This is a genomic window from Allobrachymonas denitrificans DSM 15123 (assembly GCF_900110225.1).
GTDB lineage: Bacteria > Pseudomonadota > Gammaproteobacteria > Burkholderiales > Burkholderiaceae_C > Brachymonas > Brachymonas denitrificans.
The window spans coordinates 1-55,756 of sequence record NZ_FOCW01000008.1; the positions used below are offsets into that span (position 1 = coordinate 1).

Annotated in this window: 56 protein-coding genes and 2 pseudogenes (1 of these 58 cut by a window edge); 30 read left to right on the plus strand and 28 right to left on the minus strand. The window is 62.2% G+C overall.

The window, feature by feature from the left end:
• The 16 genes from BMW28_RS10665 to BMW28_RS10740 all read right to left on the minus strand — a co-directional run.
• Positions 1–263, minus strand: a 263-nt coding sequence (locus BMW28_RS10665) for a DUF1153 domain-containing protein (RefSeq protein WP_091817921.1), incomplete at its 3' end; no start/stop codon positions are given.
• Positions 214–1,050: a hypothetical protein gene (locus tag BMW28_RS10670; protein WP_143280589.1), complete on the minus strand. Its 837-nt coding sequence runs from the start codon at positions 1,048–1,050 to the stop codon at positions 214–216. The genes BMW28_RS10670 and BMW28_RS10665, both read right to left, overlap by 50 nt.
• 295 nt (positions 1,051–1,345) lie before the next feature.
• Positions 1,346–1,894, minus strand: a complete 549-nt coding sequence (rfbC, locus tag BMW28_RS10675; RefSeq protein ID WP_091817726.1) for a dTDP-4-dehydrorhamnose 3,5-epimerase — start codon at positions 1,892–1,894, stop codon at positions 1,346–1,348.
• Positions 1,891–2,781, minus strand: coding sequence for a glucose-1-phosphate thymidylyltransferase RfbA (rfbA, locus tag BMW28_RS10680; protein ID WP_091817728.1), 891 nt, complete (start codon positions 2,779–2,781; stop codon positions 1,891–1,893). Before rfbA ends, rfbC begins: the two co-directional genes overlap by 4 nt.
• Positions 2,782–2,820: 39 nt before the next feature.
• On the minus strand, positions 2,821–3,747 hold the full coding sequence (gene rfbD / locus BMW28_RS10685; protein ID WP_091817731.1) for a dTDP-4-dehydrorhamnose reductase: 927 nt from the start codon (positions 3,745–3,747) through the stop codon (positions 2,821–2,823).
• 3 nt (positions 3,748–3,750) lie between these two features.
• The gene (rfbB, locus tag BMW28_RS10690) at positions 3,751–4,812 is read right to left on the minus strand and encodes a dTDP-glucose 4,6-dehydratase (RefSeq protein WP_091817734.1); all 1,062 of its coding nucleotides are present in this window, start codon (positions 4,810–4,812) and stop codon (positions 3,751–3,753) included.
• A gap of 27 nt (positions 4,813–4,839) precedes the next feature.
• Positions 4,840–5,715 carry a UTP--glucose-1-phosphate uridylyltransferase GalU gene (galU, locus tag BMW28_RS10695; RefSeq protein WP_091817736.1) on the minus strand — a complete coding sequence of 292 codons (876 nt, stop codon included), beginning with the start codon at positions 5,713–5,715 and terminating at the stop codon, positions 4,840–4,842.
• Between the two features lie 87 nt (positions 5,716–5,802).
• Positions 5,803–6,924, minus strand: coding sequence for a glycosyltransferase family 4 protein (locus BMW28_RS10700; protein WP_234970124.1), 1,122 nt, complete (start codon positions 6,922–6,924; stop codon positions 5,803–5,805).
• Positions 6,925–7,003: 79 nt separating this feature from the next.
• On the minus strand, positions 7,004–8,134 hold the full coding sequence (gene wecB / locus BMW28_RS10705) for a non-hydrolyzing UDP-N-acetylglucosamine 2-epimerase (RefSeq protein ID WP_091817741.1): 1,131 nt from the start codon (positions 8,132–8,134) through the stop codon (positions 7,004–7,006).
• A 27-nt stretch (positions 8,135–8,161) separates the two neighbouring features.
• Complete coding sequence (wbjC, locus tag BMW28_RS10710) at positions 8,162–9,286, minus strand: UDP-2-acetamido-2,6-beta-L-arabino-hexul-4-ose reductase (protein WP_091817743.1); 1,125 nt, start codon at positions 9,284–9,286, stop codon at positions 8,162–8,164.
• A 3-nt stretch (positions 9,287–9,289) separates the two neighbouring features.
• The gene (locus BMW28_RS10715; protein ID WP_091817745.1) at positions 9,290–10,333 is read right to left on the minus strand and encodes a polysaccharide biosynthesis protein; all 1,044 of its coding nucleotides are present in this window, start codon (positions 10,331–10,333) and stop codon (positions 9,290–9,292) included.
• Between the two features lies 1 nt (position 10,334).
• Positions 10,335–11,492, minus strand: coding sequence for a hypothetical protein (locus BMW28_RS10720; protein ID WP_091817748.1), 1,158 nt, complete (start codon positions 11,490–11,492; stop codon positions 10,335–10,337).
• Between the two features lie 3 nt (positions 11,493–11,495).
• Complete coding sequence (locus BMW28_RS10725) at positions 11,496–12,416, minus strand: glycosyltransferase family 2 protein (protein WP_091817750.1); 921 nt, start codon at positions 12,414–12,416, stop codon at positions 11,496–11,498.
• A gap of 1 nt (position 12,417) precedes the next feature.
• Positions 12,418–13,620: a lipopolysaccharide biosynthesis protein gene (locus tag BMW28_RS10730; protein WP_159430752.1), complete on the minus strand. Its 1,203-nt coding sequence runs from the start codon at positions 13,618–13,620 to the stop codon at positions 12,418–12,420.
• A gap of 152 nt (positions 13,621–13,772) precedes the next feature.
• Positions 13,773–14,729, minus strand: a complete 957-nt coding sequence (locus tag BMW28_RS10735) for a Gfo/Idh/MocA family protein (protein WP_091817755.1) — start codon at positions 14,727–14,729, stop codon at positions 13,773–13,775.
• Between the two features lie 39 nt (positions 14,730–14,768).
• Positions 14,769–16,067, minus strand: a complete 1,299-nt coding sequence (locus BMW28_RS10740; protein ID WP_091817758.1) for a nucleotide sugar dehydrogenase — start codon at positions 16,065–16,067, stop codon at positions 14,769–14,771.
• 429 nt (positions 16,068–16,496) lie between these two features.
• Between BMW28_RS10740 and BMW28_RS10745 the strand changes: the two genes are divergently transcribed.
• The 3 genes and pseudogenes from BMW28_RS10745 to BMW28_RS12810 form a co-directional block, all read left to right on the plus strand.
• Positions 16,497–17,594: a DegT/DnrJ/EryC1/StrS family aminotransferase gene (locus BMW28_RS10745; RefSeq protein ID WP_091817761.1), complete on the plus strand. Its 1,098-nt coding sequence runs from the start codon at positions 16,497–16,499 to the stop codon at positions 17,592–17,594.
• Between the two features lie 18 nt (positions 17,595–17,612).
• Positions 17,613–18,218, plus strand: a complete 606-nt coding sequence (locus BMW28_RS10750) for an acyltransferase (protein ID WP_091817764.1) — start codon at positions 17,613–17,615, stop codon at positions 18,216–18,218.
• 18 nt (positions 18,219–18,236) lie between these two features.
• Positions 18,237–18,404: pseudogene (locus tag BMW28_RS12810) on the plus strand (Vi polysaccharide biosynthesis UDP-N-acetylglucosamine C-6 dehydrogenase TviB); the annotation flags it as partial.
• Positions 18,405–18,422: 18 nt separating this feature from the next.
• On the opposite strand, the gene BMW28_RS10755 reads toward BMW28_RS12810, so the two are convergent.
• Together BMW28_RS10755 and BMW28_RS10760 are read right to left on the minus strand one after the other, a co-directional pair.
• Positions 18,423–19,286 (minus strand): nucleotidyl transferase AbiEii/AbiGii toxin family protein, encoded by an 864-nt coding sequence (locus BMW28_RS10755; protein WP_091817766.1) that lies wholly within the window; start codon positions 19,284–19,286, stop codon positions 18,423–18,425.
• A complete protein-coding gene (locus BMW28_RS10760) occupies positions 19,283–20,176 on the minus strand; it encodes a type IV toxin-antitoxin system AbiEi family antitoxin domain-containing protein (protein WP_143280590.1) in 894 nt (297 codons plus the stop codon). The genes BMW28_RS10755 and BMW28_RS10760 overlap by 4 nt, the downstream gene beginning before the upstream one ends.
• Positions 20,177–20,350: 174 nt before the next feature.
• On the opposite strand from BMW28_RS10760, the gene BMW28_RS10765 reads away from it, so the two are divergent.
• From BMW28_RS10765 to BMW28_RS10830, 13 genes are all read left to right on the plus strand, one after another.
• Complete coding sequence (locus BMW28_RS10765; protein WP_091817772.1) at positions 20,351–21,304, plus strand: Gfo/Idh/MocA family oxidoreductase; 954 nt, start codon at positions 20,351–20,353, stop codon at positions 21,302–21,304.
• On the plus strand, positions 21,301–21,906 hold the full coding sequence (locus BMW28_RS10770) for an acyltransferase (RefSeq protein WP_091817775.1): 606 nt from the start codon (positions 21,301–21,303) through the stop codon (positions 21,904–21,906). The genes BMW28_RS10765 and BMW28_RS10770 overlap by 4 nt, the downstream gene beginning before the upstream one ends.
• Positions 21,907–21,944: 38 nt before the next feature.
• The gene (locus tag BMW28_RS10775; protein WP_091817778.1) at positions 21,945–22,145 is read left to right on the plus strand and encodes a hypothetical protein; all 201 of its coding nucleotides are present in this window, start codon (positions 21,945–21,947) and stop codon (positions 22,143–22,145) included.
• Entirely contained in the window at positions 22,142–22,741 is a 600-nt protein-coding gene (locus BMW28_RS10780; protein WP_091817781.1) for a zeta toxin family protein, read from the plus strand. The genes BMW28_RS10775 and BMW28_RS10780 overlap by 4 nt, the downstream gene beginning before the upstream one ends.
• Before the next feature lie 13 nt (positions 22,742–22,754).
• Positions 22,755–23,849, plus strand: a complete 1,095-nt coding sequence (locus tag BMW28_RS10785; protein WP_091817783.1) for a DegT/DnrJ/EryC1/StrS family aminotransferase — start codon at positions 22,755–22,757, stop codon at positions 23,847–23,849.
• Between the two features lie 7 nt (positions 23,850–23,856).
• Positions 23,857–25,191, plus strand: a complete 1,335-nt coding sequence (locus BMW28_RS10790; RefSeq protein WP_091817786.1) for a lipopolysaccharide biosynthesis protein — start codon at positions 23,857–23,859, stop codon at positions 25,189–25,191.
• Positions 25,192–25,229: 38 nt separating this feature from the next.
• A complete protein-coding gene (locus BMW28_RS10795; protein WP_200785788.1) occupies positions 25,230–25,853 on the plus strand; it encodes an acyltransferase in 624 nt (207 codons plus the stop codon).
• 61 nt (positions 25,854–25,914) lie between these two features.
• Positions 25,915–27,072 (plus strand): glycosyltransferase, encoded by a 1,158-nt coding sequence (locus BMW28_RS10800; RefSeq protein WP_091817789.1) that lies wholly within the window; start codon positions 25,915–25,917, stop codon positions 27,070–27,072.
• The gene (locus BMW28_RS10805; RefSeq protein WP_091817791.1) at positions 27,069–28,322 is read left to right on the plus strand and encodes a glycosyltransferase family 4 protein; all 1,254 of its coding nucleotides are present in this window, start codon (positions 27,069–27,071) and stop codon (positions 28,320–28,322) included. The genes BMW28_RS10800 and BMW28_RS10805 overlap by 4 nt, the downstream gene beginning before the upstream one ends.
• A gap of 137 nt (positions 28,323–28,459) precedes the next feature.
• Entirely contained in the window at positions 28,460–29,617 is a 1,158-nt protein-coding gene (locus BMW28_RS10810; protein ID WP_091817794.1) for a DegT/DnrJ/EryC1/StrS family aminotransferase, read from the plus strand.
• A 166-nt stretch (positions 29,618–29,783) separates the two neighbouring features.
• Positions 29,784–30,386 (plus strand): sugar transferase, encoded by a 603-nt coding sequence (locus BMW28_RS10815; RefSeq protein WP_091817797.1) that lies wholly within the window; start codon positions 29,784–29,786, stop codon positions 30,384–30,386.
• 12 nt (positions 30,387–30,398) lie between these two features.
• Positions 30,399–32,489, plus strand: coding sequence for a polysaccharide biosynthesis protein (locus BMW28_RS13255; RefSeq protein ID WP_327020821.1), 2,091 nt, complete (start codon positions 30,399–30,401; stop codon positions 32,487–32,489).
• A gap of 77 nt (positions 32,490–32,566) precedes the next feature.
• A complete protein-coding gene (locus tag BMW28_RS10830; protein ID WP_091817798.1) occupies positions 32,567–32,821 on the plus strand; it encodes an acyl-CoA-binding protein in 255 nt (84 codons plus the stop codon).
• A 67-nt stretch (positions 32,822–32,888) separates the two neighbouring features.
• On the opposite strand, the gene BMW28_RS10835 is transcribed toward BMW28_RS10830, so the two are convergent.
• The gene (locus BMW28_RS10835; RefSeq protein WP_091817927.1) at positions 32,889–33,380 is read right to left on the minus strand and encodes a low molecular weight protein-tyrosine-phosphatase; all 492 of its coding nucleotides are present in this window, start codon (positions 33,378–33,380) and stop codon (positions 32,889–32,891) included.
• A gap of 284 nt (positions 33,381–33,664) precedes the next feature.
• Here BMW28_RS10835 and BMW28_RS10840 point away from each other — a divergent pair, with 284 nt between their 5' ends.
• The gene (locus BMW28_RS10840; RefSeq protein ID WP_091817801.1) at positions 33,665–34,885 is read left to right on the plus strand and encodes a M20 aminoacylase family protein; all 1,221 of its coding nucleotides are present in this window, start codon (positions 33,665–33,667) and stop codon (positions 34,883–34,885) included.
• Between the two features lie 6 nt (positions 34,886–34,891).
• On the opposite strand, the gene BMW28_RS10845 is transcribed toward BMW28_RS10840, so the two are convergent.
• From BMW28_RS10845 to BMW28_RS10855, 3 genes and pseudogenes are all read right to left on the minus strand, one after another.
• Positions 34,892–35,731, minus strand: coding sequence for an aldo/keto reductase (locus tag BMW28_RS10845; protein ID WP_091817802.1), 840 nt, complete (start codon positions 35,729–35,731; stop codon positions 34,892–34,894).
• 96 nt (positions 35,732–35,827) lie between these two features.
• A complete protein-coding gene (locus tag BMW28_RS10850; protein ID WP_091817805.1) occupies positions 35,828–37,153 on the minus strand; it encodes a leucine-rich repeat-containing protein kinase family protein in 1,326 nt (441 codons plus the stop codon).
• A gap of 202 nt (positions 37,154–37,355) precedes the next feature.
• A pseudogene (locus BMW28_RS10855) lies at positions 37,356–38,120 on the minus strand (type III pantothenate kinase); the annotation flags it as partial.
• A 129-nt stretch (positions 38,121–38,249) separates the two neighbouring features.
• Between BMW28_RS10855 and lysM the strand changes: the two are divergent.
• The 6 genes from lysM to BMW28_RS10885 all read left to right on the plus strand — a co-directional run bounded on the left by lysM (position 38,250) and on the right by BMW28_RS10885 (position 44,063).
• Positions 38,250–38,741 carry a peptidoglycan-binding protein LysM gene (gene lysM / locus BMW28_RS10860; protein ID WP_091817811.1) on the plus strand — a complete coding sequence of 164 codons (492 nt, stop codon included), beginning with the start codon at positions 38,250–38,252 and terminating at the stop codon, positions 38,739–38,741.
• A 258-nt stretch (positions 38,742–38,999) separates the two neighbouring features.
• Complete coding sequence (locus BMW28_RS10865; protein ID WP_091817814.1) at positions 39,000–40,505, plus strand: AMP nucleosidase; 1,506 nt, start codon at positions 39,000–39,002, stop codon at positions 40,503–40,505.
• Positions 40,506–40,507: 2 nt separating this feature from the next.
• Positions 40,508–41,440, plus strand: a complete 933-nt coding sequence (locus BMW28_RS10870; protein WP_091817816.1) for an ATP-binding cassette domain-containing protein — start codon at positions 40,508–40,510, stop codon at positions 41,438–41,440.
• Positions 41,441–41,442: 2 nt separating this feature from the next.
• Positions 41,443–42,279: an ABC transporter permease gene (locus tag BMW28_RS10875; RefSeq protein WP_200785789.1), complete on the plus strand. Its 837-nt coding sequence runs from the start codon at positions 41,443–41,445 to the stop codon at positions 42,277–42,279.
• A 223-nt stretch (positions 42,280–42,502) separates the two neighbouring features.
• On the plus strand, positions 42,503–43,048 hold the full coding sequence (locus BMW28_RS10880; RefSeq protein ID WP_091817820.1) for a hemerythrin domain-containing protein: 546 nt from the start codon (positions 42,503–42,505) through the stop codon (positions 43,046–43,048).
• 151 nt (positions 43,049–43,199) lie between these two features.
• Entirely contained in the window at positions 43,200–44,063 is an 864-nt protein-coding gene (locus tag BMW28_RS10885; RefSeq protein ID WP_091817823.1) for a 3-hydroxybutyryl-CoA dehydrogenase, read from the plus strand.
• 88 nt (positions 44,064–44,151) lie between these two features.
• On the opposite strand, the gene BMW28_RS10890 is transcribed toward BMW28_RS10885, so the two are convergent.
• The 4 genes from BMW28_RS10890 to htpG all read right to left on the minus strand — a co-directional run bounded on the left by BMW28_RS10890 (position 44,152) and on the right by htpG (position 48,634).
• Positions 44,152–44,595: a hypothetical protein gene (locus tag BMW28_RS10890; RefSeq protein ID WP_091817826.1), complete on the minus strand. Its 444-nt coding sequence runs from the start codon at positions 44,593–44,595 to the stop codon at positions 44,152–44,154.
• 259 nt (positions 44,596–44,854) lie between these two features.
• Positions 44,855–45,997, minus strand: coding sequence for a bifunctional diaminohydroxyphosphoribosylaminopyrimidine deaminase/5-amino-6-(5-phosphoribosylamino)uracil reductase RibD (ribD, locus tag BMW28_RS10895; protein WP_234970125.1), 1,143 nt, complete (start codon positions 45,995–45,997; stop codon positions 44,855–44,857).
• Entirely contained in the window at positions 45,972–46,574 is a 603-nt protein-coding gene (locus BMW28_RS10900) for an O-methyltransferase (protein ID WP_091817831.1), read from the minus strand. The genes ribD and BMW28_RS10900 overlap by 26 nt, the downstream gene beginning before the upstream one ends.
• The gene (gene htpG / locus BMW28_RS10905) at positions 46,574–48,634 is read right to left on the minus strand and encodes a molecular chaperone HtpG (protein WP_091817834.1); all 2,061 of its coding nucleotides are present in this window, start codon (positions 48,632–48,634) and stop codon (positions 46,574–46,576) included. Before htpG ends, BMW28_RS10900 begins: the two co-directional genes overlap by 1 nt.
• Positions 48,635–48,972: 338 nt before the next feature.
• On the opposite strand from htpG, the gene BMW28_RS10910 reads away from it, so the two are divergent.
• A complete protein-coding gene (locus BMW28_RS10910) occupies positions 48,973–49,809 on the plus strand; it encodes a M48 family metallopeptidase (protein WP_234970126.1) in 837 nt (278 codons plus the stop codon).
• Positions 49,810–49,820: 11 nt separating this feature from the next.
• On the opposite strand, the gene BMW28_RS10915 is transcribed toward BMW28_RS10910, so the two are convergent.
• Positions 49,821–50,222, minus strand: a complete 402-nt coding sequence (locus BMW28_RS10915) for a type II toxin-antitoxin system MqsA family antitoxin (protein ID WP_091817837.1) — start codon at positions 50,220–50,222, stop codon at positions 49,821–49,823.
• Positions 50,223–50,224: 2 nt separating this feature from the next.
• Positions 50,225–50,521, minus strand: coding sequence for a type II toxin-antitoxin system MqsR family toxin (locus BMW28_RS10920; protein WP_091817840.1), 297 nt, complete (start codon positions 50,519–50,521; stop codon positions 50,225–50,227).
• 145 nt (positions 50,522–50,666) lie between these two features.
• On the opposite strand from BMW28_RS10920, the gene recQ reads away from it, so the two are divergent.
• From recQ to BMW28_RS10950, 6 genes are all read left to right on the plus strand, one after another.
• Positions 50,667–52,523: a DNA helicase RecQ gene (gene recQ, locus BMW28_RS10925; RefSeq protein WP_091817842.1), complete on the plus strand. Its 1,857-nt coding sequence runs from the start codon at positions 50,667–50,669 to the stop codon at positions 52,521–52,523.
• A gap of 221 nt (positions 52,524–52,744) precedes the next feature.
• Positions 52,745–53,026: a DUF2249 domain-containing protein gene (locus BMW28_RS10930; RefSeq protein ID WP_091817845.1), complete on the plus strand. Its 282-nt coding sequence runs from the start codon at positions 52,745–52,747 to the stop codon at positions 53,024–53,026.
• 14 nt (positions 53,027–53,040) lie between these two features.
• Positions 53,041–54,096, plus strand: a complete 1,056-nt coding sequence (gene ubiU / locus BMW28_RS10935) for a ubiquinone anaerobic biosynthesis protein UbiU (RefSeq protein ID WP_234970127.1) — start codon at positions 53,041–53,043, stop codon at positions 54,094–54,096.
• A 73-nt stretch (positions 54,097–54,169) separates the two neighbouring features.
• Positions 54,170–55,066, plus strand: a complete 897-nt coding sequence (gene ubiV / locus BMW28_RS10940; RefSeq protein ID WP_091817850.1) for a ubiquinone anaerobic biosynthesis protein UbiV — start codon at positions 54,170–54,172, stop codon at positions 55,064–55,066.
• A 22-nt stretch (positions 55,067–55,088) separates the two neighbouring features.
• Complete coding sequence (gene ubiT / locus BMW28_RS10945) at positions 55,089–55,613, plus strand: ubiquinone anaerobic biosynthesis accessory factor UbiT (RefSeq protein ID WP_091817853.1); 525 nt, start codon at positions 55,089–55,091, stop codon at positions 55,611–55,613.
• A 32-nt stretch (positions 55,614–55,645) separates the two neighbouring features.
• Positions 55,646–55,756 carry the 5' portion of a putative zinc-binding protein gene (locus BMW28_RS10950; RefSeq protein ID WP_091817855.1) on the plus strand. It continues 309 nt past the right edge of the window, so 111 of the gene's 420 nt are visible here — the first part of the coding sequence; the start codon lies at positions 55,646–55,648; the stop codon falls past the right edge of the window.

The window sequence follows — 55,756 nt, forward strand, 5'->3', positions numbered from 1 at the left end:
TCCAGCATGGCTTCGCCGTAGGCTTCCTGCAGGTCACTGAGCTTCTTCTCATACTGCTGGCGCACATCAAGCGGGTTCGTACGCAAGGCATTCTCCATGCCACGTTTGCCTTCTTCCACCCATTGCTCCAGCTCTGAAGGCTGCAGGTCAAAGGCACGGCTGGCCTCTGCCACCGTAGTCTTGCCCTGGATGATCTCCAGGACCAGGGCCGTTTTACGCTTGGCCGTCCAGCGCTTGATATCGTCTTCCATCAGGGTACTCATCGTCGTTTCCTTCAACAATAACACCTGTGCAGGAATTCAGTGGGTCAATACAGGGCAGCACAATCGGCAGGGACAGCAGGATCAGCGCCACTTCCAGCACGTACTTGATCGCCATGTAGGTCGGGTTGGGCAGCAGCGACCCCAGGGTGTTCTCGTACATGTGGTGGATCTTGACGCGCCCGGTGAGCGCCTCTTCCACCTGACGGATGTTGTACACCGGCATGTGCTGCAGGGTGCAATCCGCGAGGAACTTTTGCCAGGCATTGGTCAGCGCGGGCGCGTGCAGGTCAGCCACGATGGCGTCCAGCCGCTGTCCGCCATTGGGCAGCGCCGGCTCATCCAGCCGCACCCATTCCACGTCCTTGATCAGGTCCAGCCTGCTGGCCCGCCCCAGCGGGACATAGCCCATGCGTGGCACCTGGCCATGCCGCATCCAGGTGGATTGCAGCAACATGAACAGCAGCGTCAGGCACAGTCCGGCGGTGAGGTAGGTCAGGGAGTACGGCAGGCGAGTGGCCATCAGCAAGCCGGCCAGTACCCCGTACCAGCCCAGCACAATGGTAATACCGGCAAAAATGGAGCGCCGGCCTGGAAACCAGTCAAAGCGCTGCATGCTCAGCATGCTGGCCACAAAAGCCAGCGCCACGGCCGCCATGCTGACTTCCTGCATCAAGCCCGCAGGCAAGGCCAGCGGGTTCCAGTGGGGCAACAAGAATGCTGGCAGGGCACAGACAAACAGCAGGCCTACTGCCAGGCGGGTATAAAACGACGTCAGGAATTTTTTCATGCGATTCTGGAGCCCCTCCCGCTCAGCTGCGCTGGATCAGGGTTAGCCCCATGCTATCTTTCGCTGATAGTATAGGTGCTGGCATGTCAAATTCATGACAAACGCATGGCGCATGCCGTTACTTCAACATGCTGATCCGGACACATCCCTAGAGAGTGCATGGTACACCCCGTCCCGCAGGCCTTGTCATCCAGTCCGTCTTGCTGGCCATCGCCATCTGCCAAAGCGGGAAAATGCCACAAGCTATGCCCATGACATGTAGGCGCAACACCACATGGCGGCGCGCTGCCAGCCCTCAAGGCAGCTGATGCAAGGCCAGGCCCTGCTGGTCCTTGGCCGACAACAGCGGCTGCGGCATGTCGATGGCATGACAGGGCCAGGCCACGGCCACATCCGGATCATTCCAGGCCAGCGTGGCTTCATGCTGCGGCGCATAGTAATCGGTGGTCTTGTACAGGAATTCCGCCGTCTCGCTCAGCACCAGAAAGCCATGTGCCAGGCCGGGCGGCACCCACAGCATGCGCTGGTTCTCCTCACTCAGCTCCAGGCCAAACCACTGGCCAAAGGTGGGCGACTCCTTGCGGATGTCCACCGCCACGTCAAACACGCTGCCGCGCACCACGCGCACCAGCTTGCCCTGGGGTTGCTGCGTCTGGAAATGCAGGCCGCGCAGCACGCCCCGGGCGGACCGGGAGTGGTTGTCCTGTACAAACTGGTGGCGGGTACCGGTCAGCTCGTCAAATACGCGCTGGTTGAAGCTTTCCATGAAGAAGCCACGGGCATCGCCAAACACGCGCGGCTCCAGGATCAACACATCGGGAATGGAAGTGGGCAAGGCTTTCATCGGGGCAGTCCTTCTTTCAGCAGGCGCAGCAGGTATTGGCCGTAGCCATTCTTGCGCATCGGCTCTGCCAATTCCTGCAATTGGGCCGCATCGATATAGCCGTTGCGCCAGGCGATTTCTTCCGGGCAGGCGATTTTCAGGCCCTGGCGCTGCTCCAGCGTGGCAATGAACTGGCCGGCATCGAGCAGGCTTTCATGGGTGCCGGTATCGAGCCAGGCATAGCCGCGCGTCATGATTTCCACATGCAGGCGGCCCTGCTCCAGGTAGGCCTGGTTGACGCTGGTGATTTCCAGCTCGCCACGGGCGCTGGGCCGGACCTGGCTGGCAATGTCCACCACCTGGTTGTCGTAAAAGTACAGGCCGGTGACAGCGTAGCTGGACTTGGGCTGCTGCGGCTTTTCCTCGATGCTGATGGCCTTGCCGGCGGCATCGAACTCCACCACGCCGTAGCGCTCCGGATCCTGCACATGGTAGGCAAAGACCGAGGCATCATCGGTACGTGCATGGGCCTGCTGCAGCAGGGTCACCAAATCATGGCCGTAGTAGATGTTGTCTCCCAGCACCAGCGCCGAAGGGTGGTTGCCGATGAAATCCTTGCCGATCAGAAAGGCCTGCGCCAGACCATCCGGGCTGGGCTGCACGGCGTACTGCAGGTTCAGGCCCCACTGGCCACCATCGCCCAGCAGCTGCTGGAAGCGCGGCGTGTCCTGTGGCGTGGAAATGACCAGAATGTCGCGGATACCCGCCAGCATCAGCGTGGTGAGCGGGTAGTAGATCATGGGCTTGTCGTACACCGGCAGCAGCTGCTTGCTGATGGCCAGTGTGGCCGGGTGCAGGCGGGTGCCGGAGCCGCCCGCCAGGATGATGCCCTTGCGTGAAGTCGTCATAGAATTTCGCTTGATGTATTGAGGGGGATGGCCGGCTTTTCAGCCCAGCACTTCATCCAGCATGCGGTCCACGCCCTGCTGCCAGTCCGGCAGCGCCAGACCAAACGCCTGCTGCAGTTTGTGCGTGTCCAGCCGCGAATTAAGCGGCCGTGTCGCTGCCACGGGGTAAGCGCTGGAGGGAATGGCGGTGACGGCTTCCGGAGCCACCTTAAGCGGCAGACCCTTGCGCCGTGCCACATCCAGCACATGGCTGGCATAGCCATGCCAGCTGGTGCTGCCGCCAGCGGCCAAATGGTAGAGGCCGGTACAGCCGGTATCGCCACGCAGGTACTGCCGCACGGCATGGGCGGTGACATCGGCGATCAGCTCGGCACCGGTGGGGGCGCCCCACTGGTCACTGATCACGCTGAGGCTATCGCGCTCCTGCGCCAGGCGCAGCATGGTGCGGGCAAAGTTGCCGCCGCGTGCGGCATAGACCCAGCTGGTGCGGAAAATCAGGTGCCTTGCCGCGTGCTGGCGGATCAGGGTTTCTCCTGCCAACTTGGTCTGGCCGTAGACATTGAGCGGTGCGGTGGCATCGGTTTCCTGCCAGGGCTGCTGGCCGGAGCCGTCAAACACGTAATCGGTGGAGTAATGCACCAGCAGTGCGCCCAGACGGTCTGCCTCTTGGGCCAGCACGCCCATGGTGGTGGCATTGATGCGCTGCGCCAGCTCTGGCTCGCTTTCGGCCTTGTCTACTGCGGTGTAGGCAGCAGCATTGACGATGACGTTTGGCTGCAGCAGGCGCACGGTGGCGGCCAGGGCTTCGGGATCGGCCAGATCGCCGTGCAACGGCTGACCTTGCCAGACCGGGTTGGCAGCGGTATCACGCCCCAGCGCCCACAGCGTACCCAGCGGGGCCAGGCTGCGCTGCAGCTCCCAGCCGACCTGGCCCTGCTTGCCCAACAGCAGGATGGTGGTGCCCATGGCTTACTCCTGCGTGTATTGCTTGCTGACCCACTCGCGGTAGGCACCGCTTTGCACGTTGGCCACCCACTGCGGGTGGTCCAGGTACCACTGCACGGTCTTGGCAATGCCGGTGTCGAAGGTTTCTACCGGCTTCCAGCCCAGTTCACGTTCAATCTTGTGCGCATCGATGGCGTAGCGGCGGTCGTGGCCAGGGCGGTCGGTGACGTGGGTGATCTGTTCGGCGTAGCTGCGGCCATCGGCACGCGGGCGCAGCTGGTCCAGCAGACGGCAGATGGTGTGCACGATGTCGATATTGGGCTTTTCGTTCCAGCCGCCAACGTTGTAGGTTTCGCCCAACTGGCCGGCCTCCAACACACGGCGGATGGCGCTGCAGTGGTCTTTGACGTAGAGCCAGTCACGCACCTGCATGCCGTCACCGTAGACCGGCAGCGGTTTGCCGGCCAGGGCGTTGACGATCATGAGCGGGATCAGCTTTTCCGGGAAATGGTACGGGCCGTAGTTGTTGCTGCAATTGGTGGTGAGTACCGGCAAGCCGTAGGTGTGGTGGTAGGCGCGTACCAGATGGTCGCTGGCGGCCTTGCTGGCGCTGTAGGGGCTGTTGGGCTCGTAGCGGTGCTGCTCGGTAAAGGCCGGGGCATCAGGTGCCAGGGTGCCGTAGACCTCGTCGGTGGAGACGTGCAGGAAGCGGAAGGCCTCTTTGGCCTGGCCCTGCAGGCCGTTGTAGTAGGCGCGGGCGCATTCCAGCAGGTGGAAGGTGCCGACGATATTGGTCTGGATGAAGTCTTCCGGGCCGTGGATGGAGCGGTCCACATGGCTTTCGGCGGCAAAGTTGAGGATGGCGCGTGGCTGGTGCTCGGCCAGCAGGCGGCTGACCAGCTGGGCATCACCGATATCGCCCTGTACGAAGATGTGGCGTGGGTCGTCCTGCACGGCAGCCAGAGTTTCGAGGTTGCCGGCGTAGGTCAGCTTGTCCAGGTTGAGGATGGGCTCGTTGTGCTGCGCCAGCCAGTCGAGAACGAAGTTGCCGCCGATGAAGCCGGCGCCGCCTGTGATCAGGATCATGAATTTTCCTTGCCGCCCGTTGTGGGCTTACTGGCAATTGTCTTTCAGCCAGGCGCTGAAACCTTCGCCCATTTCGGGATGCTGACGCGCCAGATCCACCGTAGCCTGGAGGAAGCCCTGCTTGCTGCCGCAATCGTAACGCTTGCCCTGATAGCGGAAGGCAAAGACGCGCTCACGGCGCAGCAGCGAGGCGATGGCATCGGTGAGCTGGATTTCACCACCCACCCCGGTTTGCTGACTGGCGATTTCGGCAAAGATGCCGGGGGTGAGGATGTAGCGGCCAGCCACGGCCAGGGTGCTGGGTGCCTGTTCGGGCGCGGGCTTTTCGACGATGGCGTTGACATCCACCATCTGCGGGTTGACCTCGGTGCCAGCGACGATGCCGTACTTGCGGGTGTCTTCACGCGGCACGTCTTGCACTGCCAAAATGCTGGTGCGCCATTCGTTGAACTGCTCCACCATCTGCGACATGATGGACGGCTGGCCCACCATCAGGTCATCGGCCAGCAATACGGCAAACGGGTCATTGCCCACCAGCTCGCGCGCGCACAGCACAGCGTGGCCCAGGCCCAGGGCGCGATGCTGGCGTACGTAAACGCACTGCATGTCGTCGGGCTTGATGCTGCGCACCAACTGGAGCAGCTCGTGCTTGCCGGCGGCTTCCAGTTCCGATTCCAGTTCGTAGGCGGTATCGAAATGGTCCTCGATGGAGCGCTTGGTGCGGCCGGTGACGAAAATCATCTGGCGGATACCGGCCTCATAGGCCTCCTCTACCGCGTACTGGATCAGCGGCTTGTCTACCACGGTCAGCATTTCCTTGGGACTGGCCTTGGTGGCAGGGAGGAAACGGGTGCCGAGGCCGGCGATGGGGAAGACGGCTTTCTTGATGCTGGAAGGGTTCATGGCGTGTTCTCACAATGGATGAGACAGATGCGGCTAGCGTAGCGCAAGCCGCAATTTATTTCAAAAACGTGGCCCGTAGATGACGCTTCAAGCCTGCAGGCTGGCCACGACCTGCCGCACCGCTGCCTCTGACGAGAACAGACGATCTGCCAGCTGCGTGCAGCGTTGCGACATGCCGGCATCCGTTTCCAGTTGCTCCAGCAGGGCTTCTGCCTGTGCTGCCAGCACGGCAGCATCGGGTCGGGACGAAACACTGCCCACCTGTTCAGTCTGAATCAGGTTCACCAGGTCATTACCATCGTTCACACAGGCCAGTACGGGCAGCCCACTGTGCATGTACGACAGGAATTTGCCGGGAATATTGTGCGTCTTGTGTCGCGGGTCCAGCGCGACCAGGCCGATATCGCATTGGGCATACAGGCCGGGTATCTCGTCCGGATCAATCTCGCCAAAAAACACCACGTTGTCCAGTTGCCGTTCTGCAGCCATGCGCTTGAGCTTGTCGGCATCGCTGCCACGCCCCACGAACAGGAAGCCGATATCGGCACGATGCCGAAGCCTTTCGGCCAAATCGATCAGTACCCCCATGCCCTGGGCAATGCCCATGTTGCCGGCGTAGACGAAGATCTTGCGGCCTGTCAGCGGGGTCTGCTGCACATCAATGGTGCAGCCGGCATCCGGTGCCCTGGTTAGCCAGTTCTGCAACACTTCCAGCGAGCGGCCGGACTGCTTCTGCCACTCCTGGAAATACACGCCATTACCTGGTGTCTGGATGCCGATGGCATCGGCTACGGCGTACTGCTGGTTGGCAATGACCTTGAAAAAGCGGTAGGGCAAGCCCCGGCCCATCAGGCCCATGTCCACCGCCCATTCCGGAAAAATGTCGCGGATGATCAGGTAGCTACGGCAGCGGGAGGCCCGCTTCATGCGCTGCACCATGGGCCCCAGGAAGATGCTGGGCGAATACCACACCACGCCGTCCCACTGCTGCCCGGCCAGCGGGCTTTGCTGCAGGTTGCGCCACATGGCATGGGGCATCAGGAACTCGCCGAGGGTACGCCGCACGTAGTCGATGTCCTTGGTGCGTGGTGTCTTGAGGCGCAAGACCTGTACGCCACGCCACTCTTCCAGCAGCCAGGGTTGTGGCTGGTCTGGCGAGGCCACCATCATGGTGATCTGGTGGCCCTGGCGGGCAAATTCTTCGGACAAGTCCCGCAGTTGTACGGCGGCGGAGGAGCGCAGCGGCGGGTAGGCGTCTGCTATCAGGGCAATTCGCATACAGGCTCTATCAGTACTTCTTCCAGACCACGCGGTTCACATAGTCGGTGTAGCTCTGGATGATGCGCAGCACCTTGTCGGAAACGTTGGGCATGCTGTAGTCGGCCACCTGGCGCAGCAGGCGCTGGTCACCACGCGGCTGACTTTCCAGGATGTCCAGGCCCTGCATCACGCGCTCGGGCGACATGCCGACCATCATCACGGCGGCTTCTTCCATGCCTTCGGGGCGCTCATGCGCTTCGCGCAGATTGAGGGCCGGGAAGTTGAGGATGGAGGATTCCTCGTTGATGGTGCCACTATCAGACAGTACGGCGCGTGCCATGAGCTGCAGCTTGTTGTAATCGGAGAAGCCCAGCGGCTTCAATAGCTGCACGTTAGGGTGGAATTGGGCCCCCATGGCATCCACGCGCTTTTGCGTGCGCGGATGGGTAGAGACGATCACGGGGAAGCCGTATTTTTCGGCCACGCCATTCAGCACTTCCACCAGGCGGGTGAAGTTCTTGTCGGAGTCGATGTTTTCCTCGCGATGTGCGCTGACGACGAAAAAACGATTGGCTTCCAGTCCAAGACGCTCCAGCACGTCCGATGCCTCGATCTTGGCACGGTAATGGCCCAGCACCTCGTTCATGGGGCTACCAGTCTTGATGACCATATCCGGCGGTAGACCTTCGCGCAGCAGGTATTCGCGGGCGATGCTGCTGTAGGTGAGGTTGATGTCGGCGGTGTGGTCCACGATGCGACGGTTGATTTCTTCGGGGACACGCATGTCAAAGCAGCGGTTGCCGGCTTCCATGTGGAAGATCGGCACCTTGCGGCGCTTGGCCGGAATCACGGACAGGCAGCTGTTGGTGTCGCCCAGTACCAGCAGGGCTTCGGGCTGCACTTCTGCCAGCACGCCGTCCACGGCGGCGATGATCTTGCCGATGGTTTCGGCAGCCGTGCCGCCAGCGGCGTTGAGGAAATGATCCGGCTTGCGAATGCCCAGATCGTCAAAGAAGATCTGGTTGAGTTCGTAGTCGTAGTTCTGACCGGTATGTACCAGCACATGTTCGCAATGCTCGTCCAGGCGCGCCATGACGCGGGACAGGCGGATGATTTCGGGGCGGGTGCCCACGACGGTCATGACTTTGAGTTTTTTCATTTCTTGCAATCTCCAGCAGCCTGCACCTTACAGCGGGCAGGCATAGGTATCCGGGCGCTCCCGATCAAAAATTTCATTGGCCCACAGCATGACGACCATTTCTTCCTGGCCCACATTGGTGATGTCGTGCGTCCAGCCGGGTACAGTTTCGACCACTTCGGCCTTGCTGCCATCGGTGTGCAGCTCGTGATACTCACCCGTCTGCATGTGACGGAAACGGAACAGGGCCTTGCCCTTGATGACCAGGAACTTTTCGGTCTTGGTGTGGTGGTAGTGACCGCCACGGGTAATGCCCGGGTGCGCCGTGAAGTACGAGAACTGGCCACTGTCCTGCGTCTTGAGCATTTCCACAAAGACCCCGCGCGCATCACCATGCATGGGCACGGTGTAGGAAAATTGCGCGGGTTCCAGATAGCTGACGTAGGTGGCGTACAGGGCGCGGGTCAGTCCCGTACCCACACGATCTATCATCAGCGTGTCGCGGTTGTCGCGAAAACCTTTGATGGCCTCGGCCAGCTGCCCAACAGTGGTAGCGTAGACCGGCTGTACCTGATCAAAGCCCTCTGCATCCTGGCAAGGTGCTGCTCCGTCCATCAGTTGGACAAATCGTTGAACCACATCGTCCACGTAGACCAGGGACAGTGCTGCATCAGGATTGTTGACCTGGATGGGCAAGCCGCGGGCGATGTTGTGGCAGAAAGTGGCTACCACCGAGTTGTAGTTGGGGCGCGTCCACTTGCCAAATACATTGGGCAGACGGAACACGTGTACCGGCACACCGTGTTGCTGGCCAAGGGCAAACAGCAAATCTTCGGCACCGCGCTTGCTTTCACCATAAGGGTTGGTCTGCGCCGCCTGGATGGATGAGGTATAGATCACCGGAATGCGCTTGCCGGCTTCTGCCTGAGTGGCTACCGCCTGGCACAGGGTCGCAGTCAGATCCGTATTGCCAGAGGCAAACTCTGCCGGATCTTGCGGGCGGTTGACGCCGGCCAGATGAAAGACGAAATCCACGCCCTCCAGCATTTCCGGGAGTTGCTGCAAGGAGTGGCTGCGGTCAAAGCAGCGGACCTCTACATCCTGGCGCGGGGACAGGATGAGCTGAAGGTTCTTGCCGATGAAGCCATCGGATCCGGTGATCAGGACTCTCATGGTTTACTCCTCGGGGTTGGCCACTTCACCGCGCGCCACGCGTTGCATGAACTTGAGCTTGAGCAGCAACTGCTGCATACCCTGCTTGTCCAGGCGGGTGGTATTGTGCGAGTTGTAGTCTTCACCGTGCGAGGTTTGCGTCAAACGCTTTTCACCCTCATCCACAAACTTGGTGTAGTTGAGGTCACGCGAGTCGGCCGGAACGCGGAAGTAGTCACCCATGTCTTCGGCACAGGCCATTTCCTCACGACTGAGCAACACTTCATACAGCTTTTCGCCATGGCGCGTGCCCATGACGTTGACGGGATGGTCCGGCTTGTTCATGAGGCCCAGAATGGCCTGCGCCAACACATCTACCGTGGCGGCAGGAGCCTTTTGCACAAAGATATCGCCATTGTTGCCATGCTCGAAGGCGTACAGCACCAGGTCCACGGCATCTTCCAGCGTCATCATGAAGCGGGTCATTTCCGGATCGGTGATGGTGATGGGCTGGCCATTTTGCACCTGCTGCACGAACAGCGGAATAACGGAGCCGCGCGAAGCCATCACGTTGCCGTAGCGCGTGCCACAGATCACGGTGTTGGTATGTTCCAGATTGCGACTGGTTGCCACCATGACCTTTTCCATCATGGCCTTGCTGATGCCCATGGCGTTGATGGGATACACGGCCTTGTCGGTGCTCAAGCACACCACACGCTTGACGCCATGATTGATGGCGGACAGCAGGACGTTTTCCGTACCCAGCACATTGGTACGGACAGCCTCGATCGGGAAGAACTCGCAGGATGGCACCTGCTTGAGTGCGGCCGCATGGTAGACAAAGTCCACGCCACGCATGGCGGCATCCACGCTACGGATATCACGCACATCCCCAATATAGAACTTGATCTTGGGGTTGTTGTACTTCTTGCGCATGTCATCTTGTTTCTTTTCGTCGCGACTGAGGATGCGGATTTCCTTCAAATCGGAACCTAGGAAGCGATTTAGGACTGCATTACCAAAAGACCCTGTACCACCAGTGATTAATAAAATTTTGTTCCCAAACATCTCACACACCTCTATCATAATAACGACTCACATAAAACCTTACATAAGCCCCCACCGCAACCGGCACCAACAAATACGTGTAATTTTTAGCCACCAGCAACAACATGAAAGAAGATAGTATAAGCAACAAAGCAACCAAAAACAAATCCCCCCGCTCCCCCTTCAAAAACAAATTAATCAAATGAAAAGTAGAAAGCACATACAAGAAAATCAAAACACCAAACCCAAGCAACCCCAGATCGACGTAAGCAGAAAATATATCGTGACTATAAGCGCCAGGCGGATAACTAGCATAACTACCGACCAAGGGATTATCTACTATTGTTTTTAAGGCCTCCCTCTGAAAAACCAACCTCTCCGAGACCGACTGATCCTGCCCAATAGATAGGATTTGCACCATTCTATCATTAACCTCTGTTACGAAAAAATATCCAAGCAGAACAATTCCAAAAAAAATAAAAAGCATTGAAGAAAAAAACTTCAAAGGATTATGGCTTTTCGCAAACTCCACCAAAAGGAAGGCAAGAATAGCCGCCAAAAACTCAGATCGCGCGCCAACAAAATACAGCGCCAGAAAAACACAAGGCCACAAAAACATCCTCACCCTACTATTCGCACTCGGGACAGCAGCCACCATCATGACAAATATAGCCAACCCCACGCCCTGGTAATTTAATCTATCCTCCAAATCGCCAAGACTTTCGTAGTCAACCACATAAGTCCCACTAGCAGAGGCAATAATAATGTAAAAGCAGAACAGCAACAGCAACCATCTCAGCCTCTTCTGATAGCCAGAATTCTCCCAAGCAAATCCCATGGCCACAAAGTAAAGCGAAAATATTTTCAAGATATACGCTATATGAGGATTGACAATCAGTCTATTTGCACCAGAAAAATACCCATATATAACCACAAGAGAAAACAGAGCCAAAAATAAGAAAAACAGTATTTCAACTAGAACGCGAGCACGCCCTCGGCTTTGAAAGTAAGCCCAAACAGCAAACGGCATGGCAGCCACCGCACCAAACGTGTAATATCCGCCAAGGAACCTTGGAATCAAGTCAAACTGAACAGCCGATTGATAAGCAACATACGCAGGAAATATCAGCAGGAAAGCCAATAAACCAGACACGCCTCTAAGCGAGAACGAGAACCTCATGGATTACCACCCACTAAACAACTTAAAGAAACGACCTCTCACTGCATACATAAAAGAATTTGCCAGCGACAATGCGCGCAATCGATCCACCATCGGCAATTCGCAAAGAAAAATACCTAGAACATCACCATGCCTTCGCAGCTCTTCACACTTCACCCTAGCTTCAAGAAGCCTCTTTGACTGATCGTTCATTTTATTATTATTTATCCTCAAAAAAGTACTTAATGCGTCAAACCTTCTCGACATTCTATCATTATAAATATCGAACGGCATAGTCATGCTTTTACTATTGTCCTGATGCATTCTCCATTTACACGCCACGATACCAGAATTAATTATTTTAACCTTGTCAAGATGTTTAGCCGCAAGCTCCATCCATGTATCTTCATTTGGCAAAAAATCTGGCACCGGGAATATTTCACCTAACATTCCACGACTCATCATGAATGAAACTCCACTATAGCCGCCCACCCCTTTTTTCCTCGGAATCACCATTCCATCCTTCGACTTGTCCTCCGACATCACCTGAAGCTTCGACAACCCCACAACCAACTCATCTGGCGAATTATCCTTAACCATCATATATCTCGCCCACAAACTCCCTTCCGGCATGATATCATCACCAGCAAATAGGCATATAAAATCTCCAGTCGCCAAGCCGACACCATAATTAAATACACCAGGCTTTCCGGGCATCTCATTATCAAAAACCTTCAATCTAGAATCCATCGAAGAAATCTCCAACGCAATCTCCTTCGTCCGATCAGAGGATTTATCATCGACAAAAATTAGCTCAAGATCATCAAATCCCTGACTTAGGATGCTCATCAATGCGACACGAACATACTTCTCCTCATTTTTAGCCCCCACAACAACGCTAACTCGCGGTCGAATTGCAAGCGTCATCTCCGATGGATTACTCATCTCACCCTCTCTTCACCAGAAAATACACGACCAAGAAATAAATTAAATAAACAACAAATCCTGATATAGCATACCCTTCAACCACCCATGATTCAAAATAAATCACACACAAATATATAAAGGCCAACCGGGTCAATAAAGAAAATACCTGCAAAACCAATGCCAACTCCTGCCTACCAAGGACATGGAAAGACATGGATACCGGGGATGCCACCAATTGCATAAAAAACCATGGCAACATCCATATTATCATCGCTCCAACCGGTTCCCACTTGTCGCCAAAAATCTCAGAAACACCAAAAGGAAGGACCACCAACACAAGCAAAAATGGCAACACCCCCATCTTAGCAAGTCGCCATACAATTTCAGTGAAAAAAACTTTTAATGTACCCTCCGCATGTCTCTTTGGAGCCTCCGACAAAAATATCTGAGCCGCACTGGTGGCTATCAGTCCGACAGGCGCCTGCAATATCATCATTGCCAAATTCAAATAACCAACCTCTTCTGACGGCAAATATCTAGCCATAATTATTATTGGAAGATAAATTGCCGACGCATTTGCCAACGCCTCCCACGTAGAGTATATTGGATACTTTCTGTAGCGCGATGCATATTCGAAAACACGTCTTCTGTTTGTCAGGCCAAATAACCTCAAACGAATACTCTTCGCATAAAGTGCAAACCCCACCATATACCCAACTATCACCCCCAGAAGCAACCCATTCACAACAAATCCAGAAACTCCTGCGATAATCTGAATAAAAACCCGAGCAAAAGATTGAATCACCTTATTTCTCGACACTAAAATAAAGCGCCTTCTTCTTATAAACCAGGATTGCAATAAAGCCACACCTCCAAAGGCAAAAATCCCAAAAACAACAATTACAAAGTTTAACCCCTCATTAATATACTTAATAGGCGCTCCAGCATTATCAGTCACCAAAACCGAGAACCAAGGAGCGATCACAGAAAAAAGCACTAAAGAAAGAAAGCCTACGCATAACAAGGATACTGCATCTCTCCCCCTCCTCGGCAAAGCCAAAGCCACGTCATATCTCAAGCAAGCCGCAACTCCCAGTATGGCAATTACCGAATTCAATACGGCATACACCCCAAAATCAGCCGGAGAATATAGCCTAGATATTACCGGCATTGAAATTAATATGATGACTTGCCCACCAGCCGTCCCCGTCAGTAAAGTCAAAAATGACCTTAAAAACCGAGAGTCCGGCCCTCTTACCTTTACGACCATAAACAGTTAGAACTCACGTTCAAAAATCATGATGACATAAACCACGAAGCCCCTTAAAAATTAATCATCAAGGGCCACTCAATTACAAAATTCAATCAAAGCTCTCACAACAAATGAGCTACAACAGGATGCATCCTTGCCTCACCATCTGACACACAAGAAGCAGTTCTAATTACATTCACTGTTTCTATGCAGTGCCTTGCATCTTCGAGTCCATAGCCTCGTCCGGCAAGGATTTCCTCGTAACTAACCTTGTGCAGTTCGGTAAAACCTTCAGAAAACTCCAGTTCCTCACCATTGATATCAATACTGCGGTAGGTAGTCTTGCGGCCCTTGACGTCATCGGGCAGGTCATTGGCATCGATGGAGAGAAACCAGCGCACGCGGGCGCGTTCATATTCCAGATAGCCGGCAGCCTTGGTTTCACCGCTGTAGTGCACCACGTTGTCCTGCAACTTGCCAAACACGAAGTGCAGCATGTCGTAGAAATGCACGCCAATGTTGGTGGCCACGCCAAAGGACTGACGCGGATCACCCTTCCAGCTTTCTAGGTACCACTTGCCGCGGCTGGTGATGTAAGTGAGAGTGACATCAAACTTGGTATTGGCAGGAGCGGCAGCCACCTTTTGGCGCAGGGCGAGGATGGCATCGTGGTGGCGCAGCTGCAGGATGTTGTACACGCGCTTGCCGGTTTCACGCTCCACTAGCGCCAGGTCGTCCAGCAGTTCGGGCGTGGGGACCAGCGGTTTTTCGCAGATCACGTCGGCACCCAGGCGTAGGCCGGCGGTGATGTGCGGGTGGTGCAGGTAGTTGGGCGAGCAGATGCTGACGTAATCCAGCGCGGTAGCCGGATCGCGCTTGAGGCGATGGGCGTAGTCGTAGAAGCGCTCGAAATCGGTAAAGAACTCGCTTTGCGGCGAGATGCTGTCGATAATGCCAACCGAGTCGTTGATGTCATAGGCCACAGCCAAGTGGTGACCCAGATTCTTGATGGCGTGCATGTGGCGCGGGGCGATGTAGCCGGCGGCGCCGATGAGGGCGAAGTTCTTGCTATTGCTCATGGTATTGCTCTTTGAAATTGGACAATCTGCCCAAGAAAATTACAGGCGGAACACGGTAAAGCCCGCATCTTCCAGCGCATAGCGGTCAAACAGGCTCTTGATATCGCCCACCACCGGCTTGTGCTGCGTATTGCAGTAGCCAACCAGCTGCTGGGGCGTCAGTTCACGGTACTGAGTGTGGCCCACTGCCACGACCAGACTGTCCACCTTGTTGTCGGCACCCAGTTGCCCAAGCTCAAGCCCGTATTCACGGCGCACTTCATCAGCATCAGCCCAGGCATCCGTGACCACCACATTCACATTCCAGCTCTGCAGCTCCCGGATCAGGTCAATCACCTTGCTGTTGCGGATATCAGGGCAGTTCTCCTTGAACGTGATACCCATCACACCCACCGTACTGCGCGCCACATCCACACCGTTCTGGATCATGCGCTTGATGATGCTGCGTGCCGCATAGATAGCCATGTTGTCATTGATGCGACGCCCCGCCAGAATCACTTGCGGGTGGTAGCCCACCTCTTCGGCCTTGTGCGTCAGGTAGTACGGGTCCACACCAATGCAGTGCCCTCCCACCATGCCGGGCCGGAACGGCAAAAAGTTCCACTTGCTGCCTGCAGCCTCCAGCACCTCCAGCGTGTCAATGCCTACCCGTTCAAAAATGAGCGACAACTCGTTGACAAAGGCAATGTTCAAGTCACGCTGGCTGTTCTCGATCACCTTGGCAGCTTCTGCCACCTTCAGGCTGCTGGCCTTCCAGGTACCCGCCATAATGATGCTGCGGTACAGCGCATCCACCTCCTCGGCAACTTCAGGCGTACTGCCACTGGTGATCTTCTTGATCTTGGTCAGCGTGTTGACCTTGTCGCCGGGGTTGATGCGCTCAGGGCTGTAGCCGCAGAAGAAGTCCTGGTTGAACTTGAGTCCGCTGGCCTTCTCCAGCTCCGGCACACAGACTTCTTCCGTGGCCCCAGGAAAGACAGTGGACTCGTAGATGACGATATCGCCCTTGCGCAGAGTGCGGCCCACCGTCTGACTGGCCTTGACCAGAGGCGTCATGTCCGGACGATTCACCTCGTCTACCGGGGTGGGCACCGTCACGATATAAATCTGGCACTCCCGCAGATCTTCCGGGTCACAGCTGTAACGCAGATGCTCTGCGGCCTTCAGCCCTTCGGGCGACACCTCCAGAGTGCTGTCCTTGCCAGCACGCAGCTCATCCACACGCTCCTGCTTGATGTCAAAGCCCAGTACATCACGCGTCTTGCCAAACTCTGCTGCCAACGGCAGACCTACATAGCCCAGGCCGATCACAGCCAGTTTTTTTTGTTCGTTGCTCATTCTTTACTCAACAAATTTTCAATGGTTGACAGGGCTTGTCACCCAAGACAACGCCACTCAAGGTAAAAAGTCATTAAAAACAATACCCTAGGGATCCCCACCCCTTCAGACACGCCATGATTCCTCTTTCCGTCCCAGGTCGTCTCATGGCTCAAGCTATCATTATGACGCGATCCCCAGCCTGCAAATGCTACGCCGGGTACGCTTGTGGGTATGCCATGTTGTTGCACTTACGTGTACTTTTGATGAATTCTGCACGTTCGTTGCGCAATCCGTGCCCGGGCCTCACCATTCGGAAGGACAATCCATACCGTAGCTTGAGCGCCACATGCGACCAAGTCTGGCGAATGTGTCATTGTGCCTTCAGGACTCCTCAACATGCCCATGACGCCTCGCCTCCAACTTGACTAACACACCAACCGACTGTTTATGGACTTCATCGACCTCAAGACCCAATACGCCGCCCTGCGCGACCCGATCCAGCAGCGCATGCAACGCGTACTCGACCACGGCCAGTACATCATGGGCCCCGAAGTGGCCGAACTGGAAACCGCGCTGGCTGCACGCACCGGCACCGCCCACTGCATCACCGTTTCCAGCGGCACCGAAGCCCTGCTGATCAGCCTGATGGCGCTGGGCATCCAGCCGGGTGACGAAGTCATCACCACACCCTTCACCTTTGCCGCCACCGCCGAGGTCATCGCCCTGCTGGGCGCGGTGCCGGTCTGGGTGGATGTGGAAGAGGATACCGGCCTGATCGATGCCAACCTGATCGAGGCCGCCATCACACCGAAGACCAAGGCCATCATGCCGGTCAGCCTGTATGGCCAGGTGCCGGACATGGATGCCATCAACGCCATTGCAGCAGCGCACGGGAATCTGCCCGTGATCGAGGATGCGGCGCAGAGCTTTGGCGCCCGCTACCATGACCGCGAAAGCTGCAACCTGAGCACCTTCGGCTGCACCAGCTTTTTCCCGAGCAAGCCGCTGGGCTGCTATGGCGATGGCGGTGCCATCTTTACGCACGACGACGCGTTGGCACAGGCCTGCCGCGAGATCCGCATCCACGGCCAGAGCAAGCGCTACACCCACACCCGCATCGGCGTGGGTGGCCGCATGGACACGCTGCAGTGTGCCATCGTGCTAGCCAAGCTGGAGCGTTTTGCATGGGAAGTGCAGCAGCGCATGCAGCTGGGCCAGGCCTACAACGCCTTGTGCGATGCCGCCGGCATCCCACGCATGCAGCAGCGCGAGGGTCGCACCAGTGTGTTTGCGCAGTACACCGTGCGTGTGTCGCAGCGCGAGCAGTTGCAGGAGCAGCTCAAGGCAGCGGGCATTCCCACTGCCGTGCACTATCCGATTCCGATGAATCAGCAGCCGGCCTACCAGGGCCTGTGTGACCGCCCGACGCCCGTGGCAGATCGCCTGGCGACCGAGGTGATGAGTTTGCCGATGAGTGCCGACCTGACGCAAGCGCAGCAACAGCAGGTCATGCAAGCACTGACATCCGTTTTGTCCAACACCTGATCACATACATAGTTCAACATGAACATTTCAACCTCTGATCCTGCATACACGGCCCACCCCACCGCCATCATCGACCCCGGCGCGCAAATCGGCGCCGGCAGCCGTGTGTGGCACTGGGTCCACATCTGCGCCGGTGCCGTGATTGGCGAGCGCTGCTCCTTCGGCCAGAACGTGTTCGTGGGCAACGATGTGCGCATCGGCAACAACGTCAAGGTGCAGAACAACGTCAGCGTGTACGACGCCGTCACGCTCGAAGACGACGTCTTCTGCGGACCGAGCATGGTGTTCACCAACGTCTACAACCCGCGCTCTGCCGTGGCGCGCAAGGAAGAATACCGCCGCACGCTGGTGAAACAGGGCGCCACCATGGGCGCCAATGCCACCATCGTCTGCGGCAGCACCGTGGGGCGCTACGCCTTTGTCGGCGCCGGAGCGGTGGTGCAGAAGGACGTACCCGACTTTGCCCTGGTGGTAGGTGTGCCGGCGCGGCAGATCGGCTGGATGAGCCGCTTTGGCGAGCGGCTGGAGCTGCCGCTGCAGGGTTCAGGCGAGGCTGTGTGTCCGCATACGGGGGATCGTTATGTGCTGCAGGATGGAAAATTGCAACATCTCATAGCCAACTAAGCAAGTAGGCTGAGCCTTCCCGTGGACGTACTGGTGGTGGCCGTGGGCCACGGCAGCTACCGCGCCATGACACCTGCCGACCTGCGCCCGCTGTGCCGTGGCGAGCAGCCGATTCTGGCGGATGTGAAGAGCTTGTATGACCGGCATGCGGCGGGGGCGCAGGGGTTTGCCGTGTTTCGGCTGTAACGCTGCCCTGAACCTGCCTCAGGCAGGTTTGTCCCAGGGCAAGCTTTCGTAAAACTCACGCACCAATCCATAAGCCACATCAAACGGCGGCAAGTGATCTGCCACCAATTGCGGCAAAGCGCTGCCATACTGCGCCTGTGACAGCGCCACAATGCGCGGGTCCTGCAAGGCGAGGCGATCCGGCTCCTCCAACCTGTCCCTGCAGGCACTGCGCAACTTGCCCAGAATGGCCGCACGATCTTCAAACGTCATGGACTCGACACTGTTGAGCAACAGGTTCAGATCATAAATATCCTGGTAGCGCTCCCGCTTGCGCACCACCTGCTGCAACACCGAGCGGTACTTCTCTGCCACCAGGTCATGAAACGGGTACATGCGCAGTGCGCCTCCATCCACCGGCTGCTCCTCGATCGCCGTCACCCACTCGTTGAAGCTGTAATCCACCGACACCAGCGTAGGCACTCCCTGCGCCATCAGGCGGCGCATGGCAGCCGGCTGCTGACGTGACGCATAGCCAACCCGCAACTGCAAGGTCGGAAAGCTGATATCCGGCCGTGGAGGTGGCTTGATCACATGCGACTGCAGCCGCAAGGCCAGACCGTACTCATTGTCTGCAGACACCGGAGCCAACGCACTCTCGACGGCCTGCAACAAGCGCGGCACCTCCTGCAACTGAAAGCGTCGTGAAGTGGAAAAATCGATATCACGCGTATAACGGGTGCTGCGATATCGTATCGCCAGCAGGATCCCGCCCTTCATGATCATGGTGGGGGCCAACACCTCTGACTGCGCAATGGCTCGCAACACCAGATGCACCGCCTGCCGAAACACCTGCCGGCCTGGGTCCTGCTCTGCTTCTACCCACAATGGCAAATGGATCACACACCCTCCGGCAAAGGCAGGTTGATGGACAGCGCCCAACGCTCGGAAAACTCGGGAGCATAGTCAGCCGAGGCATCGAGCTTGCGTGAGCCACCGCGCCGGACAGTGGCTGCCCACCCGTCCAGCCGGGTATCCGACAGCCCGCACACATCCTCGAGCAGAAAACCGACACGCGCACGCTCCACCGCCGTGCCGTGCTGCTCCAGCTCATCCAGAATCAGCCGCAGGAACCCGGACGCATGCTGCTGGTAGCAAACCATGACATGCGCCATGCCGCCACACAACTCCGGCGCACGTACCATATCCAGAAATGTGCGCCCCAGCGTGGCCACCCGGACCGGTGAATCCTTGATCAAGCGGAAAGCACCCAGATGCGTGCTGCTGTAGCGGTGCACCGGCTTGCGATGGAGCCGCAGGATCTCCAGACGCCGCAACAGGGGCAGGCCAGCCGCCTGGAATGCCTCCCAATCCGCCCCCAATGACTTGCGCATGCGATCCTGCGCCAGTGCTGCCCATGCCTGGCGAGCCGGCGATGACACGTAAAGCACCTCGGGGAAGCGATCTGTCAGGCCATGAAACTCCATGGCGCTCAGATGCGACAGGAAACAAAACGGATCCAGCGTGCACACCAGGGCGTTGCGATCATCGGTTATACGCCCGATCAGGGCTGCCACCGACCGGGGCGAAAAACCGGCGACCGGCTGCAGGGTGCCGACCTCTTGCAGCATGCGCACCACACGGGCAAAAGCCGCCTTGTTCAAGGCCTGGCCGCCCTGTTCTTGGCGCTGGCATAGCTGCCACGCCAGGCGAGCAATGTCATGCATCAAAATGACAGGGGCCTTGAGTTTGCTCAACTCCAGCGCAAGCGCGTGCGCGACAGTCATGGACATGGTGCTGCAATACTCCTCATAGCTGACTATAATTAATGTCCTAAGGACATTAATTATAGTCAGCTATCCATGAAAAGCCAATCCATGCTTCCCGGTAGCACCCGCAGCATGCCCGGGCACCCAGAAAGCGCACAATAGCGTATCTGCACATTCTGCCTCACCTCACAGCGCATCATGACCAAGAACTTCGCCCTCATCGGCGCCGCCGGCTACATCGCCCCGCGCCACATGCACGCCATCAGGAACCTGGGCCACCACCTGGCCGTGGCCTACGACACCAACGACTCGGTTGGCATCATCGACAGCATCTCGCCGCAAAGCGCGTTCTTTACCGATTTCGAGCGCTTCTACGACTACGCCCATCGCCTCAAGCGTGATCCGGCCACGGCGCTGGATTACGTCAGCATCTGCTCGCCCAACTACCTGCACCATCCGCACATTACCGCCGGCCTGCGCCTGGGCGCCGACGTGATCTGCGAAAAGCCGCTGGTGCCCACGCCCGAACTGCTGGACGACCTGGCGCTGGTGGAACGTGAAACCGGCAAGCGCGTGTACAACATCCTGCAGCTGCGCCATCACGATGCCATCCTGGCACTGCGCCAGAAAGTGGCTGCGGCCCCGGCCGACACCAAGTTCGACGTGGAGCTGACCTACATCACCAGCCGCGGCAAGTGGTACCTGGAAAGCTGGAAAGGCGACCCGCGCAAGTCCTTTGGCGTGGCCACCAACATCGGCGTGCACTTTTACGACATGCTGCACTTCGTGTTTGGCCAGCTGCAGGACAACGTGGTGCACTACAGCGGCGAAACCAAGGCCGCCGGCTACCTGGAATATGAACGCGCCCGCGTGCGCTGGTTCCTGTCGGTGGATGCCCATGACCTGCCCGATGAGGTCAAGGGCAAAAAGACCACCTTCCGCAGCATCGACATCGGTGGCGAGCAGCTGGAATTCTCCGAAGGCTTTACCGAACTGCACAAGGTCAGCTACGAGGAAATCCTGGCCGGTCGCGGCTACGGGCTGGAGGATGCGCGTCATTGCATCGAGACGGTGAATGTGATCCGTACCGCGCCAGTAGTGGCTGCCAGGGATGGCAAGGGGCATCCGATGCTGGGGCGGTTGCTGGCATGAGCGTCACCATCCATCCCACCGCCATCATCGACCCCGGCGCGCAAATCGGCGCCGGCAGCCGTGTGTGGCACTGGGTCCACATCTGCAGCGATGCCGTGATTGGCGAACGCTGCTCCTTTGGCCAGAACGTGTTCGTGGGCAACGATGTGCGCATCGGCAACAACGTCAAGGTGCAGAACAACGTCAGCGTGTACGACGCCGTCACACTCGAAGACGATGTCTTCTGCGGCCCGAGCATGGTGTTCACCAACGTCTACAACCCGCGCTCCGCCGTGACGCGCAAGGAAGAATACCGCCGCACGCTAGTGAAACAGGGCGCCACCATTGGTGCCAACGCCACCATCGTTTGTGGCAGTACCGTGGGGCGCTACGCCTTTGTCGGTGCCGGAGCGGTGGTGCAGAAGGACGTACCCGACTTTGCCCTGGTGGTGGGCGTACCGGCGCGGCAGATCGGCTGGATGAGCCGCTTTGGCGAGCGGCTGGAGTTGCCACTGCAGGGAAGCGGTGAAGCGGTTTGTCCGCATACGGGGGAGCGGTACGTGCTGCAGGATGGAGTAGTGTCTGTAGCAGAATGTCCGCCTGGTGGCCCTCTGGGCTCGTAAGGCCTACAATCATTGCGCAATTGCAGACTTTACGAAACATGAAATCCCAGCGCACTTCCCCCCAACATCTGGCTTTGCAGGCTGTTGCACGTGCCCTGCAAACGGCACAGCGGTCGGAAGCCTACTTCGCCGAGTACCGCAAACATCACTCGGTGGTAGAGCCCGACGCCGAAGGGCGGATTGTGCGCCGCTTCCCTGACGGCCAGAAAGTTATCCTGCGCAATATGTGTGCACAATGAGTGCGCCTCCCGTCGCCGTGTTCTACGCTGGCGCCAATGGTGCGGGAAAGTCGACCATGCGCGAGCAGCAGCAGGACACCTATCCCGGCATGTTGCATCTGGATCCGGATGCAATCGCCCGCGAGATCCGGCCGCAAGATCCCCGCTCCGTTGATGTCCTGGCCGCTAAAGAGACGATACGACGCTTCAGGGCTGCCCTTGTCCAATGCAAGAATTTCTCTCTGGAAACCACTCTGTCAGGCGTCACCATCCTGCACAGAATCAGGGAGACTCGCGAGGCAGGCTACTGGATAGAACTCCACTATGTCGGACTCCCTGATCCTGAATGCAATGTGGAACGCGTCAGGGAGCGCGCAGAGCGCGGCTTGCACTCCATTGATCCCGACGTAGTGCGCAGACGCTACAAGGACAGCCTGGAAAATCTGCCAAAGGCACTCCCCCTGGTTGATATCGCATTCCTTTATGACAACTGGGCAAGGCCGCTACACCCCTATGTCGTGTATGCGGGGGGAGCATTTTCAACTCTTGATGCACCACTACCCAAGTGGATCCAGACATCCATGGAAATGGATGCGAGCCGATCAGCTTCCGCCTGAACCAGACACGATCATGGACTTCATCGACCTCAAGACGCAATACGCCGCGCTGAAAGACCGCATTGCCGAGCGCATGCAGCACGTGCTGGATCACGGCCAGTACATCATGGGCCCGGAAGTGGCAGAACTGGAAGCCGCGCTGGCAGACCGCACGGGCGCCAGGCACTGCATCACCGTATCCAGCGGCACTGAGGCGCTGTTGATCAGTCTGATGGCGCTGAACCTGCAGCCGGGCGACGAAGTGATCACCTCGCCCTTCACCTTCGCCGCAACCGCCGAAGTGATCGTGCTGCTGGGTGGCAAGCCGGTGTGGGTGGATGTGGAAGCAGACACCGGCCTGATCGACGCCACGCAGATCGAGGCAGCCATCACGCCGCGCACGCGCGCCATCATGCCGGTGAGCCTGTATGGCCAGACGCCCGATATGGACGCCATCAACGCGATTGCGGCACGCCACGGCAATCTGCCGGTGATCGAGGATGCGGCGCAGAGCTTTGGGGCCACCTATCGAGACCGACAGAGCTGCAATCTGAGCACCTTCGGCTGTACCAGTTTCTTCCCGAGCAAGCCGCTGGGCTGCTATGGGGATGGCGGTGCCATTTTCACCAGCGACGACGCACTGGCGCAGGCCTGCCGCGAGATCCGCCTCCATGGCCAGAGCAAGCGCTACACGCACACGCGCGTCGGCGTGGGCGGACGCATGGACACGCTGCAATGCGCCATCGTGCTGGCCAAGCTGGAGCGCTTTGACTGGGAAGTGCAGGAGCGCCTGGTGCGCGGGCAGCTCTACAACGCCGCCTGTGATGCAGCGGGCATTGCGCGCATCCACCAGCGCGCCGAACGCACCAGCGTGTTCGGGCAGTACACCGTGCGCGTAGCGCAGCGCGAGCAGGTGCAGGAGCGCCTGAAAGCCGCAGGCATTCCCACGGCCGTGCATTACCCGGTGCCGATGCACCGTCAGCCCGCCTATGCCGGCCTGTGTGATCGTCCCACGCCGGTGGCGGATCGCCTCGCCGGCGAGGTGATGAGCCTGCCCATGAGTGCCGACCTGACGCTCGCGCAGCAGGATGCCGTGATGCAGGCGCTGCGCGATGCGGTTGCCGCGTGATGGGGCGATGACACCCCCAGCCCCGCGCACTTCCGGCCTGCTCCGCGCCACGCTCACGCTGCTGATGGGCGGCGCGCTGGCCCAGTTGATTCCACTGCTGCTGGGGCCGGTGATCACACGCCTGTTCACGCCCGAAGCCTTTGGCGCGCTGACTGCCTTCACCACGGTGTCGGCCACAGTGGCGGTGATTGCCTGCGCGCGCTACGAGTTTGCCCTGCCGATGGCACGGCAGGAGGCAGAGGCCCGCACGCTGCTGCTGCTGTGTTTGCGCATTCTGGCCCTGGTCACCCTGGCCAGCATGCCCATTGCCTGGGCGCTGGCGCGCTGGCAGCATCTGCCGGTGCCCGGCCTGTTGCCGCTGGCCGTCGCTGCGGCCGGGCTGTTGCAGCTGCTGATCATGTGGAACAACCGGGCCGAAACCTTTCGCGCGCTGGCGATCAGTCGCGTGCTGCAGTATGGCGGTGGCGCCGTGCTGCAGGTGGCACTGGGTGCCTGGCTGTGGCAACAGTCGCAGCAGCCCGCCGGCGTGGATCAGGCCTGGGCGCTGATTGTGGCACCGATCGCCGCAGTGCTGCTCGCTACGCTGCCGCTGTTGCGCCCGGCTCCTGCCGGTGGCTGGCTGGCAACGCTGCTCCCGGCAACGCCCGATGAACGCCAGGCCATGCGCGCGACGGCTGGCAAGTATCGGGATTTTCCGCTGCTCAACACACCGCATGCGTTTCTCGGCACGCTGCAGGATGCCATTGCGGTGGCCTTGCTGATTGCCCTGACGGGACAGGCTGCCGCGGGCTTCTGGGGGCTGGCCTTGCGCTATCTGAAGGCACCGGCCACGCTGGTGGGTGGGGCTGTTTCGCAGGCGCTGTATCCGCGGCTGACGGGCGCCGCTCCGCATGCAGCACAACGGGCCGTGCGCCAGATCATGCTGCTGCTGGGCGGCGTGGCGGTGGTGCTGATGCTGGTGCTGATGGTGGCCGGGCCATGGCTGTTCCACTGGATATTTGGCGAGCAGTGGCGCGATGCCGGTGAGCTGGCGCGTGCCCTCGCGCCCTACATTGCCGCGCACTTTGTGGCCGCGCCGCTGGCGGTGGTGACCATGGCCTGGAAGGCGCAACGCTGGGCCTTTCGCTGGGCTTTAGTCGGGCAGTTGGCCTTTGTGGTCGCCCTGGGCCTGGGCCTGCATTTCGGCGGACTGACCGCTGGCGCTTGGGCGGTTTCTGCAGCCATGGTGGTGTACTTCGGCATCTATTTCTGGCGACTGGCATTCTGGCCGGAGATTCCGCAGCCGGAGCCCCAGGACCCGGCGGAACCGGGGGTGAAGGAACTGGTGGAAGAAATGCCGTGAGGCCGCTTCTTGCCCCTATCGCCGACAATACAGACTCCATGTCCAGCATCAGCCTTTCCCTTCGCCTGCGCGCTGCCGTCAACCGGCTGCGCCGCCGCCTGTGGCGCGCGCTGTTCTTCCGCACGCTGTTCGGCGAAGTGCAGCAAGGCCGCGCACTGCCGCTCACGCGCATCTCCCCCAGCGCCTGCATCGAACATGAAGACCGCCTGGTGCTGGAAGATGATGTTTTCATCGGCCACCTCAACTTCATCGAAGCCAGCAGCGGCATCCGCATCGGACGTGGCACGCAGGTGACCAATTTCATCAGCATCGTCAGCCACAGCACGCATCGCAGCGTGCGCGTGGCAGCCCGGCTGTCGGGGGTGCCAGAGGCTGCCGCTGACGGCAGCCTTCCCAGCGACATCCGCGCACCCATCGACATCGGCGCGCACTGCTTCATCGGCCCGCATAGCGTGATCGAAGCCGGCACCAGGCTTGGCAAAGGCTGCCTGGTCGCCGCAGGGAGCCGTGTGCGGGGCGAATTTGGCGATTTTGCCGTGCTGGCGGGCAATCCAGCCCAGCTTGTTGGCGACACGCGCACGCAGGATGCGCGCTGGCTGGCGGAGCATCCGGAATATCGTGCCGCCTACGCAAGCTGGGCAGGCCAGTTGCCCACGGCTTGAGCAAGAACATGCCGTGGCAGCGCAAGCTCACCAGTCACCGACAAGGTACACTCCCCTCGCCATGACTGAAGGCTCCCTCCATTCGACGCCCCCCTTGCCCACCGGAGAGTCCTCCTCCGCAGAGGGGAAGCAGCCGCTGCGCTATGCCCTCGTGGGCGACGGCGACAGCCCGCATCTGCTGAAGTGGGCGCGCGCGCTGGCGCCGCTGTTGGAATTGTGGGTCTGCTCCAGCCGGGGCTTTGCGCCCGAGCTGGAAGCGCTCGTGCCAGCCGGCCGCCGCCTCGCCCTGAACACCGATCCCGCCCACGGCGGCGGCAATGCCGCGCTGCTGCGCAAGCTGCCGGCGCTGGCTCGCTGGCTCAGCCGTGTCGATGCCGACTGGATCAACCCGCACTACCTGACCTCGCACGGCACGCTGGTGCTGCTGGCGCAGCGTCTGTGGCATCTTCGCGGACGCGTGCTGGCGTCCGCCTGGGGCAGCGACATCCTGGTCACGCCGCAACGCAGCCCCCTCTACCGCCGCCTGACGCAAGCCGTCCTGCGCCATGCCACGCTCTGCACCAGCGATTCGCAGCACATGACTGGCGTCATGCGGCAACTGGGCGCTGGCGAGGTGCTGACTTTTCCGTTCGGGCTGGATGCCCTGCCCCCTGCACCGGCGCAGGCCAAGACGCCGTGGCTGTTCTACGCCAACCGGGGGCTGGAGCCGATCTACCGCCCGTTCCGCGTGCTGGAGCTGTTCCGCAGCATCGCCTCCTGGCAGCCCGACGCCGAACTGGTGATCGCCAACGATGGCAGCCAGCGGCAGGCGATGGAGCAATGGGTCGCCCGCGAGAACCTGCAGCAGCGCATCCGCTTCGTGGGCCGCCTGTCTGCGGCGCAGCAGGCAGAGCAGTACGACCGCGCCCAGTGGTATCTGAGCCAGCCCGAAAGCGATTCCGTGGCCGTTTCGGTGCTTGAGGCCATGGCCCATGGCTGCATCCCGCTGCTGAGCCAATTGCCAGCCAACGCCGAGCTGGTGGACGACGGCCGCAATGGCTGGATCGTGCCCGAACCCGCCGGCAGCGCCGAGCTGGGCGCCCTCAGTGCACAGGTGTTGCCGCAGTTGCTGGCGCGTGCTTCCGACATCGCCCGCGACAACCGCCAGTGGGTGCACGACCACGGCCTGTTTCCTCCCGCAGTGGCGCGCCTGGTGCAGACCCTGCGACAAGTTTCATGAACATTCTCTATCTCAACCACTACGCCGGCAGCCCGCTGCACGGCATGGAATACCGTCCCTACTATCTGGCGCGCGAATGGGTGCAGGCCGGGCACCGCGTGCGCATGGTGGCGGCCGATCACAGCCATGTGCGGGCGAAGCAGCCGGAGCGACCCGGCACTGACCCCTGGCACGAAACTATCGACGGCATCGCCTACCACTGGTACCCCACGCCCCCCTACGCCGGAAATGGTCTGGGCCGGGTCAGGAACATCTGGGCCTTTCTGCGCCAGGTCTGGAGCGATGCGCCGCGCATTGCGAGCCAATTCCAGCCCGATGTGGTGATCGCCAGCAGCACCTACCCGATGGACATCTGGGTGGCCGAGCGCATCGCCAAGCTCACACGCAAGACCGGCAAGCCCTGCAAGCTGGTCTTCGAGGTGCATGACCTGTGGCCGCTGTCGCCGATCGAACTGGGCGGCATGTCGCCGCGCCATCCTTTCATCATGCTGTGCCAGGCGGCGGAGAACCATGCCTACAAACATGCCGATGTGGTCATCAGCATGCTCCCCAAGGTGGCAGACCATATGCAAAGTCACGGTCTGGACCTGCGCAAGCTGCATATCGTGCCCAACGGCATCACCCTGGAGGAATGGCAAGGCACTGCCCCGCCCTTGCGCAGCGACATTGCCAGCCACATTGCGACGCAAAAAGCCGCTGGCCGCACGGTAGTGGGCTATGCCGGCTCGCACGGCACACCCAACGCGCTGGACGTGATGTTGCAGGCGGCCGAACTGCTGCGCAACGAACCGTTCAGCTTCGTGCTGGTGGGCGATGGCCACGAGAAGGCCGCGCTGCAGCGCCAGGCGCAGGCATTGGGGCTGGAGCAGGTGGCGTTCTTCGACCCCATCCCCAAGGCGCAGATTCCCTCCTTCCTGGCCGAGGTGGACATTGCCTACATCGGCTGGCAGCGCGTACCGATCTACCGCTTCGGCATCGCGCCGAACAAGCTGATGGATTACATGATGGCGCGCTGCGTGGTGCTGCACTCGGTCGAGGCCGGTAATGACCCGGTGGCCGAAGCCGGCTGCGGCCTGACGGTGCCGCCGGCCGATCCCCCCGCCATCGCGGCCGGCCTGCGCCAGCTGGTCACGCTGGATGCCGCCACGCGCCAGCGCATGGGAGAGGCGGGACGGCAGTTCGTGCTGGCCAATCACACCTACCCGGTGCTGGCGCGGCGTTTTCTGGAAAGCTGCACCCCTGCTGCGTGACGGTTGACAGTTGCACGCTTGCGTCTGCGCATGCAGCAGCACCATCGCGCCGCCTGTTGCTTCTGCTCCACCATGCCACGCCAGCGCCCCAAGCCTGCAAGCCCTGATCGCTCCCACCTGCGACAATAACGCCTGTCATGAACACATCTGCCTTCATCCCCTTCGCCCGTCCCGACATCGGCGAAGAAGAAATCGCCGCCGTAGCCCACGCCATGCGTTCCGGCTGGGTCACGACCGGACCGGAAACACGCGCCTTTGAACAGGAGTTCGGCGATTTTCTGGGTGGCGGCGTGCAGTGCATTGCTGTCAACTCGGCCACGGCCGGCCTGCATCTGGCGCTGGAAGCCATGGGCATCGGCCCCGGCGACGAGGTGATTGCGCCGACCCTGACCTTTACCGCCACCACCGAGGTGATCCGCTATCTGGGCGCCGATCCGGTGCTGGTGGACTGCGATCCGTTCACGCTCAATATCGACCCCTGCAAGATCGAAGCCGCCATCACGCCGCGTACCAAGGCCATCATGCCGGTGCATTACGGCGGCCTGGCCTGCGACATGGACCGGATTTTTGCGATCGCGCAAAAATACCAGTTGCGCGTGCTGGAAGACGCCGCCCATGCCCTGCCCACCACCTGGAAGGGCACGCTGGTGGGCCAGCTGCCGAGCGATGCAGCGGTCTTCAGCTTCTACGCCAACAAGACCATGACCACCGGCGAAGGCGGCATGGTGGTGACCAAGGACGAGGCGCTGGCCGCACGCATGAAGGTGATGCGCCTGCACGGCATCAACCGCGATGCCTTCGACCGCTTCACCAGCAAGACGCCGGCCTGGTACTACGAGATTGTGGCGCCTGGCTTCAAGTACAACATGACCGACATGGCCGGCGCGCTGGGGCGCGTGCAGCTCAAGCGCCTTCCTGCCTTCCTGAAGCGCCGCCAACAACTGGCGCAGCGCTATCTGGAAGCGCTGAAGGAACTGCCGCTGATCCTGCCCGCCGATGCGCCGGCAGGCGACGTGCACTCCTGGCACCTGTTCGTGCTGCGTCTGGCAGAAGGCGCCAAGGTGACGCGCGACGAGGTGATCCAGCAGCTCAGCGACGCCGGCATCGGCACCAGCGTGCACTATGTGCCGCTGCACCGCCAGCCCTACTGGCGCGACCGCTACCAGCTCACGCCCGAGATGTTCCCCGAGGCGGACAAGGCCTACCAGAGCATGTTCAGCATTCCGCTGTTCACGGCGATGAGCGATGCGGAGCAGGAACGGATCATTGCCGCCCTGCATGCCATCCTGGGTTGAGCGATGACGCACTGCACCATGGTCTCAGCGCTGGCCCGTTCCACTCACGCCACGCCCACGTCCGGCTTGTTGCCCGGCAGAATCTCCTGCCAGGATTTCGGTGTGCACAAGAATGGTGAGGCGGCCCAAACGTGTCCCGTCACCTTTGTCCGCAAGCCCTGACACCATGCTCTCCCTGGCACTCAAGCGCCTGTTCGACATCGCTGCATCCTGCATCGGCCTGCTGCTGCTCGCGCCAGTGCTGCTGGGCATCGCCGTCTGGATCAAGCGCGACTCCCCCGGCCCGGTATTCTTCCGCCAGCAACGCATCGGCCGCCATGGCGAGCCTTTCCGCATCTACAAGTTCCGCAGCATGCGGCAGGACAACGCCGGCCTGCAGATCACCGTGGGCGCGGACGACCGCATCACCCGCAGCGGGCATTTCATCCGCGCCTACAAGCTGGACGAGCTGCCCCAGCTCATCAACGTGCTGCTCGGCGACATGAGCATCGTCGGCCCGCGCCCCGAGGTGCCGCGCTACGTGGCGCTGTATCCGGCCGATGTGCGCGCCGAGGTGCTGAGCGTGCGCCCCGGCATCACCGACCTGGCCTCCGTACAATACCGCAGCGAAAGCACGCTGCTGGCACAAAGCAGCAACCCCGAGCAGACCTATGTCGACACCATCCTGCCGGCCAAGCTGGCGCTGTGCCGCCAGTACGTGCGCGAACGCTCCTTCTGGCTGGACCTGCGCATCATCGGCATGACGCTCGGCATCCTGCTCAAGCCCTGAGTTTTTTCTTCCATGCAATCCCGCATCTTCAACCGCTACACCCTGCCGCGCCAGTTCCTGGCCATGGGGGTGGACGTTCTCTGCGCCTGGCTGGCGCTGTTCCTGGCCATCAGCCTGCGCGAAGACCGCTGGATCCTGCCGCACGCCGACCAGACCGTCACGTATCTGCTGGCCCCCATGCTGGCGATTCCGATCATGGTCAAGTTCGGGCTGTATCGCGCCATCTTCCGCTACACGGGCTTCTCGGCCATGGTCACCACCATGCAGGCGATTGCCGTGTATGGCGTGATCTTCTGCTGCTACGTGGTGTTCGTCGGCAACCCGACACACGTGCCGCGCAGCGTGGGCGCACTGCAGCCCATCCTGTTCCTGCTGCTGATCGGCGGCAACCGGGCCTTCATCCGCGGGCTGTTCATGTACACCGGCAGCCAGGACATGCGCCAGCGCGGCCGGTTGCTGATCTATGGCGCAGGCCAGACCGGCATCCAGACTGCCGCCGCCATCCATAGCACGCGCAACTACACGCTGATCGGCTTCGTGGACAACGACCCGGCCAAGATCGGCCGCAGCATCAACGGCGTGGAGGTGTGGGCGCCGCAGCACCTGCCGCAGGTGGTGCGTGACAGTGACGTGAGCGACGTGCTGCTGGCCATCCCGCGCCTGACGCGGCCGGAGCGCAATGCCATCATCCAGAGCCTGCAGGGGCTGGCCGTGCACGTGCGCAGCGTGCCCAGCATGGACGAACTCGCCAGCGGCCAGGCCGCCGTGCAGCAGTTTCAGGAACTGGACGTGGAAGACCTGCTGGGACGCGACCCGGTGCCGCCGCGCGCCGAACTGATTGCGCGCGACATCCAGCAGCGTGTGGTGCTGGTGACGGGCGCGGGAGGCAGCATCGGCAGCGAGCTGTGCCGCCAGATCGTGCGCCAGGGCCCGACCACGCTGTTGCTGGTCGAACACAGCGAATTTGCCCTCTACCGCATCTACCACGAACTGCAGGCACTGGTGGCCACCCTGCCCGGCAACCCTGCGCTGGTGCCGCTGCTGGGCGATGTGCGCGATCTGCACCGCATGCGCCAGATCATCGGCACCTGGCATCCGGCCACGGTGTACCACGCGGCTGCCTACAAGCATGTGCCCATGGTCGAGCACAACCCGGTGCAGGGCCTGGCCAACAACGTGTTCGGCACGCTGACGGTGGCGCGCGCGGCGCTGGAGGCGGGTGTGCCGGAGTTCGTGCTGATTTCCACCGACAAGGCGGTGCGCCCTACCAACGTGATGGGGGCCAGCAAGCGGCTGGCCGAGCTGTGCCTGCAGGCGCTGGCGGATAGCACCGAAGTGGCGTTTGCGGGGCTGGATGCGGCCGGTGTCTGGGGCACTGAGACTGCTCACCCCACAGCATCGCTGCGCCACCCTGCGCTGGATGCAGCTGGATACGGGACGGGCGCAACGCCTACGCTCCCGCAAGCCAGCGCACCCTCTGCTGCTGGCGTTGCCGCTGGCACGTTTTCCCCCCGGAAGACCTGCTTCACCATGGTCCGCTTCGGCAACGTGCTTGGCTCTTCCGGCTCGGTGGTGCCGCTGTTCCGCCAGCAGATCGCCAACGGTGGCCCGATCACGCTGACGCATGCCGATGTCACGCGCTATTTCATGACCATTCCGGAAGCTGCGCAACTGGTGCTGCAGGCCGGTGCCATGGGCACCGGTGGCGATGTGTTCGTGCTGGACATGGGCGAGCCGGTGCAGATTGCCCAGCTGGCACGCCAGATGGTCGCCCTCTCCGGCCTGACCGTGCGCGATGCCCAGAACCCCGGCGGCGACATCGCCATCCGGGTGACCGGCCTGCGTCCGGGCGAAAAGCTCTACGAGGAATTGCTGATCGGCGACAACCCGCAGCCGACCGAGCACCCACGCATCATGAAGGCCCACGAGCAGCTGCTGCCGTGGCCGCAGCTGCAGGAGCGCCTGGTGGAGCTGCAGGGCCTGATGCAGGCCAACAATGTGGACGGCATCACGCGCGTGCTGCTGCAGCTGGTGAGCGGCTTCCGCGCCGGGCCGGTGGTCGATCACATCCTGTTGCAACAAAAAAGCACGATCGTTCAATGATCGCTACAATGGGCGCGTGCCACTTGCCTGCATCATGCAGGATGGGTGGCTGTTGAACAAATCTTCAGGAGACACGCATGACCGACCTTACCGCCAATTTCGAAGCCGCCGTGGCCAACTCCACCCAGCTGAGCGAGAAGCCCGACAACCAGACCCTGCTGAAAATCTACAGCCTGTACAAGCAGGCCACCGAAGGCGACAACAGCGCCGCCAAGCCGGGCTTTGCCGACATCGTGGCGCGCGCCAAGTGGGATGCCTGGAACGCGCTCAAGGGCACCAGCGCCGACGACGCCAAGCAGCAGTACATCGACCTGATCAACAGCCTGTCGTGATGCGCTGATGGCACAGGGCTCTGGCAGGGGGTGCCCCGCCTGAGCTTCTGCACGCTGAACGCTGCTGTCAGCCCTCCATGCCGCCTGTGGGCGGCATTTTGCTGTCCGCGCCCTGCAGCACCTCGGCCAACACGCCGGCGCAGGCATCTTCCACCAGGTCCAGCACCTGTTCGAAGCCTTCCGCACCGCCAAAGTAGGGATCGGGCACGGTATCCGTCTGGTGCTGGCGGCCATAGCCGGCCAGCCGCTGCACCTTGTGGCGGTACTGCTCCGGGCAACGCGCCAGCACATCGCGTTCGTTGGCAGCATCCATCACCAGGATCAGGTCAAAATCCTCGAAGTCTGCATCCGCCAGCTGGCGCGCCCGCTGCGCAGAAATGTCGTAGCCGCGCTTGAGCGCATGCGCCTGCGCGCGATGGTCAGGCGCGTGGCCGATGTGGTAGTCGCCCGTGCCGGCGGAATCCACCTGCACCTGCTGCTGCAGACCGGCTTCGGCCACCTGCTGTTCCATCACGCCCTGAGCCGTGGGGCTGCGGCAGATGTTGCCGAGACACACCATCAGGATGCGATACGGTTGATCGACGGTAGCCTGAGTCCGTGTTGCTGCACCCTGCGGCGCGTTGCCCATGCGGGCAGCGGCCTCGGTGCTGGAAACATTGGCGGCAGGAATCGGCTGGGACATCGGGGGCTCCGGAAGTTGCATCGCGCCCATTCTGGCATGGAGGCCATACTGGCATAGCGCAGTGCGGCACGCAGCAACGTTGCCTCTGCCTCTGCCTCTGTGGCAGCATTCAACAGGAATCCCATCCTGACAAGCCCGCACCAAGGCGCTAAACTTTGCGCATGACTGTTGCCATTTCTTCCCGTCAGTTCAAGGTGTTGCCCGAAGTGGCCGCCGAGCTGGACCATCTCATCGCCCTGCGGCGTGACATCCACGCCCACCCCGAGCTGTGCTACGAGGAAAAGCGCACCTCCGATCTGGTGGCGCAGAAGCTCGAAGAGTGGGGCATCGAGGTGGTGCGCGGACTTGGGGGCACCGGGCTGGTCGGCATCCTGCGCAGCGGCAGTTCGCCGCGTGCCATCGGCCTGCGCGCCGACATGGATGCCCTGCCCATGCAGGAAGACAACACCTTCGCCCATGCCAGCCAGCACCCCGGAAAGATGCACGCCTGTGGCCATGACGGCCACACGGCCACCCTGCTGGGCGCCGCGCAATACCTGGCCAAACATCGCATTTTCAACGGCACGGTGTATTTCATCTTCCAGCCCGCCGAGGAAGGCGGAGCCGGCGCACGCGCGATGATCGAGGACGGGCTGTTCGAGCGCTTCCCGATGGATGCAGTGTTCGGCTTTCACAACTGGCCAGGACTGCCCGCTGGCGATGTGGCGGCCTCCCCCGGCCCGGTGATGGCCTCGAGCAACGAGTTCAGCATCACCCTGCAGGGCAAGGGCGGTCATGCCGCGCTGCCGCACGCGGCCAACGATCCGGTGCCGGTTGCCTGCACGCTGGTGCAGGCTTTCCAGACCATAGTCTCGCGCAGCATTTCACCCATAGATTCGGCGGTGATTTCGGTGACCATGCTGCAGGCCGGTGATGCCACCAACGTGATTCCGGACGCCTGCACGCTGCAGGGCACGGTGCGCACCTTCACGCTGGAGGTGCTGGATCAGGTTGAACAGCGCATGCGCGAACTGTCGGAAAATCTGGCGCGCGGCTTCAGCATGGAGTGCCAGTTCGAGTTCAAGCGCAACTATCCGCCCACCATCAACAGCCGCGACGAGGCGCACTTCATCCACGAAGTCGCCAGCAGCGTACTGGGCACGCACCATGTGCACAAGCAGGTGCCGACCATGGCGGCAGAGGATTTCTCCTTCATGCTGCAGCACAAGCCGGGCTGCTACTTCTTCATCGGCAATGGCGACGGCGACCACCGCATGCTCGGCCACGCCGGCGGCCCGTGCACGCTGCACAACGCCAGCTACGATTTCAACGACGCGCTGCTGCCTGCAGGCGCAACGCTGTGGGTGAAGGTGGTGGAGCGCTGGCTGGCGCCGGTGCTGTAAGCAGCCTCAGTGCCCGAACACATCCGAATCCAGCATCGCCGGATCCACGCGGTCCAGCGCGCTCAGCGCTGCCATTTCCCCGTCTGACAGCGTGAAGCCGAACACGTCCAGGTTCTGGGCCAGACGCACCGGATCGGAAGACTTCGGAATCGGCACATAGCCCTGCTGGGTATGCCAGCGCAGCACCACCTGCCCCGCTGTGCGGCCATGGCGCTCGGCCGCAGCCAGAATGGCCGGCTCCTGCAGCATGGCGCCGGCACGGCCCAGCGGGCTCCAGGCTTCGGTGACGATGCCACGCTCGCAGTGCACCTGCACCACGTCATGACGGCCATGGTAGGGATCCAGATGGATCTGGTTGACATGCGGCACCAGCCCCAGATCGAACAGGCGCTGCAGATGCGTCGGCTTGAAGTTGGAAGTGCCGATGGCGCGCACCTTGCCCGCCTCCAGCAGGCGTACCAGTCCCTCGAAGGCCTCCACGTAGCGATCCTGATCGGGATTGGGCCAGTGCACCAGCAGCAGGTCCACGTAATCCAGACCCAGACGCAGCAGGCTGGCATCGCAAGCCTGCTGCGCACCTTCCACGCTGTGCCACTGCTTGTTGAACTTGGTGGTGATGAACACCTGCTCGCGCGGCACGCCTGAGGCACGCAGGCCTTCGCCCACACCGCGTTCATTGCCGTAGTTTTCTGCCGTGTCGATCAGGCGGTAGCCCATGCCGATGGCCTGTGCCACCACGCGTGCGGCTTCGGCATCGTCCATGGGCCAGGTGCCCAGACCGAGTTGCGGCATCTCGACGCCATTGCTCAGGGTGATGGTGGGAGCCAGGGAAGTGGGGGTCGGCATGGTGCGTGTGTCTCCGTGATGGGGTTGTTCTGGCAACAGCCGGCCACGGAGAACCTGTGCCCTCCTCTGCCGGAACTGTCTGCTATGGGCATGATGCTAACGGATGCAGCACAGCCTTGCATGCACCTCGCCCATCAGGGGCCGCAGCCCCGGATCGGGCTGGAGGCAATCGGCCAGCAAGGCATTCAGCGCCTCTGCCAGTGCCTGCTCCCCGGCTGCCGGCGGCAGACTGTGCTGCAGCAGCTCTTCCAGCAGATAGCCCCAGGCACGCACTTCCACGCGCTGCAATCCCTTCGATCGCTCGGCATCATCCGGCAATAGTGAAGCCGCGCCAAAGTCGCCCACCAGCACGCCGCCCTGTCCATCATGCAGGGTGTTGTGGGCATAGAAATCACCATGCAGCACGCCGTTTTCATGCAGATGCGCCGCCACGCTGGCAAGATCCAGCGCCATGCGATGCACTTGAGACAGCGGCAACTGCACGCCTGCCGGATACACGTCCCGCGTGCAGCTTTCCAGGCTCGGTGGCCCGGCCAGCGCATGGAAGTCCGGCCCGATCAGCGGCATGACCAGGCCCTGCGCCTGTTGCGGATGGCCGTCAAGACGGCCCAGCAGGGAAATCAGCTGCAGATGATTGCCCGCCTGGATCCAGGTCGCCATTTCGCTGTCCGGCAGGCCGTCGCTGGTCACGGCGCCCTTGAACAGCTTGAGCGCCACCTCGCAGCCATCGCCGGAAGCCGCATGCCAGTGCGCCTGATGGATCATTCCCGAAGCGCCATGCCCAAGCAGGGTACCCAGTTCCAGCTCGCTCCAGTCAATAGCCGGCAGGCCCTGCCGCTGCAGCACCAGCTGCTCCTGCTCCGCGCAGAAGGGGTTGCCCGCATAGGCCAGCCAGGCCAGACGCGGCAACTGTCCTATCCAGTCAGGCAGCGCAGTCAGCCGATTGGCGGAAATGCGCAGCAATTCGAGTGCATTCAGACCAGCCATGCGCTCCGGCAATGTCGCAAGCTGGTTGCCGGCCAGTGCCAGTTTCTGCAGGTTGCGACAGTCCCCCAGCGCTTCAGGCAGTTCGGCAATCCGGTTGTCCGTCAGGATCAGCCAGCGCAGCTGCGGCGGCAATGCCTGCGCAGGCACATGGTCAATCCGGCAGGACTTGAACCCGATGGTGGTAAGCGACTCGCATTGCCCCAGTACTGCGGGCAAGGTTGTGAAAGGGTTGTTCGAACAGAACACAATGCGCAACCGGGAAAGGCGCGGCAGCCAGTCCGGTAAGGTTGCCAGCCGGTTATCCGACAGGTCCAGCACTTCCAGCGTGTCAGCGAGACGCAGCACGTCGTCCGGCAGTTCCTGCAATCCGCCCCGCAGGCGCAGCACATGCGCGCCGTCCAGTTCGCCGCGGCGCAGTTGCTCCAGCGTATGCATGCAATCAGGACTGCGGCAGGGATCCGGCTCCGTCCACCATCTGGCACGGCAACACGGTCGATGCAGCCTGGGGCACGGCGCCACCGTCGCAGGAGGCTTGCGTCTCGCCCGCAGCCCCGTCGCCGGACTGGGGGCCGGTAGCCTGCTGCGCAGCAGCTTCCAGTCGCGACGCCTGTTCCGCGCGCTGACGCGCATGGGCATCGGCCGCCATGGCCAGCAGGCCGTCGAAAATCAGGCTTTCCACCAGCTCGAACGGCGTTTCCATGTAGGGCGCCATCTTCCAGCCGGCACCGCCGGTCATGATGCACATGGGCTGCATGCCGCAATGGGCGCGCACATGGCGCACCATGCGCTGCACCGCACCGGCAATGGCAAAGGTGCCGCCGCTGGTCAGTGCATCACTGGTGTTGGTGGGAAATTCGGTGACGTTGCCGGTGGGCACGTGCAGGCCGGCCGTGCCGGACTCGAGCGCGCGCAGCATGATGCCGTGGCCCGGCAGGATCAGCCCGCCCAGGAAGTTGCCATCCACGTCGATGGCCTCCACCGTCACTGCCGTGCCGACCATCACCACCACCAGCGGCCGCGGAGCCTGGCCTTCGCAGGCGTGCAGCATGCGGTGGCGTGCGCCGATGATGGCAACCCAGCGGTCGGCGCCCAGACGGTTGGGCATCTCGTAGCCGTTGGTCACGCCAGCCTGTTCCGTCCGCGACACCACCCAGCGTGGCTCCAGATCGGGCCAGATCTCCATCTGCTCTTCGACGCGGCGCTTGAGCGCATCGCCGGCCACCACGCAGCCCAGCATGCGCGAGGGTGCCGAGGGGAAGGCCTTCCACGGCCCTTCGGCCAGCTTCTCGATGTTCTCGAGGAACTCGGCGCCATGCGCCAGCAGGCGGGCGTTCGGAGCGGGCTGGGCATACAGCGCCCACTTCAGGCGCGTATTGCCGATATCTACTGCTAGAAACGTCATGGGCGCATTATGGGCGCAGACGTGGAATTGTTGACGTTTGCTTACCATAATTGCAGGGGGCTGTTGCGTACCTGTCATGTTTTGCGGCTACGCTGCAGCTCTCAACACTCACAACCAAGGAGAGAAGACATGGGACTGTTCAGCTTTATCAAGGAAGCCGGCGAGAAACTGTTCGGCGGCAAGAAAGTCGAAGAAGCCGCAGCGGCCAATGACACCGCATCCCTGGCACAACTCAACGCCGAGGCCGGCGCTGCCATCAAGACCTACATCGAGGCGCAGAACCTGGGCCTGTCCAATCTGGGCGTGATGTTCGACGGCGCCAGCGGCAAGGTCACCCTGACCGGCGACGCCCCGAACAAGGAAGCCGCCGAGAAGGCCACCCTGGCTGCCGGCAACGTGGCTGCCGTGAAGGACGTGGACAACAACATGAACGTGGCCGACGGTGGCGGTGCCGATGCCCAGTACCACGACGTGGTGAGCGGCGACACCCTGTCCGCCATCTCCAAGAAGTACTACGGCGATGCCAACAAGTACATGGTGATCTTTGAGGCCAACAAGCCCATGCTGTCCCACCCGGACAAGATCTACCCCGGCCAGAAGCTGCGCATCCCCGCGCTGTAATCCGGCTGCTGCCCGCATCCTGCCCCGTGCAGGATGCCGCTGCATCGAAACGCGCCCGCAGTCCTGCTGCCGGTGCGTTTTTTCTTGTGCACGACTGCACGCGGCACGGCACGCTGCAAGGTCAGCGTTTCGGCAGGGGCTGCCGGCGCTGGCCTCGCGCTCCGCTCCGACATCCACCCGTCGCCATCGCTGCGTACAATGGTTTTCACCTTGCGCCGCTGACGACGACGCGGCGCTGCCCCGAACACCAGGACGTTCATGAAAGCAGCCAGCCCCCTGACTCCGCCCTACGTGGCGCCCCAGCCGTTCACCGATGCCGACGCTGCCCTGCAGCAGGTGCAGGCCATCTACCGGCAGTCCATCGACCATCTGCGTGAGCAGTTCCGCCGCTTCATTGCCGAGGGCGACCTGCCGCAGCCGGTGCGCGCTTTCTACCCGCTGGTGCGCGTGCACACGCACAAGGCCACGCAGCACCCGCGCGGCGAGCAGCGCCACACCTTCGGCTTTGTCGCCCATGCCGGCGTGTTCGAGACCACGCTGACCGATCCCCTGCTGTTCGCCGACTACGTCCGCACCCAATTCCAGTTGCTGCTGCAGAACCATGCCGATGCGCCCATCGAAGTGGCCACCAGCCACCAGCCGATTGCGCTGCATTTCGCGCTGGATCCGCACGAGGTGGTGGAAGGCACGCTGGACGAGGCACAGCGCCAGCGCATGCACGCCCTGTTCGACTGGCCGGATCTGGCCAGCATGGATGACGGCATCGCCAACGGCACCAGCGAACAGGCGCGCGGCAGCGCCCAACCACTGGCGCTGTTTACCGCGCCGCGCGTGGATTACTCGCTGCAGCGCCTGCGCCACTACAGCGGCACCGAGGCGCGGCATTTCCAGAACTTCGTGCTGTTCACCAACTACCAGTTCTACATCGACGAGTTCATCCGGCTGGGCCAGGCCTCCATGCAGGATCCGGACAGCGGCTACACCGCCTTTGTCGAGCCCGGCAATGTGGTCACACACCATGTGGCACACGGCAGTCCGGACGGCTTCGTGCAGGGCGCCCATCCGCAGCGCCTGCCGCAGATGCCGGCCTACCACCTGGTGCGGCCCGGCCATGCTGGCATCACCATGGTGAACATCGGCGTCGGCCCCGCCAACGCCAAGACCATGACCGACCACGTGGCCGTGCTGCGTCCGCACGCCTGGCTGATGCTGGGCCACTGTGCCGGCCTGCGCAACAGCCAGCTGCTGGGCGACTACGTGCTGGCGCACGGCTATGTGCGCGAGGACCATGTGCTGGACGATGACCTGCCGCTGTGGGTACCGGTGCCCGCGCTGGCCGAGATCCAGCAGGCACTGCAGCAGGCCGTGGCCGATGTGACGCAACTGCAGGGCGATGACCTGAAGGCCGTGCTGCGCACCGGCACTGTGGCCACCACCGACAACCGCAACTGGGAACTGGATGCGCGCGACATTCCCGCGCAGCGCTTCACCCAGAGCCGCGCCATCGCCATCGACATGGAAAGCGCCACCGTGGCCGCCAACGGCTTCCGTTTCCGCGTGCCCTACGGCACCCTGCTGTGCGTAAGCGACAAGCCCATGCACGGAGAGATCAAGCTGCCCGGCATGGCGAATCACTTCTACCGCGAACGGGTGGACCAGCACCTGCGCATCGGCATCCGCGCGCTCGAACTGCTGCGCGCCGGCGCCACCGGCAACCTGCACAGCCGCAAGCTGCGCAGCTTCCAGGAGGTGGCATTCCAGTGAGCATGCCGCCTGCCCCGCCGCTGTTCGCTGCCGAACACCTGTGCAAGCGCTTTGGCGACTTCACGGCGGTGGACGATGTGTCCTTCCGCATTGCGCCGGGCGAGTGCCTGGGCGTGATCGGCCCCAACGGCGCCGGCAAGACCACCACGCTGCGCATGTGCCTGGGCCTGACCGTGCCCGATGACGGTGTGATCCGCGCCTTCGACGGCCTGACCATGCCGCGCGATGCGCTGGCCATCAAGCAGCATCTGGGCGTGGTCTCGCAGTTCGATTCGCTCGATCCGGATTTCACCTGCGCCGAGAACCTGCTGGTGTTTGGCCGCTATTTCGGCCTGCCGGATGAGCAGATCCGCGAGCGCATTCCGCAATTGCTGGAATTTGCCGCCCTCACGCACAAGGCCGACGCCAAGCCGGGCGAGCTCTCCGGCGGCATGAAACGGCGCCTGAGCCTGGCGCGTGCGCTGATCAATGCGCCCAGACTGCTGTTGCTGGACGAGCCCACCACCGGCCTCGACCCGCAGGCACGCCACCTGATGTGGGAGCGCCTGCAGTGGCTACTGCAGCAAGGCACCGCCATCCTGCTGACCACGCACTTCATGGACGAAGCCGAGCGCCTGTGCCACCGGCTGGTGGTGCTGGACCATGGCCGCATCATGGCCGAAGGTGCCCCGCGCGCGCTGATCGAGGCGCATCTGGAGCCGGATGTGGTGGAGGTGTACGGCCCCAATGCGCGTGCGCTGGCGGCTTCCGATCTGGCGCGGCTGGCCGAGCGCACCGAGGTAAGCGGCGAAACCGTGTTCTTCTATACACGCCAGGCCGGCCCGCTGCTGGCCGCCCTGCAACGCGAAGCCCACGTGCGCACCCTGCACCGCCCGGCCAACCTGGAGGACCTGTTCCTCAAGCTCACCGGCCGCCAGATCCGCGAAGGAGCCTGACCATGCCCGCCATCCAGCCCCCTGCCACCACGGCGCTGAGCGAACAGCTCTCGCACTGGTCGCCGCCGCAGCTCAGCAAGCGCTGGTGGCCGGTGTTTCTGCGCAACTTTCTGGTGTGGCGCAAGCTCGCCGTGCCCAGCCTGATCGGCAACATCGCCGAACCGCTGATGTGGCTGCTGGCCTTCGGCTACGGCCTGGGCGCGCTGATCGGCGAAGTGAAGGTGGACGGCCACACCATGCCCTACCTGCTGTTCATCGCCAGCGGCAGCATCTGCATGAGCACCATGAACGCGGCCAGCTTCGAGGCGCTGTACTCGGCCTTCTCGCGCATGCATGTGCAGAAGACCTGGGACGGCATCCTGAACGCGCCGGTGCAGCTGGACGACATCGTGCTGGCCGAGATGCTGTGGGCCAGCTTCAAGGCGATCTTTTCGGCCACCGCCATCCTGCTGGTGATCCTGTCGCTGGGCATCAGCCACGCCCCCACGCTGATCGCCGTGCTGCCCGTGCTGCTGCTGGCCGGCATCTGCTTTGCCAGCATGGCCCTGATCTTCAACGCGCTGGCCAGCGGCTACGACTTCTTCACCTACTACTTCACGCTGTTCCTGACGCCGACCATGTTCCTCTCGGGCGTGTTCTTTCCGCAGTCGCAGCTGCCGCCGCTGGTGCGGCATGTGGCCGAATGGCTGCCGCTGTCGCAGGCAGTGCTGCTGGTGCGACCGCTGTTTCTGGGCGAATGGCCGCAGCAGGCCTGGCTGCATCTGGGCGTTTTGGCAGGCACTGCGGCGCTGTCGTTCTGGGTGGCGCTGGCGCTCACGCGGCGCCGGTTTGCGCGCTGAACCGGGGCCGAACTGGCGCGTTTTGAGGGTGCCAACCGCTTTGGCCCCGGCTCTTTTGCTGCAAAGCAGCAAAAAGTGCATCCGGCTTGCGCCAACGCAAGGGAAGTGTCAGGAAATTGCCCTCACAATGGACAGCAAGGCCGTGTTGGCCTGACGCTTGCGCAACTGCTGCGGATGGTCCGGGCAAGGGAACGTGCAAGCACCACGACGTAGGAAGTGACCCATGACTGACAGCAAAGCCACCGCAGGCAACGGCAATGCCGCCTTCGCATTCCTGGATCAGACCCACCGAGAGATCGATGCCAAACTGCTGCGCCTGAAGGCCCTGGCCGATGCCATGCGCGACGACGGCCTGACTGCCGAAGTGCGCGCCGAGGCCGCCGAAGTGCGCGCCTGGCTCGACACCAACGCCCGCCAGCACCACCTGGACGAAGAGCGCCACATTTTCCCGCCACTGCTGGCCTCGCACGATGCTGAACTGGCCCACACCGCGCGCCAGCTGACGCAGGACCACGGCTGGATCGAGCAGAACTGGCTGGAAATCGAGCCTTCGCTGTCGGCGGCCGAAGCCGGCAACTCCTGGTTCGACATGGATGTGCTGTACCAGCAGATCCAGCTGTTCCTCGAGCTGTACAACGACCACATGGTGCTGGAGGAAAGCGTGGCCTATCCGGCCGCCAGCCCCCTGATCAGCGGTCTGGATGGACAGCAGATGCGCGCCGAGATGGAGCAGCGCCGGCAGAAGCGCGAAGCGGCTGCCGCCGAGTAAGCCCTCCCCCCTGCCGTGCATTGCCCACGCACCCGCCGCCAGGCGCCGGGTGCGTTTTTATTGACGCATGCGTCAATTCCGAGTGCATGAATCTGTCACCCGACAGCGTTAAGATGTGAGGGTTTATTTTGTCCACTCACGGAGCATTCGCATGAGCAACAGCATTCAAACCGTCGGCATCGTTGGCGCCGGCACCATGGGCAATGGCATTGCCCAGGCCTGCGCCACCAAAGGCATCAACGTCGTCATGGTCGACATCGCCGATGCCGCGGTGCAGAAGGGCCTGGCCACCATATCCGGCAGCCTGGACCGCCTGATCAAGAAGGAAAAGATCAGCGAAGCCGACAAGGCAGCCGCGCTGGCCCTGGTCAAGGGCAGCACCAGCTATGACGACCTGAAGGGCTGCCAGCTGGTGATCGAGGCCGCTACCGAGAATCCCGAGATCAAGAACAAGATCCTGAAACAGCTGGACGAACTGCTGCCGGCCGAGACCGTCATCGCCAGCAACACCTCTTCCATCTCCATCACCGAACTGGCCGCACAGACCAAGCGCGCCGACAAGTTCATCGGCATGCACTTCTTCAACCCGGTGCCGATGATGGCCCTGGTGGAACTGATCCGCGGCATCCAGACCAGCGACGCCACGCATGACGCCGTCAAGGCTCTGGCCGAGCACCTGGGCAAGTCGCCCATCACCGTGAAGAACGCTCCGGGCTTCGTCGTCAACCGCATTCTGGTGCCGATGATCAACGAAGCCTTCTTCGTGCTGGCCGAAGGCCTGGCAACGCCCGAAGACATCGACGCCGGCATGAAACTGGGCTGTAACCACCCCATCGGCCCGCTGGCGCTGGCCGACATGATCGGCCTGGACGTGTGCCTGGCCGTGATGGAGGTGTATCTGGAGCAGTTCGGGGACAGCAAGTACCGTCCCTGCTACCTGCTGAAGGAAATGGTGGCTGCCGGCCATCTGGGCCGCAAGACCGGCCGCGGCGTGTACGACTACAGCGCCAAGTAATCCGGAAGGGAGCTCTGCTCCCTCATGGCATCAGGCCCGCCCGCTGCACCCCTGCGGCAGCGGGCTTTGTGCTGCCTGTTTCATCCCCTCAGTGCGAAACGCGCTGCACGCCCCAGGGCCAGTCGCGGAAGGCCGAGCCTGCCGGAGCCTCGTTGACCACCTGGCTCGTCACCACCTTGCCGGTGACTGGCGCCCAGTCGGCCGGCACCGTCGTACCGGTACGGGCAGGCAGGGTGGAGGGCTGCGGATTTTCGACCGTGGGCTGGTTCAGCACCGTGCTGCCTCCCATGCCGATACCCACGCCGACACCCCCTCCATGGCTGCCGGCACCAATGCCGATATTGCCGACGACCGGTCCGCCGGGATTGCCGATCGGCGTGCTGATGGAGACGCCTCCCCCCACACGACCACCGCTGCCGATGCCCAGGCCAATGGAAAGGCCGGGATACAGCGTGCCATTGGCACACCCGGCGAGCAAGCCGGCACCAGCCAGAGCAGCAGCCAGCACCTTGAGGGAAACAGCGGTTTTCATGGTCGATCCTTTCAGGGCGCCCTCCGGACAGGCACCCTCGCATCTGGTGATGCTAGCGCCTGCGGGCACTTGCGGGTACAGGCGTTGCAACTTGCACCCCACCCTTGTGAGATAGTGCCGCAGCTGGACAAGTTCCCGTGTCGGAAATCGCCACATTGCACCCGCAGACAAGGATGGCGTGCTGCACCGGCCAGCCTTGCCATCCGGTGATGGCCATGCGCGCTCCGCCGCTCCCTATGGCGTTCGCGTAGCGCGCTGTTCAGGAGGGCTTGCGCCTCAGTTGCAGGCGCAGGTCCTCGCCCACCTCCTGCATGCGGTGCAGGCCCCAGCGCGAGGCATCCGACAAGCGCTGCAGCGTGGGCAGATCGGCCAGCGGGCGCCCCGGACCGATCAGCATGGGCGCCACATAGGCCAGCAGCTCGTCCGCCAGGCCGGCTTCCAGCATGGCGCCATTGAGGATGGCGCCGGCCTCCACATGCAACTCGTTCACCTCGCGCTTGCCCAGTTCTTGCATCAGGGCGCGCAGGTCGCTGCGGCCGTCCAGTCCGGCCTCCAGCGTGATGATCTCGGCGCCGGCTGCGCGCAGGGCGGCAGCGCGCTCCTCGCGTCCGGGTGTGTTGCGATCCACGGTCACGACCCACACCTGGCGCTCGGGCACGCTGAAGAGGCGTGCGGTGGGGGGCGTGCGCAGACGGCTGTCCACAATCACCAGATGCGGCTGGCGCGTGGTGCCGGGCAAGCGCACGTTGAGCAGCGGATCGTCGGCGACGACGGTGCCGCTGCCGGTCAGCACCGCACAGGCACGGGCGCGCCAGTGCTGCACGTCGGCACGCGCGGTTTCACCGGTAATCCACTGGCTGTCGCCATTGCCGAGCGCCGTCATGCCATCCAGCGAGGAGGCGGTTTTCAGACGTACCCAAGGCACGCCATGCTCCATGCGGCGCAGAAAGCCGATGTTGATTTCACGTGCCTGCGCCTCGATCTCGGGCGGAGCCATTTCCACCGCAATGCCTGCTGCCTGCAGACGCGCAATGCCCTGCCCCGCCACCTGCGGATTGGGGTCGCGCAAGGCGATGCACACCTTGGCAACGCGGGCGGCAATCAGCGCATCGCAGCACGGAGGCGTACGGCCATGGTGGGCGCACGGCTCGAGCGTGACGTAGACCGTGCTGCCGACGACATCCTCGCCCCGGCTGGCGGCATCGCGCAGCGCCATGATTTCGGCATGCGGGCCACCGCGCTGCTGGGTGTAGCCCTGCCCCAGAGTGCGGCCGTCCGCGTCCACGATGACGCATCCGACACGCGGGTTCGGATTGCTCAGGGTGAGCGAATGAGCGGCCAGTTCGAGGGCCTGCTGGAAGTACGACATGGGGGCATTATGGGCCAGATCGGACAAGCTCATGTTGCAGTGCCGCATCGCCCTGTTTGCGCGCCACCCAGGTCAGTCCGTTTTCGAGGCCGGGCAGGCGTTGCCAGCGCGTGGTGTCGTTGAGCTCGGCCTTGGCGCGGCGCGCCCCCAGCGGGCCGTTGAGCTCCAGATTGGCGCAGACCAGCAGGCCGCCGGGGGCCAGCAGGCTATGGAAGCGCTGCACCAGCACGAAGGCAGGCATATTGCCGTCGAAGAACACCAGATCGAGGCTGCCGGCTTGTAGCTGCAACGCGGGCAGCGTGACGGAGAACGATCCTTCGTGCAGGCGCACGCGTTGCTGCAGGCCCAGTTGTGCAATCTGATCGCGGGCCAGTTCGGCGTGGATGGCATCGCCTTCCAGCGTGTCGACCACCGCCTCCGGACTGGCCAGCGCCATCAGGCAGGCTGTGTAGCCAAGACCGGTGCCCAGTTCCAGCACGCGGCGCGGCTGATGGGCAGCGACCAGCTGCCACAGCCCTTCGCCATCCTCGAAGGTGTGCGCATTGCAGCCATGCGCACGCTGATGCGCGCGCGTGGCTTGCTGCAGGGCCAGCAACGCTGGTGCGGGCATCAAGCCAGCAGCGCGTTCACCCGGCGGACATAAGCTGCCGGATCGGCCGGCATGCCGCCTTCGGCCAGCAGTGCCTGGTCGAATAGCACCTGCGCCAGATCATTGAAGCGCGTGGCGTCGTCCTGCACCTCGGCCAGCTTGCGGATCAGTGCATGGTCGACGTTGACTTCCAGCACCGGCTTGATGTCCGGCACCGGCTGGCCGGCCTGCTTGAGCATGCGCGCCAGCTGCACGCTCATGCCGTTGTCCTCCGACACCAGGCAGGCCGGGGAATCAACCAGGCGCGTGGTAGCACGCACGTCCTGTGCGTCGGCCTTGAGCGCTTCCTTGAGCTTTTCCAGCAGCGGCTTGGCGGTTTCCTGCGCGGCCTCAGCGGCTTTCTTTTCTTCCTCGTCCTGCAGCTTGCCCAAGTCGACCGCGCCCTTGGCCACACTCTGCAGCGGCGTGCCATCGAACTCGTGCAGGAAGCTCAGCGCCCATTCGTCCACGCGATCCGCCATCAGCAGCACCTCGATGCCCTTCTTGCGGAACAGCTCCAGCTGCGGGCTGTTCTTCGCGGCAGACAGGCTGTCGGCGGTGATGTAGTAGATCGCCTCCTGGCCTTCCTTCATGCGCGCCTTGTAGTCGGCGAAGCTGACGCTGACGGTATCCGTGGTGGTGCTGGCAAAACGCAGTAGCTTGGCGATGCGGTCGCGGTTGCCGGTGTCTTCGCCCAGGCCTTCCTTGAGCACGGCACCGAATTCTGCGTAGAAGGTGGCGTACTTGTTGGCGCCGGTCTTCTGCTCGGCAAAGGCGGCCGCAGCTTCGGCGGCGGGAGCGGCGTCGCTCTTGTCGACCACATCGGTCACGCCGTCTTCGGTCTCGACCGGCTCGGGCGCCGGCACCGATTCACCGGAGCCGACGTCGGTCTTGCCTTCGGCGCTGTCGGGAGGCGTGGCCTGCTGCTTGGCCATGTCTTCCAGCATGGCCAGCACGCGGCGCGTGTTGCCTTCGCGGATCGTCTTGATGTCGCGGCTTTCCTGCAGCAGTTCGCGGCTGACGTTCAGCGGCAGGTCGGAGGCATCGACCACGCCCTTCACGAAGCGCAGGTACTGCGGCAGCAGGGATTCGGCTTCGTCCATGATGAAGACGCGACGCACGTACAGCTTCAGGCCGTGCTTGTGGTCGCGCTGGTACAGGTCGAACGGGGCGCGCGCCGGGATGTACAGCAGCTGCGTGTATTCGGTGTTGCCCTCGACCTTGTTGTGGCTCCAGGCCAGCGGGTCTTCGAAATCGTGCGCCAGCGTCTGGTAGAAGTTGTTGTACTGTTCGGGCGTGATGTCCTTCTTGGGGCGCGTCCACAGGGCGCTGGCCTCGTTGACCTGCTCCCACTCACCCGTCTGCACCATGTCACCGGGCTGGCCTTCTTCGCCCTCTTTCCATTCTTCCTTGGGCATCAGGATGGGCAGGCCAATGTGGTCGGAGTACTGGCTGATGATGCTCTTGAGCTTGTAGCTGTTGAGGTAGTCCTGCTTGTCTTCGCGCAGGTGCAGCGTGATGCTGGTGCCGCGGCCGGGCCTGGTGATGGTTTCGGTGCTGAAATCACCCGCGCCGCCGCTGACCCAGCGCACGCCTTCTTCGGGCTTGAGGCCGGCACGGCGCGTTTCCACGGTTATTTTGTCAGCCACGATAAAGCCGGAGTAGAAACCGACGCCGAACTGGCCGATCAGCTGCGAGTCTGCCTTCTGGTCGCCGGTGAGCTTGCTGACGAAATCCTTGGTGCCGCTCTTGGCGATGGTGCCCAGGTTGTCGATGGCCTCCTGCTCGCTCATGCCGATGCCGTTGTCGGCAATGGTGATGGTTTTGGCGGCCTTGTCGATGGAGACGCGCACCTCGAGATTGGGCTGGTCTTCGTACAGTGCGGGGTTGTTGAGCGCCTCGAAACGCAGCTTGTCGCAGGCGTCGGACGCGTTGCTGATCAGCTCGCGCGCGAAGATGTCGGGGTTGGAGTAGAGCGAATGGGTGACCAGGTGCAGCAGCTGCGCGACCTCGGCCTGGAATGCATGGGTATGGGGACTCATGGGATTTGCCTTGACTTTTCGTTCTTCGGGTTCCCTCGTGGGGAGGGCGAACCGGGCATATAGGGACGGGGGTGGGGGTTTCAAGTCGGTGGTTGGACGCGATCTCCTCGGGGCCTTGCGTGGCGCATGGCGCGAGCAGCGGGAGGGCGGGAACAGATGCAGGTACGAAAACTGAAATGGAAGCGGGAGCTTCACGGCCACGGTGCGCAAGCCAGCCGGTTTGTGAACTTGTACCGGCTTCACGGTCTGCTCCCGCCATAGTTACAACCCCTTGCGCCACACAGCCGGTTTTCGCATACGATGCGGCCAAAGGGAGACTCCCGCACTTCAGAAAAGCCATGAAAGGATCCACCATGCCCGCACTGCACCCTCTTCTCCGCAACAGCCTGATTGCCGTCGCCACCACGGCCGTGCTGGCCGGTTGTGCCAGCACAACGGCCGGCTCCGTCGCCGGCGGCCAGCGTTCGCAGCTGATGGTGGTGTCCGAAGCCGAGATCGTGCAGGCGGCACAGCAGGCCTTTGCCCAGCAGAACGCCAAGGCGCGCGCCCAGGGCGCGCTGGTGACCAGCGGTGCCGAATTCAACCGAGTGAATACCGTAATGCGGCGCCTGGTGCCGCATGTGGCGCAGTTCCGCCCAGACGCGGCGCGCTGGCCCTGGGAACTGGTGCTGATCAACACCAACGAACTCAACGCCCACGTGATGCCGGGCGGCAAGGTGACGGTCTATACCGGCCTGCTGCGCCGCATGGGCATGACGGATGACGAACTGGCCGTGGTGATCGGCCACGAAATGGCGCATGCCTTCCGCGAGCATTCGCGTGAGCAGATTTCGCAGCAGGCCGTGGGCGATCTGGCAGTATCGCTGGGCGGCGCCCTGCTGGGCCTGGGCTCGGGCGGTACACAGTTGGCCGGCATTGCCAAGCAGGTGGCCCTGGACATGCCCTACTCACGCAACATGGAGAACGAAGCCGACATCTATGGCCTGGAACTGGCTGCGCGCGCCGGCTACAACCCCGCTGCCGCGCTGACGCTGTGGGACAAGATGGCCGCTGCGGGAGCAGGTCAGGGCCCCTCCTTCCTGTCGAGCCACCCGTCTGCGTCCGACCGCACGGCGCGCATCCGTGCGGCACTGCCAAAGCTGATGCCGATTTACGAGGCGGCGCGTCGTCGTTGATCTGAAGCCGTTCAGGCTGCCCTGACCTCGGCGAGCAGGTCGGGGTGGCGATCGAGCAGCTTCAGCAGCTTGATCAGCGCAAGCGGCGGTTTTGTCTTGCCCGTTTCGTAACGGGAAAACGCGTTCACCCCGCCGCCGAAGATCTCGGCCGCCTCTCGCTGGTCCAGATCCAGCTTCTTGCGGACTGTGGCGATGAAGCGAGGATCGACCATCCCCGCATTGACGTCCCGCGAGAATGCCTGCATGGTACGCATGACGCGCCGGGACTCGGTTGTATCGAGCATCGACTCATCACATGCAGGGCAGAAATCCCCCGTCACGGCAGCAATGACAGTTGTTTCCCCCTTGTAGGTATAAGGCAGGTCGCGCGTATCGCGGATCAGATTCGCCGCGCCGCACACAGGGCATTTCATGTTCAAAGCTCCTTGAAGGAGACGATCAGCACGTCGTCCATCACCGTCAGTTTCAGATACATGTCTCCTGCCTTCGTGCGCGGACGGTAGACATCCTGCCAGATCGTATGATCCGCATGGGTAGTCATGCTCTTGTAGAAATCCTTCGGTTCCAGTGCCATCAGGACTTGGAGCATGTCGGAAAATGCAAGACCGAGTTCCGTGGCTCCGATCCGTGCAGCGTGCGTTGTACGCACCTTGCCGGCCTCAGCCAAGGCCTTCACCTCGGACAGCCTGCGATGCGGAGACCATTTTTCCATGAATAATTTAACCTAGTTGGTTTATTTTGGCAAATTGCTTGTTTTCTTCCCTGAGCTTCCGCCAAGCAAGACACTGCATTGCGATCATCCGACGATTTAGCCCCTCAGAAGCTATAAAATAATACCAATTAATTATTTTTTATTTATGCCCGGCCATTCTCCCATCACCATCCTGCAACAGGTCTTCGGCTACCCCGCCTTCCGCGGACAGCAGCAGGCCATCATCGACACGGTGGTGGGCGGTGGCGATGCGCTGGTGCTGATGCCGACGGGCGGTGGCAAGTCGCTGTGCTATCAGGTGCCTGCGATTGCACGGCAGCGGCTGGGACATGGCTGCACCATCGTGGTGTCGCCGCTGGTCGCGCTGATGCATGACCAGGTGGGCGCGCTGCATGAGGCGGGCGTGGCGGCTGCGTTTCTCAACTCCACCCTGTCGGCTGGCGAGGCGCAGCAGGTGGAGCAGGATCTGCTGGGTGGACGGCTGACGCTGCTGTACGTGGCGCCGGAACGGCTGGTGACGCCACGTTTTCTCGGCCTGCTGCAGCGCCTCTACGAACGCGGGCAACTGGCGCTGTTCGCCATCGACGAGGCGCACTGCGTGAGCCAGTGGGGGCACGATTTCCGGCCCGAATACCGGCAGCTGGCGATCCTGCACGAGCAATTTCCACAGGTGCCACGCATTGCGCTGACCGCCACCGCCGACGCCATCACGCGCGAGGACATTGCCGAACGCCTGCAACTGGAAAACGCAGCCCGCTTTGTCAGCAGTTTCGACCGGCCGAATATCCGCTACACCATTGTCGAGAAGCGCGATCCGCTGGCGCAGCTCAAGCGCTTCATCGAGAACGAGCACGAGGGCGATGCCGGCGTGGTGTATTGCCAGAGCCGCAGGCGCGTGGAAGAAGTGGCCGAGGCGCTGGTGCGCGATGGGGTGGATGCCATGCCCTACCACGCCGGGCTGGATGCAGCCACGCGCCAGGCCAACCAGGATCGCTTTCTGCGCGAGGAAGGCGTGGTGATGGTGGCGACGATTGCCTTCGGCATGGGCATCGACAAGCCGGATGTACGTTTTGTGGCGCATCTGGATCTGCCGCGCAATATCGAGAGCTACTACCAGGAAACAGGGCGTGCCGGGCGCGACGGCCTGCCTTCCCAGGCCTGGATGGCCTATGGCTTGCAGGACGTGGTCAACCAGCGCCGCATGATCGACGAAAGCCCGGCCGAGGATGCCTTCAAGCGCGTGCAGACCGGCAAGCTCGATGCGCTGCTGGCGTTGGCCGAGGCCACCGATTGCCGCCGCGTGCGGCTGCTGGGCTACTTTGGCGAGGAATCCCGGCCCTGCGGCAACTGCGACAACTGCCTGCATCCTCCCGAGGTGTGGGATGCGACCGATCTGGCGCGCAAGCTGCTCTCGACCGTGTATCGCCTGCACGAGAAAACCGGAATCGGCTTTGGCGCCGGCCATGTGATGGACGTGCTGCGCGGCAAGGATACGGACAAGGTGCGTCAGTTCGGGCATCAGGCCATCAGCACATGGGGGCTGGCCGCCGAAAGCAGCGAGACCGAGCTGCGCAGCGTGCTGCGGCAGCTGGTGGCGCTGGGAGCATTGCAGGTAGACAGCGCGCATTTCAACACCCTGCGGCTGACGGCGGCGGCAAGGCCTATCCTGCGTGGAGAACAGACGCTGCAGTTGCGCCATGTGCTGGCCACGCCGCGCAAGCGTGGCCAGCGCGATGGCAGCGGGCGTAGCCGCCCCAGTGCAACGGCTCATCTGGACGGAGCGGGTCAGGAGCGTTTCGATGCACTCAAGGCCTGGCGCAGCGAAGTGGCGCGCACGAATGGCGTACCGGCCTACGTGATCTTTCACGACAGCGTGCTGGCGGCCATCGCCGCCGAAGCGCCCACCACACTGACAGCGCTACGCGGAACCAGTGGCGTGGGAGAGGCCAAGCTGGCGCGCTACGGCGAGGAGTTGCTGCGGGTGCTGGAAACCACGGAGTGACACTGCCGGGACCGCCGCCAAGCCAGCAACAAGCAACGGTGTTCGCTGCCATGCCCGTCCCATGAAGCCACGCTCGAACTGCGGCTCCGGCAACCCACACAGCGGTACCGCCAGGATGACTGCAAGGCCCTATCCCCACTTCATTGCCTGCAGTCAAGGCCCTACTGCACTCTTTGGGTGAAAACTCCCCTCTCCACTTCTTCCCTGCTGGAGAGACCCCAATGCCTACCATTCCGCTGCAACCCGTCGGCATGCCGCACGACCATTCGCGCGCTGACGCCATCTATGCCTTTGATGCCCGCGGCATCGCCAAGCGCTTCCGCCACGCTGCCATCTTCGGCGCACTCGACTCCCTGCAGGCCGGCGAAACCATGCGTTTCGTGAACGACCACGATCCGATTCCACTGCTGCACCAGCTGGTCGCCCGCTACGGCGAAGGCGTGCAGATCACCTACCGCCAGCGCGACATGGACGGCGTGGTGATCGATTTCGTGCGCCAGTAAGCCTGTCCTTTCCGATGACCGCCACTTCTACCGGGCCTGCCGTGGATACGGCCAGGCCCCCAATGGAACTGGTCTGCCCGGCCGGCAGCCTGCCTGCACTGAAGCAGGCTGTTGATCATGGTGCAGATTGCGTCTACCTGGGTTTCCGGGACGCAACCAACGCCCGCAACTTTGCGGGCCTGAATTTCGACAACAAGGCCATCGCCACCGGCGTGGAGTACGCCCACGCGCGCGGCCGCAAGGTGCTGCTGGCGCTCAACACCTATGCGCGCAGCGACTCGGTGGACGTGTGGCGCAGCGCGGTGGATCGCGCCGCCGACATGGGCATCGACGCCATCATCATGGCCGATCCCGGCCTGATGCAGTACACCGCGCGCCGCCATCCGGATGTGCGACTGCACCTGTCCGTGCAGGGTTCGGCGACACATGCCGCGGCCATCAACTTTTACCACGAGCAGTTCGGCATCTCGCGCGCCGTGCTGCCGCGTGTGCTCTCGCTGACGCAGGTGGAGCAGCTGATCGACAAGACGCCAGTCGAGATCGAGGTGTTCGGTTTCGGCAGCCTGTGCGTGATGGTGGAGGGGCGCTGCCAGCTGTCGTCCTATGCCACCGGCGAAGCGCCCAACACGCACGGTGTGTGCTCGCCCGCCAAGGCGGTGCGCTGGCAGGAAACGCCCAAGGGGCTGGAGGCGCGTCTGAACGGCGTGCTGATCGACCGCTATGCCGAAGGCGAAAGCGCCGGCTATCCGACGCTGTGCAAGGGCCGCTTCGACGTGGGTGATGTGCGCAGCGAGGACGGCTACTACGCCATCGAGGAGCCGACCAGCCTGAACACGCTGTCCATCCTGCCGCAGCTCTACCGCATGGGCGTGCGCGCCATCAAGATCGAAGGCCGCCAGCGCAGCCCCGCCTACGTGGCGCAGGTGACGCAGGTGCTGCGCGAGGCGCTGGACCACTGCCACGAGAACCCGCACCGCTACACACCGCGCTCGGGCTGGATGACGGCACTGGCCGATGTATCCGAAGGCCAGCAGCAGACGCTGGGCGCCTACCACCGCCCCTGGAAGTAAGCCATGCGCCATCCTGTCACTCTCTTTCTGGAAACCCGCCATGTCCAGTGATCCGGCACAAGCCTCTTCCCGTATGCAGCTGGCCCTGGGGCCGCTGCTGTACTACTGGCCGCGCGCAACGGTGTTCGAGTTCTACCAGCAGATGGCCAAGACGCCGGTGGACATGGTCTACCTGGGCGAAGCGGTCTGCTCGCGCCGGCACGAGTTGCGCCTGGCCGACTGGATCGACGTGGCCCGCATGCTGCGCGATGCCGGCAAGCAGGCCATCCTGTCCACGCAGGTGCTGGTGGAATCCGGCAGCGATGCTGCGGTGGCGCGCCGCATCATCGACAACGGCGAGTTTCTGGTGGAAGCCAACGACATGGGCGCGGTGCAGATGGTGGCCGGCAAGCTGCCGTTCGTCGCCGGCCCGCACCTGAACCTGTACAACGAGCCGTCGCTGCACTGGATGGCCGATCTGGGCGCAGTGCGCTGGGTGCCGCCGCTGGAAATGGCGCAGACCGAGCTGCAGGTGTTGCAACAGCAGCGCCCGCAAGGCCTGCAGACCGAGGTGTTTGCGCTGGGCCGCATGCCGCTGGCGTTTTCGGCGCGCTGCTTCACGGCACGCCACCGCAATCTGCCCAAGGACGACTGCCAGTTCAGCTGCATCGACTACCCCGATGGCCTGCTGCTGCAGACGCGCGAAGGCGAAGCCTTCCTCACGCTCAACGGCATCCAGACGCAATCGGCCCATGTGTGCAACCTGGTGCAGGAACTGCCCACGCTGCAGGCCATGGGCGTGGAGGTGCTGCGCCTGAGTCCGCAGTCGCTGCACATGCGCGAACTGGTGCAGCTCTGGCGTGATGCGATGGATGGCCGCCTGTCCCCTGCCGATGCCCATGCGCAGATGTTGCCGCTGCTGCCGGACCAGCCCTGCAATGGCTACTGGCATGGCCGTTCGGGCATGGACCAGGTCACCGTGCCTGCCTGAGACGCATAGAAGGAGTTTTTTCATGGCCTCTCATCTGATTCCCGACGATTTCGTGCTGCCTGGCCCGGTATCGGGCGTGCTGCAGCATCTGCCGCGCTGGCCCGGTGCCGTGCTGTTTGTCGGCGCGCTGAACCTCACGCTGGCACGCCAGTTGCCGGAAGACGTGGCGCAGGCGCTCGACGGTCGGCCGCTGCGGCTGGAAATCCGCGACGCCGGCATCCACTGCGATTTCCGTTGGCAAGGCACACGCTTTGTACCGCTGCATGCGGTGCAGGGTGCGCCGGACCTGACCATCCGCGCCCATGCCAGCGACTTCATCGCGCTGGCGCGCCGCTCGCAGGATCCCGACACGCTGTTTTTCAACCGCCGCCTGAGCATGGAAGGTGATACCGAACTCGGCCTGATGGTGAAAAACACGCTGGACGCCATGGAGCTGCCGGTGTTCGACCCGCGCCAGTTCCGTCTGCCTGATCTGACCAGGCTGCCGCGCCCGCCGCATCCGCGCGACGTGCTGCAACGTCTGCGGGAGCGCCTGCCGCGGCACTGATTGTTTTGCTCCGTTAGTACAAAGGAGTCCCCATGTCCAAACCCCGCGACCAGCATCCACTGGTGTATTCCTGCTCCGGCTGCTCCAGCGCGGCGCAACTGGCCAACCACGTCGCACTGCAACTCGACCGGCGCGGCGTGGCC

Coding starts and splice junctions, on each gene's coding strand:
- BMW28_RS10745 (WP_091817761.1), top strand. CDS start 16,497: ATGGACTTCATCGACCTCAAGACCCAATACGCCGCCCTGCGCGACCCG.
- BMW28_RS10880 (WP_091817820.1), top strand. CDS start 42,503: ATGACTGACAGCAAAGCCACCGCAGGCAACGGCAATGCCGCCTTCGCA.
- BMW28_RS10805 (WP_091817791.1), top strand. CDS start 27,069: ATGAACATTCTCTATCTCAACCACTACGCCGGCAGCCCGCTGCACGGC.
- rfbB (WP_091817734.1), bottom strand. CDS start 4,812: ATGATCCTGATCACAGGCGGCGCCGGCTTCATCGGCGGCAACTTCGTT.
- BMW28_RS10840 (WP_091817801.1), top strand. CDS start 33,665: ATGACTGTTGCCATTTCTTCCCGTCAGTTCAAGGTGTTGCCCGAAGTG.
- BMW28_RS10845 (WP_091817802.1), bottom strand. CDS start 35,731: ATGCCGACCCCCACTTCCCTGGCTCCCACCATCACCCTGAGCAATGGC.
- BMW28_RS10920 (WP_091817840.1), bottom strand. CDS start 50,521: ATGGAAAAATGGTCTCCGCATCGCAGGCTGTCCGAGGTGAAGGCCTTG.
- BMW28_RS10715 (WP_091817745.1), bottom strand. CDS start 10,333: ATGTTTGGGAACAAAATTTTATTAATCACTGGTGGTACAGGGTCTTTT.
- htpG (WP_091817834.1), bottom strand. CDS start 48,634: ATGAGTCCCCATACCCATGCATTCCAGGCCGAGGTCGCGCAGCTGCTG.
- BMW28_RS10890 (WP_091817826.1), bottom strand. CDS start 44,595: ATGAAAACCGCTGTTTCCCTCAAGGTGCTGGCTGCTGCTCTGGCTGGT.
- BMW28_RS13255 (WP_327020821.1), top strand. CDS start 30,399: ATGCAATCCCGCATCTTCAACCGCTACACCCTGCCGCGCCAGTTCCTG.
- ribD (WP_234970125.1), bottom strand. CDS start 45,997: ATGAGCTTGTCCGATCTGGCCCATAATGCCCCCATGTCGTACTTCCAG.
- rfbA (WP_091817728.1), bottom strand. CDS start 2,781: ATGACGACTTCACGCAAGGGCATCATCCTGGCGGGCGGCTCCGGCACC.
- BMW28_RS10865 (WP_091817814.1), top strand. CDS start 39,000: ATGAAAGCAGCCAGCCCCCTGACTCCGCCCTACGTGGCGCCCCAGCCG.
- BMW28_RS10780 (WP_091817781.1), top strand. CDS start 22,142: ATGAGTGCGCCTCCCGTCGCCGTGTTCTACGCTGGCGCCAATGGTGCG.
- BMW28_RS10775 (WP_091817778.1), top strand. CDS start 21,945: ATGAAATCCCAGCGCACTTCCCCCCAACATCTGGCTTTGCAGGCTGTT.
- BMW28_RS10765 (WP_091817772.1), top strand. CDS start 20,351: ATGACCAAGAACTTCGCCCTCATCGGCGCCGCCGGCTACATCGCCCCG.
- BMW28_RS10830 (WP_091817798.1), top strand. CDS start 32,567: ATGACCGACCTTACCGCCAATTTCGAAGCCGCCGTGGCCAACTCCACC.
- BMW28_RS10770 (WP_091817775.1), top strand. CDS start 21,301: ATGAGCGTCACCATCCATCCCACCGCCATCATCGACCCCGGCGCGCAA.
- BMW28_RS10735 (WP_091817755.1), bottom strand. CDS start 14,729: ATGAGCAATAGCAAGAACTTCGCCCTCATCGGCGCCGCCGGCTACATC.
- BMW28_RS10910 (WP_234970126.1), top strand. CDS start 48,973: ATGAAAGGATCCACCATGCCCGCACTGCACCCTCTTCTCCGCAACAGC.
- recQ (WP_091817842.1), top strand. CDS start 50,667: ATGCCCGGCCATTCTCCCATCACCATCCTGCAACAGGTCTTCGGCTAC.
- BMW28_RS10670 (WP_143280589.1), bottom strand. CDS start 1,050: ATGAAAAAATTCCTGACGTCGTTTTATACCCGCCTGGCAGTAGGCCTG.
- wecB (WP_091817741.1), bottom strand. CDS start 8,134: ATGAAAAAACTCAAAGTCATGACCGTCGTGGGCACCCGCCCCGAAATC.
- rfbD (WP_091817731.1), bottom strand. CDS start 3,747: ATGGGCACCACCATCCTGCTGTTGGGCAAGCAGGGCCAGGTCGGCTGG.
- ubiU (WP_234970127.1), top strand. CDS start 53,041: ATGACCGCCACTTCTACCGGGCCTGCCGTGGATACGGCCAGGCCCCCA.
- BMW28_RS10870 (WP_091817816.1), top strand. CDS start 40,508: ATGCCGCCTGCCCCGCCGCTGTTCGCTGCCGAACACCTGTGCAAGCGC.
- BMW28_RS10900 (WP_091817831.1), bottom strand. CDS start 46,574: ATGCCCGCACCAGCGTTGCTGGCCCTGCAGCAAGCCACGCGCGCGCAT.
- ubiT (WP_091817853.1), top strand. CDS start 55,089: ATGGCCTCTCATCTGATTCCCGACGATTTCGTGCTGCCTGGCCCGGTA.
- BMW28_RS10720 (WP_091817748.1), bottom strand. CDS start 11,492: ATGAGGTTCTCGTTCTCGCTTAGAGGCGTGTCTGGTTTATTGGCTTTC.
- BMW28_RS10930 (WP_091817845.1), top strand. CDS start 52,745: ATGCCTACCATTCCGCTGCAACCCGTCGGCATGCCGCACGACCATTCG.
- rfbC (WP_091817726.1), bottom strand. CDS start 1,894: ATGAAAGCCTTGCCCACTTCCATTCCCGATGTGTTGATCCTGGAGCCG.
- BMW28_RS10810 (WP_091817794.1), top strand. CDS start 28,460: ATGAACACATCTGCCTTCATCCCCTTCGCCCGTCCCGACATCGGCGAA.
- BMW28_RS10835 (WP_091817927.1), bottom strand. CDS start 33,380: ATGGTGTGTCTCGGCAACATCTGCCGCAGCCCCACGGCTCAGGGCGTG.
- BMW28_RS10785 (WP_091817783.1), top strand. CDS start 22,755: ATGGACTTCATCGACCTCAAGACGCAATACGCCGCGCTGAAAGACCGC.
- BMW28_RS10815 (WP_091817797.1), top strand. CDS start 29,784: ATGCTCTCCCTGGCACTCAAGCGCCTGTTCGACATCGCTGCATCCTGC.
- BMW28_RS10795 (WP_200785788.1), top strand. CDS start 25,230: ATGTCCAGCATCAGCCTTTCCCTTCGCCTGCGCGCTGCCGTCAACCGG.
- BMW28_RS10885 (WP_091817823.1), top strand. CDS start 43,200: ATGAGCAACAGCATTCAAACCGTCGGCATCGTTGGCGCCGGCACCATG.
- BMW28_RS10725 (WP_091817750.1), bottom strand. CDS start 12,416: ATGAGTAATCCATCGGAGATGACGCTTGCAATTCGACCGCGAGTTAGC.
- BMW28_RS10800 (WP_091817789.1), top strand. CDS start 25,915: ATGACTGAAGGCTCCCTCCATTCGACGCCCCCCTTGCCCACCGGAGAG.
- BMW28_RS10875 (WP_200785789.1), top strand. CDS start 41,443: ATGCCCGCCATCCAGCCCCCTGCCACCACGGCGCTGAGCGAACAGCTC.
- galU (WP_091817736.1), bottom strand. CDS start 5,715: ATGAACCCTTCCAGCATCAAGAAAGCCGTCTTCCCCATCGCCGGCCTC.
- ubiV (WP_091817850.1), top strand. CDS start 54,170: ATGCAGCTGGCCCTGGGGCCGCTGCTGTACTACTGGCCGCGCGCAACG.
- BMW28_RS10760 (WP_143280590.1), bottom strand. CDS start 20,176: ATGTCCATGACTGTCGCGCACGCGCTTGCGCTGGAGTTGAGCAAACTC.
- BMW28_RS10915 (WP_091817837.1), bottom strand. CDS start 50,222: ATGAAATGCCCTGTGTGCGGCGCGGCGAATCTGATCCGCGATACGCGC.
- BMW28_RS10850 (WP_091817805.1), bottom strand. CDS start 37,153: ATGCATACGCTGGAGCAACTGCGCCGCGGCGAACTGGACGGCGCGCAT.
- BMW28_RS10750 (WP_091817764.1), top strand. CDS start 17,613: ATGAACATTTCAACCTCTGATCCTGCATACACGGCCCACCCCACCGCC.
- lysM (WP_091817811.1), top strand. CDS start 38,250: ATGGGACTGTTCAGCTTTATCAAGGAAGCCGGCGAGAAACTGTTCGGC.
- BMW28_RS10740 (WP_091817758.1), bottom strand. CDS start 16,067: ATGAGCAACGAACAAAAAAAACTGGCTGTGATCGGCCTGGGCTATGTA.
- BMW28_RS10790 (WP_091817786.1), top strand. CDS start 23,857: ATGACACCCCCAGCCCCGCGCACTTCCGGCCTGCTCCGCGCCACGCTC.
- wbjC (WP_091817743.1), bottom strand. CDS start 9,286: ATGAGAGTCCTGATCACCGGATCCGATGGCTTCATCGGCAAGAACCTT.